Origin of the sequence: Nostoc sp. DedQUE07 (assembly GCF_034530975.2) — a bacterium.
Lineage (GTDB): Bacteria > Cyanobacteriota > Cyanobacteriia > Cyanobacteriales > Nostocaceae > Nostoc.
In genome coordinates this window covers 1-57671 of record NZ_JAVRCC020000020.1, presented here as the reverse complement: position 1 = coordinate 57671, position 57671 = coordinate 1, and the positions used below count along the sequence as shown (strand labels likewise).

Below are 57671 nucleotides of genomic sequence, written 5' to 3'. Positions count from 1 at the left end.
TTAACGACATCAAATTCATCAAGTAATAATACTAAGTTTTTATTCTCTATTTTCTGAAAAACTTGTGGTAGAAATACTTCAGAAAAGATTGATTCTTCCTTAAGTAATTCCCTTTGTGGTAGTATTGACTTATCATTAACTATTTCAGTGATTTTCACAGCTAAATCGTAAAGAATATCACTAAGACTTAAATTACCTTTATCTTGTAAATCAAATTGGATAAAAATAAATTTATCAAGCTGAACGAAATTGGGAATCTGTTTAAGTACAGATGATTTACCAATCCGTCTTTGACCATGCAACAAGATAACTCTTACACCTTGGCTTAGATTATCTTCAATAAAGTCAAATAAACTTTGACGACCAAAAAATTTACTGCGTTCATGTATTGGACGACCAATAATATAAGGATTTCTGCGACCATTTGCTCCATTCATATTACTTACCCAGACTAATTATTTGGTAAAATAAATCCTTTAGGGAAAGCAGCTACTAACTTACCAAACCATTCCATAATTTTTGGAATTTTGTCTTGATTCTTCCATAGCCATTTAATAGCTGTAGTAAATTTATTCATCTGCTGGCGACTCATCAAATTGAGAAAAACTTTTTCTCGTGCTTGCAACCACTGCTCATCTGTTCGTCGAATTTCTTGAATTACCCAGCGCTCCATTGTTGATGAAGTGAAAGAGTAAATATTTTTCTCTTCATGAACAGAGTGAGTAACTACACCTTGCTCTTCTAATTTGATTAGCTCTCCTTCTCTTTGACTAAAAATTAATTCAATACCACTAACATCAAATTGTTTTTGTTTATGCAGGCGACCTTTTAAAGCAGAAAGAGCCATTAGCATAAGTAGAGTTTGTTCTACTTCACTACACCTTTCCCAAATATTTTGAAAAATCTGTTGCGTCACACTTTCAAAATCGCTAACAAATTTATCTACATTTGGCGCATTTGCAGTGAGTAAATCTCTATGCAATAGAAAACCAGATGTTTGTAGCAAAGACGGGTGTCCGCCTGTAATTTCTTTAATTGCTTCCCGTAAATCAGGTATTCTTAATGTCTTAAATATGTCGTCAATTTCACTATTATTAAATATCTTGAGTCGCAAAAATAGATAATGGTTGTACCAGGGTGAAGCGTTGGGATTAAGCTTTGGTCCTAATTCATTAAGACGCTTAAGAGAAGTAACAATCATCGACAAATGTTGTCCCTCAGCAGAGTGAACAGCCAAATTACGACACTCACTCAAAAATCTTTGCATTGCATCTTCATCGTATTCCTGGTTCGTGTGCAGTGCTACATGGAAGTCGTCTATTAACAACACTAGATATTTATCTTGTGCTTTAAGCTTGCGTAATATCTGTCGCAGGTTATCTTTAGCCGGCTTTCCTGCTTGCAGAATTGCATCAATTTCAGTCTGTAATGCAGATTGACCTGCTAATTTATCTTTGATAAAGCTGAGTATTTCTCCCCAAAAATCTGAGGGAGTGAAAGGAGCGATACTCTCGCAACTGAAACGAACAATTACGGCTTGGGATGAATCCATTCCGTGGTCTAGCCAAGCTTGGGGTGATTCTAATTTCTGCAAAAAAGAGGTTTTGCCCATTCCTGAACCACCCCAAATTGCTAAGTGGCTGCGGTTATAAATTTGATCAAAGGCAGCTGCAATTTCTGATGTTCGCCCTACAAAATGCTCTGGAGGTACGGCTTTTCCGACAATAAAAGGATTTTGTTGTAACATTATTCAATAAACGCTTAAGTGAAATTGAGTAATATAGTATCACTTTTATGTAGCATCATGAAATGTTTGTTGGGCTGTATGTAATATACTCTTAGCAGTGATTGTAGACTGGGGAATAGTTTTTCTAATTTGTAATACTCAATTCGCGATACCTAATGTCTAATACTTAATACCCAGTACTTAGTCCTAATACCTAACTAATCCTCAGTTCCCAGTCCAATATGTAAAGCGCCAGTTCTTCTATAGTGAAGACTGACGCTTTACGGAAGTATATTTACTTAGTATGAGTTAAGGTCTTTTTTGGCTGACCCCATGTTATTAATACTTATGATCCCCGATTTTTTGGTTCCAGTAAGATTCCTTAATTATTTCTTTAGATTTACTTTCCTGACGATTTTTCAACTTTTGTGAATCTTCTTTTTCTTGGGTGTAATAGAGGCTCCCAGAATTTCAGATATCCAAACTTCAAAGTTGCGGACAGGATGAGAGCGCAAAGCCGCATCGGCATGAACAATCGGTTCCACTAAAATGGTAAACATTCCCAGACGATTACCTGCTAAAACATCAGTAAACAAGCGATCGCCTACCATTCCCACTTGATGCACTGGTAGATCCATTCCCCTCAGTGCGGCTCTAATTTTGCGTCGGGAAGGCTTGGCTGCACCTAAGTAGTAAGGTAAATTGAGCGATCGCGCAATTCCACCAATTCGCGCTTCACTCAGGTTGTTACTCACCAAGCACAGTGCAGTACAGGTACGGATTTGCTCTACCCACTCTTGTAGTTCTGGGGAAGCTATCCCGACTGTAAAAGGTACTAAAGTTTCATCTACATCCAATACCAGCCCTTTAAGCCCGTATTTTTGGATAATATCTGGTGTTAGGTTTAACACTGAACCCTCTAAAATCAAATCAGGCTGTAAAAGATTGTTCCAGAACATAGTCAACAGTCAAATGTAGATAGCTAAGACAAATGAGCATAACCCAATATAGTTTAGTTAGTCGAACTCCATCCTGGAATCTCTCCCTGAACATTTTGAGATAAAATCCCTAAAATCTTATCTATTTCTTTGATGTAATAATTACTCAAATCAATAAATATATCGTTTTCTTCTAACTTCAAAAACTTCCAAATATCGCCTGTTGTTACCGCACCATAAATTTTTCTGATTTCATTTCCTTCTTGTTGATTAAACAATTGGGCTGCCAACATTGCGGCTGCACATTGACCTAATCCACCTTTAATATTTTCGTTTTTGGCTTCAATAATAACCACCACTGGCACATTAATTATTAGCTGCTCTTTAGAACGACTGATGATAAAGTCACAGTATCCATTCAGACCTTTTTCTGCATCTACATTAAAATCTGTTCCCGAAAATAAGCTAATTGGATAACTCGCTCTGCGTCTTATCTCCAACAATATTGGAGTGACAATCATTTCTGAACGAGCTTTTTCAGTATTAATTGCTAAAGCCAGTTCTGTAGTTTCTTCTAAAGAATTTTTGAGTTTCTCACTTGCTTGTAAAGGTTCTATGTCAGCACATAAATCAGTTTTTTCATCAATGCGGATGCTGAATGACTTTTTAAATTTACTTAATGTAAAATCGCTATAAGCCATTTTCAGCACCTCATACCAATTTTAGATTTAGATAATGGAATTGAAAATCACGACCAAAATGCTTGTTTCATAATTTTAAACAATACTAATTGTCCCAATTTAGTGTCAATGTTTCATAGCTTCCACATTTTATGGGACATGGTAAAAGGTTTAGGTAGATTTTAATTACAATGAAAATTCCCAATTAAAAATTCAAAATGCAATATTTTCATTTTGAATTTTTAATCTTATTCCACTTCATTAAAAAGGTGTTCTTCTAACAAAGGTTGTACTTTCCGAAACTCCTCTGGAGAAAGTAATTCCGGCTCGCCGGTTTTTGTTATCCGTGCAAAAAACAACAGAGGGTCTAGGGGTGTATAAATTGCATACTCCTGATCTTCCTCATAAAAACTAGCGAGTAGCTGTAATTGCTCAGGCTCTAAATCTGCCTCTTCGTCTTCGATTTCTAGGGTGAAGAGTTCTGATTCTTCCACTGGCGGTAAATCACCTGCAACAGTCAAAGCATAAGCTGTATTCTTCAGTACCAAGTTCTGCTCAGATAGTACAGCTTGGGCGTTAGCAAAAATTTGCTCAATGATGGTGTCATCTTCTACCAGAACCGCTTCTTCTTCCTCACCGTCACCTTCCCAAGAAAAAATTTCTACAGGTGAGTCTACAGGAAGGAGCAAAACGTATTCTTGTCCATCTACCTCTAGGGAATGCTCTATATAACAGTCGAGCGATCGCCCTTTATCATCGGTTAAAGTGATGGAACCCGCATGAGCGTTATCATTTTCTTCAGGAAATGGAGAGGAAAACATAGCCGAAATGTAGAAATTTAATAAATACCAGCAAGTTTGAAAATCGCTTAACTATAGTTAATGACATATTATGTCAAACAAATAGCTTTATACGTAGATACAACTGCTGGCTAATCGTTTTTAGAATATCATGTTAAAAGGTATCAATATTCAATAGCCGCAACTGAGCTAGGAGAGTTAGCACGTTTAACATCTAGCCATTGTTGCAAAATCAAAGCCGCTGCCTTGCGGTCAATCAAACCTTTATTGCGTGATGGAGAGCGGTTTTCAGCTATCAGCAGTTGCTCTGCTTGAAATGAAGTTAATCGCTCATCCATATATTCCACAGGCAAGTTTAGTGCTTTAGCAAGTCTTTTAGTAAATTTCTGAACTTGACGAGCCTGAAATCCTAGTGAGCCATCCATTGAATAAGGTAAGCCCATAACTAGAACTTGCACCTCACGTTCATTAACGATTTGTCGGATTTGCTCGACATCCTGCTCAAAAGATGTGCGCTCAATTGTAGTGATACCCGTGGCAATTAAACCCGTGCGATCGCATCCAGCTACACCAATCCGCTTGCGACCAAAATCTAGTCCCAAGGCGGAAATAAACGGTTTTGGTTGCTCTTGGAATATCACACTACTTCTCCTGCTGTCCATCTGCTGATTCAGTAATCGGCGATGTTTCTATGCTAGGATTTTTTACCGGAAAGTTAATCGGTTCTGGCTTGATTGGCAGTGGTTTATCTGAGGATGGCAGCTTCCCTGGTTGTATCCATGACATCCCACCTGGTATAGGTTTACGAGTTGGTTGTAAACCTTGCAGCATATCAGTCCATTGGATTCCTTCTAAGGAGACGAATTTCGACTCTCGTAGCTTGTGCCACACAGAGCGAGACATCACTAATGTATGTTCTATGCGTTTTGCTCCAATTCGCTCCAAATATTCTTCTCGCTCTGCCTGATAGTCTGAAGAGGCTAGTTGTAACCCTTGCTGGGGAAAATCTTGGGCAATACGAGCCAGTTGAGATAGTAATTCTGGATAAAGCCAGGTGTAAGCAGGATGAACTGTCAGCGTTGCAGCATGGGGAACTTCACCCTTGCGATCGAGTTGCACCTGAAAATAGCCGATCGCAGCTTTGCGTTGCGGTTCAAATACGTAACCACTGACTACTTCTGTTTTAGTCAGCCATTGCTTTACTGCATCAGTTAAAGCGCCAAACAAACTGGTTTTAAAGTCGCGGGTATTGCGGTCAAAAACCTGACGTACCAGAGGTGGCATCGATGCCGTATCTAGTTGATATAGCAACTGGGCATCAGCATTACTTATAGGCAAGAGGTTGGGCAAGTCTGGCTCTGCTTGTGCCAATTCAGCCAGTAATTCTGGCCCAATTTCCCAGTACGTCATTTCTGCTAGACGCTGGAATCCATTTTGCCGATATAGTGCCAGCGCCTCTATGTCATTGATATTAACTTCCAGTAGCCAAGTACGAGCTTCCAGAATCGATTCAAAGCAATGACGCAAAAGTTGCGAACCAATTCCTTGTTTATCGACACCACGCTCTAGCAACACTCGATCGATCCGCCAAGTGCTACGTGTGCGGTTAAAGGGTGACACTTGAATCATTCCTAAAAGTATCCGCCCTTGCTCTGCGACAAAAGCACAAAGGCGATACTGTAGCGGGTTAGGAAACCAACTTAAAAATTTGAGTAATCCATACCAGCGACGCAGCCTTTGCATCTGGCTGATGGCAAAACCTGCTCCCTTCGGAGTAAGGGCTGCGAATGACTCTTGAGTTATGCGCTCAATTCCGTCCAGATCCCGATATTGGACTGGTCGGATAATAACGCTGAGGTTTCTGGGAAGTAATGAAGTCATTTTTATTCGAGCCGCCATTTAGCCTTAACTAACTGCTCTTCAAAGGAAGGAACTGCTGCAATAATCTTAACTAGTTTCTGCTCTCTACTATTGTGCCAAAAGGGTGATTTTAGTAACTTAATACTTAAAAAGCAGAAAAAGCAGACCTTGTGAGAACACCATTGGCATTGACCCAACAACATCTGCCCTTATTTTATTTGAATTTTGATTAAAATTTGTATATATTTTATAACCCTTGCCGAGAAACTAGCTTTTCAAAGTGGGCTTGGGTTTGATGGAGTAATTGGTGGCGACTATCTACTAGTGTTTGCTTCAGGGTTGGAACAAGATTACGAGCTTGCAGAGTCATGTGAAGTTGCAGGTTGGCAACATATTCACTGAAATCTTGATTCATTTCATCTGCGCCCGCATCCGTTAATAAATTTGATTCCATTGCCACTGTGTTCTCCTGTGTTAATCCTGTGCTGTCTCTCTTCATGACCAAAAACTATCACGTTGTTTGGACTAACTTGTTAATTTGCAATGAAGTTTAACGCTTCTTAGGGATAGGGTGTCCCTTAAAATCTTAAACCAACACCACCTTGTACAGAGATAGCTGTACCACTGCTATCTCGGTAGGCATCAAAAGCAATAATGGCATTGCCAAAAAGGACAGTATTGCTATTTGGGATCATATAATCAATACCCGGTTGTAAAGCAAAACTAATTTTGTCGCCCACGGGAGAAGAATCACCACCACCAGCTAAAACTAATCCCGCACCCAGGTAGGCATCAGCTTGCCAGTTGAGGGGGATATCGTAAGAAACCGTTGGTACAACAGCCGTATTATTACCAATTAACACTTGAGCGCGGAGTGAAATTGGTGCTTCCAAAAGCTTGTAGCGCCCCGCTATCACCCCCCCAAGTTGGATACCATCGGTAAAACCAACAGTGGGGCCGATACCAATATAACTGCCATAAGCTACTTGAGCTTGTGCTGGTTTCGTACTCGCCAGACTCAAGACCAAACCAGCCCCCAAAACTGAAACCAAAGATGGAATATATTTCATAACCAACTCCTCACACCAATTAGTCATTAGTCATTGGGCATGGGGCGTTAGGAGTGCTGAGTTAAGAGTTAAGAGTTAGGAGTTTTGTTTATCTCCTTGTCCCTTTGTCTCCTTGTCTCCTCATCCTCCCCTGCTCCCTGCCCCCTCTCTCATTCTACGGGCAACGGGGATGAATCCCTCCTTGAGTACAAATGTATGCTAATTGCTTGGCATCTAAATTTTTGGCTTGAGAAAAATCAACCCCTTGGACTACGGCAGATACTGAGCCTAAATCTGGGGTTTGGACAAATTGATCTGCTGGATCTTGTTTGCTAGGAGCGAGAATTGCTCCTTTAAAATCTGCTCCAGCAACATTTGCCCCTCGTAAATCTGCAAGACTCAGGTCAGCATTTTGCAAGTTAACGTTTTCCATTTGGGCAGAACGTAAAACAGCACCAGTTAAACGAGTAGCGCTGAAGTTAGCATTGCTGAGGTTAGCACGATCCAAATAAGCTCCTGATAAATCTGCCCCTTGCCAATCAGTGTTAATTAAGTTGGCAAAAGATAATTGCGTGCCGATCGCAGTGGCGCGACCTAAACGCGCTGCATACAGATTGGCTTCGTTCAATTTGGCATCGCCTAAATCAGCCCCAGTCAAGCTAGCTTTTTCTAAAACTGCGTTTCGCAGATCGGCTCCTACTAGTTGGGTGCTGTTGAGTTTAGCATCATATAAACGCGCGTTGGATAAGTTGGCTCTGTTAAGAGTGGCACGACTCAAATCGATGCGGTTCATCAAGACGCGACTGAGGTTAGCATCAGTGAGATTAGCTTGCTGCAACTGAGCTTGGCTTAAATCAGCCATTACATCGTCGTAGGTATCCCAGCGTCCATCTTCACCCACACCCCGGAAGCGGCTACCCTTAAAGCTAGCTTGGTTAAGATTTGCAGATTTAAACCTAACTCCTGATAAATCAAGATTGTCCAGTACCAAGTTGAAGAAGGAACTTCCAGAAGTACCGCTTTGACCTAATTGGGTTCTACTAAGGTCAACACCGTCGAGTTTTTTACCGCTATAAACAGAGAGAATCTTGTTGATTGTTCGTTGGTTTCTTTGTAACCGACCTTGGCGTAATTCCCGCTCTTTGGTTGCAGTGCTACCTACAGATTCCAGTTCGCTCACCAAAAACTGATTCTTATTTTTAAGTTCTGGGATGGCTTGAGGCCCGACAGTTGTCAAAGCTTGTTGAATTGTATCCAGAAGGCTGGGGTCAGTTTCGCTAACTAATAAATCCGCCAGAAATTTAATCGATTGTGGGTCATTAAGACCACCCATAGCCAGAATTGCACTTTGGCGTTGCTCATTAGTCGCCCCAGAGTTGGGAGTCAATTGTTTGACAAGTTCGAGGAATTGTTGGCTGTTGATTTGCTTGGTTGCTCGCTGGGATTGTTGAATTTGGATATAAACTTGAGTGCCGATTAAAGTTGCCAACACAGCAGTCATACTCGTCAGCCCTACCCCGAACAAAGTCAGATTGGGATTTTGCTGTATTCGCCGCCACAAATTAGGTGACTGGCTGGTTCGCTCTGCCGCTAATTCTTCTCCCTCTTGCCATTCTGCTTCTTCATTACCGTCAGCAGACTGAGCTTGTCTGTTGCTAGCTAAGATTGCATCGATTGTATAAGTACCTGCGAGTCGATCGTGGAGTGCGCGACGCCCTTGACGTGACGGTAAGCCAATCCCTTCACCCACAATCATTAATAAAGACAAAAATGTGAATAATCCTAAATTGGGAAAAGCAAAGCTGTAGCGCCACAGTAGATAGGCAATGGAAATGGGTACTGTCCAACGTCCAACTCCTTCTCTGATCGCAACTGCCCCCAATCCGGGCGGTTTCCCTTGCTCGTTGACAACCCGCACTTTTAACCAACGTTTAGGAATTGTGCTACCAGTCTTAGCTAATAAATACAATTGCCACCAAGAGAGAGTTACAGGCGCTAACAAGGCGATTGTCCACAAAATATTAGTCGGCCATGCAACGTTACGGATGCCATAGCTCACAGGTAGAGCTAGGGGTCTGGCGATCGCTCTTTCTGTGACTACCAGCACGGGGTTCAGCGGCACTCGGTTCAGATCGCTTCTAGAATTGGCATAGACACCAATGCCGAAGGGAATCAACCCACTAGTCACCACTAGTGTGATTTCAGCCGCCCAAGCAGCAAAACGCCTACTTCCTAGCAGCAGCGAATTGGCTCTTTCCGATTTTTTTGACTGACCAGATTGATTACTAGTTCTTCTGACAATTGGTGAGGTCATCGTATAATTTCCTTTGATATTATTTCTACGCCGCGATCGGCACAATTAAAATAGACTAAGCTCGTCAGCAAAAAGAAAAGCATATTGAAATAGGATTTAGGAGTTATGCAGCAGAATTTTGGAGTCTGAATGGGCTGCCCTAACAGAAATCAAATAGGCTTTATACCTAGTTTTGACACTTAGCTTGTGTACTTCAACTTCCTGGAAATCCTCTGTAAGTCAGAAGCCGTTTTTATTTCGGCTCCTGACTTTCATAACTTTGGGCAGAGTGCAAAGTAAATGCATATCAACTTATTGCTTACGTTGAAAGCTACCAGACACAAAAATTTTGTATCCAACATACACTAACACTGCCAAAAGTGCCAGACTGATTACAGATGCAACTAGTTTAAACACTGCTTGCAGTATCGCCAAGCCTACTAGCACCGTCACAGCTGAAACTACCAGCTTTTTTGCCCCAGATAAGCTGTTGAACCAAATCTGAAATCGCTCCAGTTGCAAGTTGAAGCTGGCAAAAACAGACTGAGGCGTTTGTTTTTGTTCTTGTGAAACCACCCCAGGCGGGGAATTAATCTCTGCGTCTAGCTGATTGAGACGACGCTGTAAGTCTTCTTCTGGTTGAGGATTCATCAATCTTTCCTAACTCATTAGCATACTTATTCAACAATAGACTAACCAAATTCTCTTTTTGGTGGTTGTCTTGGTGATTTTAGCTAATCTCTGTGCGTGCAAGACCTTTCAGACATCAATTCTAGAGACGTTGCAATGCAACCTCTCTACATACACCTATCAAATCTTCACAAAGAATCCTGAACTCACTAGTATTACTTTATACGGCACCTTTTGGAACCAAGAGGAATTGCTCTCGTCTATATAGATCGGACTGTATAACAATATTGCTCTAAAAAAAATCTGGAGCATTAATTAAAATGAAGACTCTGAGGCTACTTGCAATTATTCCCACAGCTTTGGCGATGAGTTTGGCTTTCACTGAGGCTAATTTGGCACAGACACCGACAATTCAAATTGGTCGAAATTTCCAACCAGATCCAGTGGTTTTGAAGGGAAAGTCTGGGGGAACTGTCAAAAGTAATTGTGGCAATATTACCACTGAACCTAGTCAAGTTATCCAAGTTACAGAGTCACTACCTTATTTACGATTAACAGTAGAGAGTCAAGGAAAGCCAACACTCCTGCTCGACGGGCCTGGAGGGCGCTTTTGTGTATTAGCAGATAGTTACTCTGGAAGTAAATCAGAACTTTCTGGTTATTGGCAGGCAGGAAAATACTCGCTGTATGTGGGCGAACTATCCCAGCAACAGTATACTTACAACCTCTCAATCTCACAAAAAAATAAATAGTCATTAGTCATTAGCAAAGGACAAATGACTAATGACTATTCTTCCAGTGATTTAGCGGGAACTTCGACAGCAGTGACATCAATTGTGCCTTCTGGTGTGAAGCGCTGAAAATGACTATTTTGCACTAACAGTAATTCCTTACAGTTAGGACATTGCAACTGACTGTTATTTAAGCCTGTGAATTCATATCCACATACGGGACATTGATCGGCAACCAAGTTGCGTTGCAGCCACCAACGAAAGCCAAAAAAAGCCACAATAGGTGTTAACAACAGCAACCCGAAAATAATTAGCAATGAATTAACTAACCAACCCAAGCCCACTGATGCCAGCAACCAAACAACTGCCAGCAGGGTGAGCCAAGGGCGGAGATTTAAAAGATTCAATTGAAATGACTTAAAGCTCATTTTTAATAAATTTCGTCCTGCTCTCCTTCTAGGATAGCGATTTTAGTCAGTGGTCATTTGTCATTTGGACTCAAATGGACTTTATTACTGAGGATAGCAGCATTTTGTGTAAGTGCTGTTGAAAGGCATTTAAGCCAAACAGAGCGATCGCCTGTTCTCTTAGCCACTCTCGATCGCATCGCTGGTCATTCCCTTGAAGCATTTCTATACAAGCTGCTGCTACAGCATCAGGATTGCGGTGTGGGACTCGCCATCCCAGTTTACCATCTTGCAAGGGGTCAGCGGAGCCATCATCGTCACCAGATAACACCGGCACTCCACAAGCCATTGCTTCTAGATAAACTATGCCAAAGCCTTCTTGCGAAGGCATAATATAGGCGTCAGCAAGGCGGTAATGTTCCATTAATTCTTCTGTGGCAACGAAACCAGCAAACACAACGCGATCGCTCACGCCTAAATCTTTTGCTAGCTGCGCCAATCGTGGTTGGTCATCGCCGCGACCAATTACCAAATATTTCACTTCTGGGAAAACTTCAGCGATTTGTGGTAATGCCCGAATGGTGACATCTACACCCTTGTAAATATCTCCTGACCATAACCGCGCTACTGTCATTAACACTTTCGCGCCAGTTAAGCCATACTTCTGGATTAATTCTGGTTGTTTGGAGCCAGGAGTAAATTTATCCGCATCAATTGCACAAGGCATCATCTGTACCATGTTTGGGTTTAGACTATTGGCAACACAAGCGCGATCGCGGCTGTAGCGACTAATTGTCCAAATTCTCTCTGCTGATATCAGGGCACGACGTTCCTGATTTTTCAACGGTTCCCAGACTTCTTTGCCGTAAGTTAGCACGGTGTAAGGAATCCCCAAAGGCTGGCAAAGTGTTTGGATTAATACTGCTAAGTTAATGTGACCGCAGAAAACCTGCTGCGGACGGCTCTGCAACAGACATTTCAGTAAAGCTGCTGCCATTTGCAATCTCCCCAAATAGGGAGACTGATTTTTAAAGTAATGAAATTTTAAGTTTTCGTCTTCAAACGGATTTAAGCTATCAGCACTATCTCGCAGCAAAAATACTTCTGCTTTGTAGTCTTGACCCAATGCCAAATAGGCGCGAAAAATATCTTTTATATAGGATTGAATACCACCTTCATGAGCAAAAATTTCTAAAAACACGAAGATATGGTTAGTTTGTTTATTAACTTTATTACCTAAATTCAGGTTTTTTGTCACTGTAGTGATTTGCATATTAGATTATTTACACTTGCGATAAGGGCGCGATTGCACCGCTTTGTAATCGCTCCAAATCTGTTTTTACCATTTTTTCTAAAAGTTCCTCAAAGCTTACTTGGGGTTCCCAGCCGAGGTTTTTTTTAGCCTTGCTGGGGTTAGCTACTAGTTGAAAATGCTCATCTTGTCGTAACAAGCTAGTATTTAAAACTACATACTGCTTCCAATCCAAGCCGACTGACTCAAAGGCTGTGGCAACTAAATCTTTCACACTGTGTAGTTTACCAGTGCCAATCACATATTCTTCTGGTTCATCAATTTGCAACATTCGCCACATGGCCTCTACATAATCACCTGCAAAGCCCCAATCACGTTTGGCATCCAGATTACCCATTTCTAAGGTGTCAGTTAAACCCAATTTAATTGATGCAGCCGCTAAAGAAACTTTGCGTGTGACAAACCCAGGTGCGCGTAGAGGAGACTCGTGATTATATAAAATTCCGCTACAGGCAAATAGTCCATAGCGCTGTCTATGATGCACCATCGTCCAGTGGGCGTGCATTTTAGCCGCAGCATAAGGATTTTTGGGACGAAAAGCGGTTTCTTCATCTTGAGGCGAGAGGAATACATCGCCAAACATTTCTGAACTGCTGGCTTGATAAAATCTGGTAGACAAACCAACTTTTCGTACTGCTTCCAAGAGCCTAGTAGCTGTACCAGTTATTAAATCCAAAGTTCCCAATGGGTCGTTCCAGGAGTCGGGTACAAAACTGGGAGCCGCCAAATTGTAAATCTCTTGGGGACGCAGTTGTTCAACTGCGGTCAACAGTGCCGCATTATCCCTCAAGTCAACTGTAAAAATTTCTACTTGGTTTGCCAGTATTCCCAGTTTTTTCAAATTAGGTTGTCGATCTGGGGGCACTAATCCGACAACTCGATAACCTCGATTGAGGAGCAAATGGCTGAGATAGTAGCCATCTTGACCAGTAATTCCGGTAATTAAGGCTGTCTTAGTCATATTTTGTCTTTTATTCTGTCTATCTCTCTAAGCACGAAATGGCACTTGTTGGAGAACAAACATCAAGACTCTCAACACTGCTGACAAATCTTAACAAGGGAGCTAGTGTAGCTCGAATGCTATTTTTACTAGATTCACTAGTTCTTTTTATACAAAAAATTTACTTAAAGGTTTACAAAAAAATCATAATAATGATAAGCAATTTCATGAAAAAAATATATTTCTCCAATTTAAATAATATTGAAAAAAGAGTATACTTTTATCAATCAAATAACCATGTATTTTAGCAAAAACCGCTTCTATTTGAAAGTGTATAGCTCAACTTTTGGCAAACCCTTAATTAGCTTGGTAACGGCTATATGAGAAGTTTTATTTGTTTGAATCCTAAGTACAAGAGAATATTTTAGAGAAGAAAAGCCATCGTTTTCTGTCGATACTTCTTCTTTAAGTTACACTCCCCTCACAAGCCAAAATTGACATCAGAATTATTCTTTCCCTTAACCTTGACTATTTCAGTGTTACTTTTGTGCTTCTACAGAGTATTTGACAATGAGCAGGCAATTTCTACCATCCGCACCACGTTCGTATACAACCCGATCGGCCAACCGCCTCAGAAGAAACCATCCATACCCACCTACTTGCAGAGTACCTGGGGCTGGCTCTGCGATCGCATCAGGATTGAAAGGTTTTCCATAATCCCAAATTCTAATCTCTAGTCGGTCAATCCACAGATAAACGTTAATTTCAATGATTGTTTCTGGGGGTAAAGCATGATGAGCGTGACGAACAGCGTTAGTAAAGCCTTCTGCTAATGCTAAATTGAGGCGATCGAGTTGGGTTTTTGACCAGCCAAGTTGAGACAAGTGTTGCAGACAAAATTGCTCAAACCATTCTTGCACCTGGTTTAAGAGCCTGAGTTCGCTCTTAACCGTCAGATGGTCTTGCTGCACTATACTAAGCATTAACTGTGAGTTGAATATAAATAAACCCAAGTTGCTAGTTATTAAATTCTGCGCTGTTCGCAAAATTTCTCTGACATAAAAAAATCTAAATTGACATATTCTATGTACCAAAATACAAAACATGAATGATTTTGGCATTCTGAGGGTTGTAACTAGCAACTTACGTTAAGTAAGAAATGTTTGTATTTGTTGACTTTTGATGATTTGATATTTTGGAATAGGTTTTCTATCCAAAACTGCAAATCCCAGAAGCAATCTGAACTATTGAAGAAGAATTCAGAAGGAAATCAGTGAGGGATACACTGCGGGATTTGGCTACAGATCCAACAATATCTTGTTGACCACTAAAAAAAGCATATTTAGTGGGGAACTTAAACCCATTTATGCAGAGACTATCTATAAGACGCTATGCATAACTTGCTTTCCCGTAAGATACACGGACTCGCTTTGGTGGCGTTATCCGCTTTTTAGTTCACAATTTAATTCTGTTAGCGGTAGCAGGGCGTTTAGCCCATTCTAGCTTCTGAATTCTTTCCCGTTAAAATTGACGCCTGTTGATTGCTTTCAAAAGCACATCTGCATCTGCTCTTGAAACTCACAGGCGTCAAAGCACTTTGTGGTGACTAATTTAGAATAGTCCCAAGGTCAAAGATTTATCCAATGGCAAAGCAGCACCAATACCTAGCCACACGGTGACAAGAGTACCAACAAGGAATACTGTGGTTGCAACTGGACGGCGGAAGGGGTTTTGGAACTTATTCACGTTCTCAATAAAAGGAACGAGGATAAGACCTACTGGTACGGAACCCATTGCTAACACTCCTAAAAGTTTGTTAGGAAGCGATCGCAAAATTTGGAAGACTGGATACAAGTACCACTCTGGCAAAATTTCCAATGGTGTGGCGAAAGGATTTGCTGGTTCACCTGTCATTGCGGGATCTAGCACGGCTAGAGCCACAATCGCAGCGAAGGAACCCATGATCACAATTGGAAAGACGTAAAGTAAGTCATTAGGCCAAGCGGGTTCACCATAGTAGTTGTGACCCATGCCTTTAGCGAGTTTGGCTCTTAACTGAGGATCGCTCAGGTCAGGTTTTTTTTGTGTTGACATTTTTAAATGTGCTCTCCTGCTTAAGTTAAATTAAAGCATTTGTGAAAGCTATCAGCTACTAGGCAACCAAAAGGCGGAAAACAGCGTTTCTATATCTACAGTCATCCGCCTGAAGTTGTTTATAGCTTGAGGCTTCAGATACAAGTATTTGTTTTTTGGAACTTATGTGCAATTAATTTCTTGTGTTTCATAAGTTTAAAACAAACAACTCGATCTGAAAACTAACAAATGTTGCCTTTCGCTAATAGCTGAGATTACAAAGGCCCGGAAATACCTTGCTTGCGGATCATCAAGAAGTGAAACAGCATGAATACTGCAATCAACCAAGGCAGTACAAATGTGTGTGCGCTGTAGTAACGAGTTAGTGTTGCTTGACCAACACTGGAACCGCCGCGCAGCAGGTCGGAAATCAGAACTCCAACCACGGGAATTGCTTCTGGTACGCCGCTAACGATTTTCACAGCCCAGTAGCCAACTTGATCCCAAGGTAGAGAATAGCCTGTAACTCCGAAGGAAACGGTGATCACAGCTAGGATTACACCACTTACCCAGGTCAATTCGCGAGGCTTTTTGAAACCACCAGTGAGATAAACCCGGAAGACGTGCAAAATCATCATCAACACCATCATGCTGGCAGACCAGCGATGGATGGAGCGAATTAGCCAACCGAAGTTTACATCAGTCATGATGTACTGCACTGAGGAGAAAGCTTCAGTAACTGTTGGCCTGTAGTAGAACGTCATGGCAAATCCAGTAGCAAACTGGATGAGAAAACAAACCAGGGTAATTCCACCCAGGCAGTAAAAGATATTGACGTGGGGAGGGACGTACTTGCTAGTAACGTCTTCGGCGAGTGCCTGAATTTCCAGGCGTTCCTCAAACCAGTCGTAAACGTTGGCCATACAATCTCAAGTTCCTAAAAGTCGGTTGCGGTTGATAAATCCCGAAGTTCTGAATCGGCAGAAGCCTTCGGTCAGACTTCTCTCCCAATTAACAATTTTGGGATTTTAATAAAGGGGAGTTTTTTTCTTTGCTTTTGGGCTTTGAGTGTGCTAAGAGACTTCAGAAACTTTACACTTTGTAAAGATGGAATATATTGCGATCTCTTTACGCCCCTACACACAAAATGGTGGACACAAAGTAGATTTTATCCTTTGGCGAGTGGATACGATGCATCAGTTGACTGAACAACTTGATGAGAAAAATGCACCACTTCTATAAAAAAAGTAACATAATCGAGAGATAGATTTCATCAACAACAGAGGAAGTGGGCATTATCTAGGCAATTTGGGTTGAGGTGGAATTGATAATGGGGTTCATGAATAAACAAGTCTTTCGGGTTGGATTTTCATTGTTAATGGCGGTTTGCTTGGCGTTGGGTACCCTCACTCAGCCATCGCTGGCTTTGACTGGAGAACAAAAGCTGGTTTCGGAAGTTTGGCGAATTGTTAATCGTACTTATCTAGATGAGACATTTAATCATCAAAACTGGGCGGCTGTGCGGCAAAAGGTTCTGGAAAAACCACTGCCAGACTCAAATGCCAGTTATGAGGCAATTGGGAAGATGCTCAAGAGCCTCGACGATCCTTTTACCCGCTTTTTAGATCCAGAACAGTACCGCAGCTTGCAGGTCAATACTTCTGGGGAACTGACTGGAGTAGGATTGCAAATTGCCTTGAATTCTGAGAATGGAAAGTTAGAAGTAGTGGCTCCTATCGCCGGTTCACCGGCAGATAAAGCGGGGATTCGACCACGCGATCGCATTCTCAAAATTGAAGGTGTTTCCACAGAAAATCTCACCCTTGATGAAGCTGCTACCAGAATGCGCGGGCCCAGTGGCAGCCTTGTGACTCTCGTAATCGAACGGGACGGAGAGGCAGAAACGGAAATTAGACTGACACGCGATCGCATTGCCCTTAACCCTGTGGTTTCAGATTTGCGTGTTTCTGCTGAGGGTACACCCATTGGCTACCTACGTCTTACACAATTTAATGCCAACGCTTCAACGGAATTGGCACACGCTATTTCTAGTCTAGAAAAAAAAGGCGCTGCTGCCTACATTCTAGATTTACGAAATAATCCTGGGGGATTATTGCAATCAGGAATTGAAATTGCCCGTCTCTGGTTAGATTCTGGCACTATTGTTTACACTGTTAACCGGCAAGGTATTCAAGGTAGTTTTGAAGCCTTTGGGCCAGCTTTGACGAAAGATCCTCTGGTGATTTTGGTAAATCAAGGAACTGCCAGTGCCAGTGAGATTCTTGCTGGCGCACTCCAAGATAACGGTCGTGCCCAGTTGGTAGGCGAAACTACCTTTGGCAAGGGATTAATTCAATCCTTGTTTGAACTATCAGATGGTTCGGGTTTAGCAGTCACAATTGCTAAGTATGAAACTCCTGAACACCGTGATATTAACAAACTAGGTATTAAGCCAGATAAAGTTATTTCTCAACCAGCCATTAACCGCGAACAGATTGGTACTGAAGCGGATTTGCAATATCAAGCCGCTGTGGAACTTTTGAAGAAAAACTCGGTGGTAGCGGGGAAAGCTTGAAGAAGGGTACAAGGAGACAAATCAGGTGGGGGTTCAGACTCCATCTGAATACCATACTTAAGAAAGCTAAAATTTAATTATACCGATAACGGTAGCTGAATCACAAATTCAGTTCCTTCCCCAAGTTGGGAATTCACTGCGATCGCTCCGCCATGTTTTTCTACAATAATTTGTCGAGCGATCGCAAGTCCTAATCCTGTGCCTTTTCCGACAGCTTTTGTCGTAAATAAATGGTCAAACATTTTTTGTTTTACTTCTTCCTCGATACCCTTCCCATTATCAGCGATTGTAATTTTAACTAAATTATTTTCGACTGTAGTGGTAATTGTAATGCAGTTTGGATTTGCTTTAATTTCGTCAAAACTTCGATCGATATTCGATTCCTCCAAGGCATCAATAGCATTTGCTAGTAGATTCATAAACACTTGATTTAGTTGTCCAGGGAAACACTCAATTTGAGGTAAAGTGCCGTATTCAGTTATCACTTCAATTGCTGGACGTTGCTCGTTAGCCTTGAGACGATGTTTCAAAATTAAAATCGTGCTGTCGATGCCTTGGTGAATATTAAATGGTACTTTATAATCTTTATCGGCACGCGAGAAAGTTCGTAAACTGGTGCTGATATTTTTCAGGCGATCGCACGCCATCGACATGGCATCAATCATCTTAGGCAAGTCTTCTAAGCTATAATCCAAGTCGATTTCTTGGGCATGGTCTTTGATTTCATCACTCCCATTAGGCAAGGTTTCTTGATAGAGTTTTAAGTGTTCAATTACATCTGTAAAAGTAGGTTTAGCAAGTTTTAGACTAGCAGCAATAAAACCAAGGGGATTATTCATTTCGTGAGCGACACCAGCAACTAAATTCCCTAGCGCTGACATTTTTTCACTTTGCACCATTTGCAATTGGGCGTTTTGCAGATCGGTTAACGCTTGTTCTAAATCTTGTGATTTTTGCTGCAAGGCAAGTTCAGCAAGTTTGCGTTCGGCTTCAAGCCGCGCCCTTTCGCTAATATCTCGCATGACAACTACTGCACCGAGTTTGTTACCCGAAGCATCAAAGATTGCTTGTCCACTAGCTAATAAAATTCTCCTAGAGCCATGCTTCGGCGCAATTACCATTTCGGCATTTTCGACGATTTCTCCTTGCAAGGCGCGAAACAGAGGAATTTGAGTTCTTGATAGGGGTGTTTGACCATCAGGTTGATAGAGATCGAAGCGTCCTGTCCATTGTTCTGGTGGTAATGATTCTATTGGTAAGCCATGAAATTCACGAGTTGCTTTGTTAAATAGAGTCAATTTGCCACTAGCATCGCAAACAACAATCCCATCGGTAATATTGTGAATGATGGCATTCAAAAACTCTCGTTCTTTAGCTAGAGATGCTTCGGCGTGTTTGCGATCGCTAATATCAATTACTACCCCATCCCATACAATTGCACCATCGGCTTGTCGCTCTGGCCGAGCCGCAGATTGAATCCATTTCATGGTTCCTGAAGGCAGGATAATCCGCCATTCTTGCTCAAAGGGTGTGAGATTTTGGGCAGAGTAAGCGAGCGCTTGGGCAATAGCCGGGCGATCGTCAGGATGATTCATGGCGTAAACGCTATGCGTCCCTGCCATTACCAACTCTGGCTCTAACTCATATAAGTCGAGACAGCCAGAACTAACGTAGGGTGTTGAAGTTGAACCATCCACCTCCAGACGGAATTGGTACACCATCCCAGGAATATTATTTGCCAAATTTTGGAAGCGGATTTCACTAGCTTGCAATTTTGCTAGAGATTGTGCCAACTGTTGAGCATAGTTTTGAGAATTTTGGTAAATTCGGGCATTTTCCAAAGAAATTGCGGCTTGGGCACAAAGTAAGTTCAGCAGTTCGACGCGATCGCTTGTAAAGGCTCCGGTTGCTAAATTATTTTCCAGGTACAATATGCCCAACAACTTACCCTGATGCAAAATCGGGCTGCACAAGATACTCTTGGGTTGCTGTTGCTGAATATACGGGTCGTTAATTAATTGCGGATGCACCGTGGCATCAGTAATTACTGCTGGTTGTAAGTTGCGTTTGACGTTATTAATTAAGCGAACTGGTACATCAACTGAGTCTTCAACAGGCTGTGGGTTGAATAACATCGGGTAGAAATCAACTTTGGCAGCTTGGTTCTGTAGACTGCTCAGGGAAAGTTGTGCTAAAGCCTGAACTAGCAACCGCTCTGACTCCAAAAGCATGAATACACATTTATCGGCTCCAGCATTTTCAATGACGATATGCAGCAAAGCTGAAAGCAGTTTTTCAAGTTCGATTTCCCTAGAAAGAGTTTGGGAAGCTTTGAGAATGGTAGCTAAATCTAAAGCAACAGAGACGTTGCTACTATTGGAAGTGGCGGAACTGGTGGAGGTAACACTCTCCAAGATGAAGATAGTTTCGTTAGTAGAGAAGGGAGAACGGGTTTGCTCTAAGATGGGGGCGAGGAGTTGGGGATAGCGTCGTTCCAAGTCGGCGACTTTGGCTTTAGCGCCCCAACGAGCATAGCCATAGTAGGCTTGGGTCATGTATTCTTGGGCAATGCGCTGTTTACCCCAATCGAGGTAGAACTTAGCGGTCAGTTCATTGGCTAGGGCTTCTTCTTGGGTATAACCGTGTTCTTTAGCTAGAGTTATGGCGCGATCGTACAAATCTATTGCCTCTGATTTCTGCCCTAAAACTCGGTATAGGTCGGCTTCAACTAAATAAAATTTGTGCAGGTAATTTTCTGGAGCACGATCAGCCCACTTTTTCATTTTTTCCTGATTTTTAGCCACCCGTTGCAGAATGTTTTGCTGTTGTGCCTCACAAACCTGAGAATAGATTGCCAGATGGGCTAGAGAATCATAGGTGTAGCAGAGCGGAACGATGAATAAGCCTGTAGCACCACCTATATAATTTTCAGCAGCGATCGCAGCTGACACCGCCAACTCAAACTTGCCAAACATATAACACAGACCAAGTTGGTTGGCATAGAAATAATACAGCGCAGTCTGATCGCCCGATCGCTGGAGAACTGGCACAATTTCCTCTCGATTAAAGGCATTTCCAGTCAGCTGCCAAGGTTCAGCAGAATCGCCCAGCATATTCAAAATTGGTTGCTGAAAAACGGTCAGATGGCTGGTAAGACCTTGTTGGTTGAGCTGCCCAAGCTGATCTCGGAAGGCAACGCTCTCTCGGTTGAGATCGATTAATTCTTTGCCCAGAAACCAACAATATGAGATGTAAATGAATCCGCAAATAGCAGCCGATTCTAAATCTCCGGTTTCCAATCCAACTTCGTAGCCTTCCCGGAGAAATGGTAAGGAGTTCTTGAGCGGCTCTTTCCAATGCCACACGCAACAGTAAATTCCGACATAGACTCTGGACTTTAGTTCTTTGGCATTGAAATGTTCCAGCAACAAGTGTGCTAGTTGTGCAAACTCATAGCCAGAGTCAATCTCTCCTGTCATCCCACAAAGTATCATTCCATAGTAGCCATAGCCAATTGCCGAAAATGAACTATTGCCATATTGAACGGATAAATTGACCTGTTCGAGAACAATAAATGGTAAGAGCGCTGGAGTGACAACAAAAGCAGCAGAAGTGACAGTGGCAAGAATCCGTACAACTGCTAATTTGTTAGGATCTGTCATTTGGGGTAAATTGATTAAATCCAGTGGTTGCCTTCCAGCCAAGATGGATTTAGTCGTCTCAAATGCTTTGGCAATATCTGATTGACTGGGTTGCTTTGGAAGGCTGTTTCCTAAACGCTCCACACTCTTGAGAGCAATCTCTACTGCTTCTATAAATTGATGTTGGGCTTGAGCTGCTTGAATTTGAACTTCATAGACCTTAATCGTATCCAACAAGTTTCTAGAGTGTTCTGTAATGATTGCCGCCAATTGTGTCATCCGCTCAAAGTTGCCGCTCAGGTAAGCGGCTTCAGTGGCAGCTTCGTAGAGGGCTAAGGTTAACTCATACTGCGTTTGCCACATATCCTCAGCTAACAAGGCGATGCCCGTAGTGGAATACTCAAATGCCGCTGTATAGGCAGTTGCGGCTCTGGCTTTTTGTCCAGCTTTCAGATTGAGTTGGGCGAGTTCTTTTTGCTTAGATAAATCGACAATTAGGGATTTGCCGATATTAAGTTGGTTAACGATTTCAAATAATTTTTCGTCTTGTTTGGTAACAGGCGTATGAGTCAGTAATAGTTGCCCAATTTTTAGGTGAGCGATCTGTTTTTGTTCGTCTGGAATCAGAAAATAAGCAGCTTGCTGGACGCGATCGTGCAAGAATTTGTAAACCGTCATTTGTCCTTCGTCATTTGTCATTTGCAAATGACCGATCGCCAATGAGGAATCCTGATAAAACTTGTAAATTTCATTGGTAGGAATGATAAATCCTTCTTGCAATGCTTTCCACAAGTCGGAAGCGGTTTCTGCTTGCGACTTTTCATAAACGATCGCTAACGTCGCCAAATCGAACTGATTGCCGATACAGGCTGCCAGTTTCAGAACATCTTGAGTGATGTTAGGCAATTTTTGAAGTTGTTGTGCCATAAATTCCACCACATCATCAGTCAGAGCAAGCGATCGCACTTGTGCTATATCACACTGCCAAAAACCTGTCTCCCAATTAAAGGTAATCAGCCCATCTTCATGTAGCGCTTTCAAAAACTGAGTTGTGAAAAAGGGATTGCCTTTGGCTTTTCGATCGACTAACTCTGTTAACGGTAATGCCTGTGCCGTCGTACAACTGAGAGAGTCGGCGATTAAATGGTTGACATCTGCTTGACTCAAGGGAGCTAGGCTCAAGGTTTTGATGCCAGAAGAAGTTTTTTCAATTTCATCTAGCGTCAACATCAGCGGATGAGCCGCAAACACCTCGTTGTTGCGGTATGCGCCAATAATAAATAGATGGCTGCAATCGCTCTGAGCCATCAACAACTTCAGCAAATTCAGCGATGCCGAATCCGCCCACTGCAAATCATCCAGAAATATTACCAACGGATGCTCTCTGGTCGCGAACACCTGAATGAACTTTTGGAACAGCAGATTGAAACGGTGTTGTGCCGCACCGCCCGATAGTTCAGCGATCGCAGGCTGTTTGCCGAGCAGCTGCTCCAGTTCAGGAATCACCTCAATCAGAAGTTGTCCGTTCTCTCCAACTGCCGCTAAAATCTTACTTTGCCATTGCTCCAGTTGAGTATCGCTTTCCCTAAGCAACTGTCCCATCAAATCGCGAAAGGCTTGTACAAAAGCAGACAGAGGAATGTTGCGGTTGAACTGGTCGTATTTGCCTTTGATGAAGTAGCCGTTCCAGCGCACAATCGGTTTATGCACTTCATTGACGACTGCGGTTTTGCCAATACCAGAGAAACCTGCCACTAGCATCAGTTGAGAGCCACCATTGGCAACATCACCAAATGCTTCTAGTAACGTTTGTACCTCCGATTCCCGTCCGTAGAGTTTTTCGGGTATGAGAAAGCGATCGCTAATATCTCGCTGTCCTAAATCAAACCAGGTGTGTTTGCCTGTTTCTCGCCACTGTTCTAAGCAGGTAACAAGGTCATGTTTAAGTCCTAGCGCACTTTGATAGCGGTCTTCGGCGTTCTTCGCCATCAGTTTGCGGACAATTTCGCCCAGCATCAAGGGCAATTTGGGGTTGAAATCGCACAGGCTAGGTGGAAGTTTCGCAATGTGGTAATGCACCAACTCCATCGGTTCATAGGACTCAAAGGGCAATTTTCCACTCAGTAATTCAAAGAAAGTCACACCTAAAGAATAGAAGTCACTGCGGTAGTCAATGCCTCTGTTCATCCGTCCGGTTTGCTCTGGCGACAGATAGGCTAGCGTTCCTTCTAGTCCATTGAGGCTCTGAAGTTCCTGGGTTTCTCGTGGTAAGAGCGAGGCAATACTAAAGTCAATCAGCTTGATTTGTTTCGTGTCAGGGTGAATCAAGATGTTGGCTGGCTTGATGTCTTTGTGAATGACGCGCTGTTGATGTAACTTGTGTAAGATTTCTAGTAGTTGCAGAGCAATGGGTAAGAATTGCTCTAATGTCAGTGTTTTTCCTTGAGTAAATTGCCGCAAGGAAACACCACCAAAGTCTTCCATGACTAAGGCATAGCCATTATGATGGGCTTCCAGGCTGTAGGGTTTGATAATGCCGGGAATATCTAGGTTTTTAGCGATCGCATATTGGTTGCGAAACTGGACTAATTCGGTAAAAGTTGGGTATTCTCGTTTTAAGAGCTTGATGACAACTGGTAGGCGATGCCTGCGGCGGGCTGCGCCTACGCATTCTCGAATTGCCCGATACACTTGAGTACGAGAACCTGAATAAAGTTGCTCGATGATTTGGTAGCCAGCAATCCTTAAAGTTCCATCAACTTTTGCGCTCATAAATTTTTACGAAAATCTCTTTATACTAGTGTTATAATTCCCACTACTATAAATTGAGTAACAACCATTAGAAAAGTTACATTGGGTATCGGGCACTGGAGCCAAAGAGTAGGAATGCAAACACCTTTATATAAATGTGGCGAACGCATTTTGATGATTTCCCAAAGTAGTATCATAACTCCGTCAAAGAGTTTTTGACCTGACAAAGAAAGGCATGAGGCAACATTAAAAAAGTATTAAGAAACTTCCAAATAAAAATATCTCAAAACTGACGCAAAAATTCTTTCTATTTCTTCTCTTTTTGTGTTCTCTGCGCTTGGAGTGGTAGAAAAGCAGCTTCGCCTTTGGCGTTTTCGTAGAGTAGCCGCTTTTCTACGAACGCGAACAGCGTGTCGCAGACAGACGCTTTGCGTAGCTTGCTTCTTTGTAGGAGTATGCGTCTACGTTTATTTGGATAATTTATTTCTTGGAAATCTCTAATTTAGTTGGTGAGTGGCAGTATCTAACGCGCGCGATCGCATTTTTCAGTAACTATGTGCTACTCCCATAAATCATATTGAATGCGCTATTTTAGTCTGGTTTAAGCTCAAAGATTTAGCTTATAAAACTGGTCAAACAATTTATAAAATTATTTATCTTTGCAGTTAAAAGTCAAGACGTTATCATGTTTATCGCCTAGTTGTTTGGCGCGCAGCACAACATAGCCGCGCCATTGCTTGTGACACTTGCGTAAGTCCTGTTAAAAATCAAATAGGTTTCCTAATTTTTACTATTTGAATTTAGATTTAATTTGGTGGTAATTCTAAACTCATTTCACCCAACAATCCCTTACGAAAATCTGTTAAAACTTGCCTTGCTGTTCGCTCTACATCACCTTTGTAACGATGTTCTGCCAAGGCGTGTAAATAGGTATCTCCGGTGTCTGATGTTGAATCGAGTTGGTAACGAGACTGTAATGGTTTTTTTGGTAATAAATCTCCTGCTACAGCTTCTAAATAGTTGAGTAAATCCACTAAGGCTGCTGCTACTAGCTGGTTATCGTAAGATGCTTCACCGATATCATCACAAATAGCTAATTTCAAGGCTGCGTCTTGGTCTTCTAATCTTAAAGGGATGACACCAGGAGCATCAAGCAATTCTAAATGTTCGGAAATTCGCACCCAGCGTAGTTGACGAGTTACCCCAGGACGAGCTGCACTTTCCACAACTCGCTTTCCCAACAGGCGGTTAATTAAAGCTGATTTACCGACATTGGGAAAACCAATCACCACAGCTCGCACTGGACGGGGTAACATCCCGCGATCGCTTCTTCTTTGATTAAGTTCTACCCCAGCAGCTTGCGCTGCCCGCGCTACTTCTGCTATACCTTTACCATGTTGAGCGTTGGTAAAATAAGGGACTTCTCCTTGACGTTTAAACCAATCGATCCATAGCGATCGCATTTGTGGTGTAATCATATCTACTCGGTTAAGTATCAACACCCGTTTTTTACCTTCTACCCACTCACCTATTTGGGGATGGTGAGTTGCTAAGGGAATCCGAGCATCTCGTACCTCAAACACCACATCTACACGCTTTAGCTGTTCTTTGAGCTTCTTTTCAGCTTTCGCAATGTGACCTGGATACCATTGAATCAGGTTTAATCTATAGTTTTGAGTTATAGCCATTTTTTTATTTGTCCTTTGTTATTTGTCCTTTGTCATTAGTCATTTGTCCTTTGCAAATGACTAATGACTCCCTGTAGCCGCTTGATGTAAAATCAGACGATTGCCATCAGAGTCATAGGTATAAATTTCTCTGCCGTGGGAAGCAATGGAAATGTCTCCTGGTGGAGGATAGCCCAAAGCAGTTAGGTGAGCGATCGCATCTTCTAAGTTACTCACCTCTAAACACAAACTTATCTTACTTTTGGCAATCGCTTCAAATTCCGACTCATTTGTGTTCTTTGGTTTAAAAATACCTAATCGCATACTAATTAAATTAAACTCAGCATAGAGATTTGGAACCAAAATAACTGGCTTTTGCTCCAGCAATTTGGTATAGAAATTAACTAACTTCTCAAAATTAACCGATGCTATGGTGACAAATGCGTTAGTGTACTGGAAAACCATATTGGCTTTAAGTTAGTTGATTTTTTTGCTGAAGAAGTGCGATCGCCATCAAAAAAGATTTTCACTTTTCTAAAGTTATTACACTCAGCACTTGTGGCGGTGTCGAATCTGGTTTGAGCTTTAAAGGGAGTGTCGATGGTTTAAGCGAATTTGAGTAGAAATAAAATCAAGATAATCAGTTATCTATGCAAAAATATGCTGTAAATTTAAAACAAAACCAGGGAGAACATCTTCACCCGATAAACTTGTAGGAGATTGTAAAACTTCAGGTACCAGATTTGGGCGATAAATTATTACTTGTTTCTCTTTAGGATTAATTAACCAACCGAGTTGTAAGCCATTTGCTAAATATTCTGTCATTTTGGCTTTAGTATCTTCTACATCATCAGTTTCAGAAACTAATTCCACTGCAAAATCAGGACACAAAGGGAGAAATTTCTTTCTTTGTTCTGGAGTAAGAGCATTCCATCTTGCTATCCTTACCCAAGAAGCATCAGGTGAACGAGTTGCCCCATTTGGCAGTTTAAACCCAGTAGAAGAATCGAAAGCTTTTCCGAGCTTGTTCTGTCTGTTCCAAACTCCTAAATCAAGATACAGTTCAAAATTACGGTTTCCCGTTTCTCCCCCAGTGGGTGACATGATAATTAATTCCCCTTCAGCAGTTAACTCTAGTCGTAATTCTTTATTCACAGCGACAATCTGTGCAAATTCCTCATCAGTAAATTGCAGATTAGCAGGTAATTGTAAGGTTAAAGCAGTCATAATTAAACACCATCAAAACTAAATATTGACCTCACTTCCATTCCTCTCTCCTACAAGGAGAGAAGCTTTGAGTTTCCCCTTTCTCTTATAAAAAAGGGGGCTAAAGGTTAGGTTTTTCTTCCCACAAAAATCCTAGTTGCATCAAACCCATGCGCGGCTAATAAGGAAGATTTAGCCTCTACCTCTATTTTAGGAATGCTCTAAATATTAAATACTAATTAGCCGCTCCATATAAAAAGAGTTCTGCCATACTTGATATAAGGCAGAAAATTGCTGTCAAATATGATTTGTCAACGCGGACAAATAATTTGGCAATCGACAAAAGGTAACGAGCGCGGAGGGATTTGAACCCCCGACCCACAGAACCGGAATCTGTTGCTCTATCCACTGAGCCACGCGCCCTTAATCTTCTATATTATAGCACGTCTGTGATAAAATTCGCAGCTTTAAAGATAATTAGCTGGGTCTACGGGCGTACCATTGCGACGAACTTCAAAGTGGAGGTGGGGGCCAGTTGAGAAACCTGTGGAACCGACAGCTGCGATCGCTTGTCCGCGTTCAACTGCTTGTCCCTCAGAAACATATAACTCGCTGGTATGCCCGTAGAGTGTAGTCATACCATTGCCGTGGTCGATAATTACCGCTCTGCCATAACCACCATACCAGCCAGCAAAAATTACTGTTCCCGAATCGGCTGCCCGAATTTTACTACCATAGCTGGCGGCAAAATCTAACCCGGCATGAAAGCGACGATAGCCAAGAATTGGGTGTATCCGCCAGCCGAAGGGACTGCTAGTAGGAGCATCACTAGGATATCCCATTACACCAGTTCCTCGAATGATGATACCTGTTCGGCTGTTGGTTTTTTCTTGGGCTTCTGCTACCTTTTGTTGAATCAAAACTTCCAGATTTTTGGATTCTCTTTCTAGCTGATTTTGTGCAGCTTCTAAGGCGAGGCGATCGCTATTCAGGCGTTGAATCAATTCTGATTGTGATTGCGCCTGGGTTTGATAATCGGCTTTTTGTGCCAACAGTTGCTCGCGAATTAAACCAATTTCGTTTTTTTGCTGTTCTACTTCCGTTTTTTGTTTATCGATCGAGTTTGCTTGGGTGTTGAGTTTTACCAAAATTTTCTGGTCTGCTTGAAACACTAACTTCAACTGATGACGACGGCTGAAAAAGTCGCTGATATTTTCACTTTCGAGCAAAACTGCCCATCCCGCAAAAGCAGGCGATCGCTGGAGATAACGCAATCGTGCTACTGTTGCGATTTGCCGCTCCTGATACGAACGTTCTGCCACATCTAAATCAGCTTCTAACTGCTGGAGGCGTTGGCTAGCAAGTTGTAATCGTGATTCGCTCTCTTGAAGATAGCTATCTGTAGTTTGCAGATTTTGCTTTAAACCAGTCAGGTGTTTTTGGGCCTCTTGTTGGAGATTAGTTAAGCGATCGCGCTCTCCAACTACACCCTGACGCTGCTGGTTCATTTGTTGCTGCTGTTGTCGCAGAGTATCAATAGACTCTGTAGATGTTGCGTCGGCTGGAATTAATGCTAAACATATCCACAAAATACAGCAAAATGCAATAGATAAACAGCAATAAATCTGCTTTTTTTCTAGAAATCGCCCTCTCATAGTGCGAACCTAACTAAAACGATGCTTTCAAACACTATGAGGATTATTCCCAAAATCTGATTCACTCACTCCAACGCATTATTAAATTGGCCTGCCAAGTTGTAACACAAGGATTCTAAGTATGTCAGCATTGAGCAGGTTTATTAGCGGCTGAGATTTATGAACGCACGCATAGCAATTCTTTTAATTACCTTAGTTTTTCCAGGTTTGGCGGTGGTGGGAGTATCGTTGTATTGGTTTAATCTCGATTATGCAGCACTGATCAAAGCTGAAAACTATGTGGAAAACCTGGTAGAGGTCGGAGGAATAGTAAATGATAGACAGTTAGAGTATGCCTATCATCGCACCTACATTCATCGCATTAACGTATTTGCCGATGGTACTTGGGGATTGCTAGGAGGTGTAATTACAGCATTAGGCATACATGGATTAGTCACTATTAAAAAATAGATAGAGGTGGGGAGATGGGGAAATGGTGGGGCAAGGGGGATAATCAATGCCCAATGCCCAATGCCCAATGCCCAATGCCCAATGCCCATTAATTACAATTAGCTTTCCAATTTGCCAAATCAGCTAAAGAGCGATCGCGGTAACGTCCATAACGCTCTGGTTTACTTTTGATTTTCATTCCTAAATCGGGGAAAATCCCAAAATTAGGCGGCATTGGTTGGAAATGCTTCGGTGAAGCAGAACTAATAAATTCTAATAACGCACCGATCATGGTTGTTGGTGGTAAAACCAAAGCTTCTTTACCCAAAGCTAATCGCGCTGCATTAATTCCCGCCAAGCAACCACCCGCAGCCGCAGCAGTGTAACCTTCTGTACCAATCAATTGTCCAGCCGCTAATAATGTCGGACGCTCTTTAAATTGCAAGGTAGGATGCATTAATTGGGGAGCATTAATAAAAGTGTTGCGGTGCATCACTCCTAAGCGTACAAACTCTGCTTTTTCTAAACTGGGAATTAATTGAAAGATGCGCTTTTGTTCGCCCCAACGCAGATTAGTTTGAAATCCTACCATATTCCACAATTGACCAGCTTTATCTTCTTGTCGTAACTGCACCACAGCATAAGGGCGTTCCCCTGTGCGAGTATCTGACAATCCCACTGGCTTTAGGGGGCCGTAACGCATGGTATCTTCCCCGCGCTGGGCTAGTTCTTCTATGGGCAAACAAGCTTCAAAAAATTTCGCCGTTTCTCGTTCAAAACCCTTGAGTTCTGTTTGTTCGGCTTTACAGAGTTCTTCTCGAAAGTGCAAGTACTGCTCTTTATTCATTGGGCAGTTGAGATAAGCGGCTTCACCTTTGTCATAACGCGATGCCATAAAAGCAATGTCACGATTAATCGATTCTCCGACGATAATCGGACTGGCTGCATCAAAAAAGCTGAGGTATTCCATCCCCGTAAAGCGGCGCAAATCTTCTGCTAAATCGGGACTAGTTAAAGGCCCGGTTGCTAAAACCACAATCCCTTCAGGAATTGCAGACACTTCACCCCGACGGAATTCAACTAAAGGATGACTCGCTAAAGTTTTAGTTAAATCTTGGCCAAATTCTCCCCTGTCTACGGCTAGCGCCCCACCAGCCGGCACGGCGTGTTCATCAGCTTTTGAGATGACAATCGAACCGAGTTGGCGTAACTCTTCGTGCAATAATCCCGCCGCGCGATCGCTTGCCATTGCCCCAAAGGAATTACTACACACTAATTCTGCTAAATGTTCTGTATGATGAGCCGGACTAAATCGCTTTGGACGCATTTCATGCAGAATTACTGGCACTCCAGCTTGGGCTATTTGCCAAGCTGCTTCTGTCCCAGCTAGTCCACCTCCAATTACTTCTATCGGTTGTGTTTCCATAGTTAAATTTTAATTCCTATATTATAAGTATCCATCAGCATTACAGAAGTAAAATTAAATCAAAAGTGATGTTAAACCACAACAAGTGCAAATAAAGTATTGGGCCAATTGTAACGTTGAGACTACACTCTCAAGGTTTTTTACAATCGTTTTTGCCATAATATGAAAAGCCACCGACAGCGTTGGGCTAAACATTTGTTAACTGGTACACTGCCAAGAAGTGCGATCGCGTCCTCAGCCCTTGCCTTATTACATTAATCCAAAAATTAGTAAAATTAGTTGTAAAAGTAGGTTTTTTCAATATCAACCCTTGATTTTTGCTTTTTCCAAATGATACATTAAGTATGCATTCAATAATTAGCTAACAATGCGTAATTGGGATGTGATTTATGACTAAAAACCAAATCAAAGATAACGTCGATTTAAATCAAGCTCCAGTTATGTTTATTGAAGAAATAACAGATGATCGGGAATTGAAAAGTGTATACGGTGGCGCAACGCCTGCTGATTCAGTATTACTAAACCCTAAGATTATTGCTGCTCTTGCAAAGCGCGGTATTATATTGCCTGACGATCCTAACAACCCAAATACATTAACAGTAGAGGCGTTGTCTGCTTTAAAAGAAATTTTGGCTAATGAGACGTAGTAAATACAAACGATTTCTATTAACTGTAGCGATATGCAATACTAGGGCGTGCTTGAAAACACGCTCTATTCTCAAAAATAGGTTAATCTAAATAATCCTGAAATTATACAAATGGCTTATCAAAGTCATTTGATATTGTAATCAAATCTTTGGCACTACCAAATAACAGCAGTTTTCACTCCTTCCATGCTTGGGCGCGTGTTCAATGGTAACAGACAATAGACTTCTTGGCATTGTAGGGAAAAGGGGAAGGGGTAATAAGGTAAAGGTATGGAATTTTCCTTTACCCTTTAACCTTTAACATGCACCCCAATATCCTGGCATTTGTTATTTTTGCAAGATGTCTAATCAACCCAACACGATGAACAAACACAAGCTTGTCTGAAAGAAAAGCGATCGCTATCCCCAAAAAAAATTAACATTAACCTTAGAAGTGTTAATTTTTCATTACATAAACTCATGGGTTACTACATCGCTCCCCGCTTTTTGGACAAACTTGCTGTCCACATTACCAAAAATTTCCTGAAGCTTCCTGGCGTGCGAGTTCCCGTGATACTGGGTATTCATGGACGCAAAGGAGAAGGTAAAACATTTCAATGTCAATTAGTCTTCGAGAAAATGGGTATCGAAGTCACTAACATATCTGGTGGCGAATTAGAAAGTCCAGATGCGGGAGATCCAGCGCGGTTGATTCGGTTGCGCTATCGGGAAACAGCAGAACTGATCAAAGTACGCGGCAAAATGTGTGTACTAATGATTAACGATTTAGATGCTGGTGCTGGACGTTTTGATGAAGGGACTCAATATACTGTAAACACGCAGTTGGTGAATGCCACACTGATGAATATTGCTGATAATCCCACAGATGTGCAGTTGCCGGGAAGCTATGATTCCACACCTTTACATCGCGTGCCGATTATTGTCACAGGTAATGATTTTTCTACTCTCTATGCACCGTTAATTCGGGATGGACGGATGGAGAAATTCTACTGGGAACCAGATAGAGACGATAAGGTGGGAATTGTCAAGGGTATTTTTGAAGCGGATGGACTGTCACAGAAGGAAGTTGAACAGCTAGTTGATACTTTTGTCAATCAGTCCATTGACTTTTTTAGCGCTTTGCGATCGCGCATTTATGACGAACAAATCCGCAACTACATTCATAAAGTAGGTTTTGAGCAGATATCCTTGAGTGTGGTTAACAGCGCTAAAGGCCCACCAGAATTTCAAAAGCCAGATTTCAGGCTGTCTCACTTAATCGAGTCTGGTAACTTCCTGGTTGGCGAACAAAAACGGGTAGAAAATTCCCATTTGGTTGATGATTACAATCGTCTCAATCGAGGTAGAAATTCTCAATCCACACCACCTGCTGTTGTAACACCAATTAAACCAATTAGTCAGCCGTTAAATAGCCCAACCCAAGAAGTAAAAACAAATGGATTTCAGAAACAGGAAGCATCCAGTCCACATTTGACTCTAGATACACAAGCTCAAATTAGGGAATTATTGGCTCAAGGTTACAAAATTAGTATTGAACACGTAGATGAGCGCCGCTTCCGCACAGGTTCTTGGCAAACTTGTGTTCATAGCCACATTGATGCTGAGACTGATGCCATCTCAAATTTGGAGGCAACTCTGGCAGAATATAGCGGTGAGTATGTGCGCTTAGTAGGTATCGATCCCAAAGCCAAGCGGCGTGTGGTGGAGACAATTATTCAGCGTCCAAATGGGAACAATTAGGAACAGATGCAGCAAAATCTGGGTGTTTAACGACCAAACTCACCGGACGCAGACAACCTTGGCAACTCAACCGACCAACTTGTGGCGTTCCGGTGCAGCAACTTGTTAGGCGACGCTTTGATAGTGCACCTAGCGAGAACATTGTCGGGCATTTCTACACAGCCGCACGCTGCGCGTACAAAAAGCATCCAGCAATCATTTCTAGTAGGGACTCGAGGCAGGTTCTCCCGCGCCGTTAGTCCAAATGTCGTCTGGCAGCGATCGGTTACGGTGACAAACCCGATCGTGGTCAGGATACGTGATTGTGTCTACTTCCGCTCGAGTGCCGACTATCAGGCATTGCGTTGCCTTGGAGCTACGATTCTCGAGAAAGTGGCCTATCGGCACTCCTGCTTGAAAAGTTGCGGCGTCGCCAGGACGTAGTACAGTCTTTGCGTCTCCTTCGATGAGCACGATCTCGCCTTCGAGGACATAGACCATTTCATCCTCAGCACTATGCCAATGTTTGATTGACGAACGAGAGCCAGGCTGCAAGACTTCGATGAACGCGCCGAACTGGGTAAGTCCTCCTGCTTCGCTGATCCAGAGCATACGATTTGGTTTATGCGCGGCGTGAGAGGGGCTTTCCTCCACGATGAGACTATCAGGAGTGATAACAGTCATGTTGGTACCTCTGGGAATTCTGGAGCAATAGCTATTCCATTGTGTCTAGGGCACGAATCGACGCAAAACTTCGTTCGTGTCCCTAAATGAAGCGTTACTTTCAATTCGGTTAAGGCAAGAGACGCGATGAATCGCTGTTTCTACAAAGTCAATTTTAAATCATTTGCGAACAACAAGAAAACCTTAAATCCATAAGAAGTTGGGGATTTAAGGTTGTAAATTCGATTCGCCAGGGTTGTTGTTAATTCTTAAACAACTGGAAACAATATGTTTCCTTAATTTGAAAGCTAAATTTTTCTTTTTTACCAACAAGTACTGGCTGAAGCTGAGGTCATCGTTCTTAAATCGCTTGTAAATGCGGCTGTGTATTGATAAGGTGATGAACCAGAGCAATTCATGGAATTTGTATAGGTGTTACGGGGATTCCACCATGACATTGCTTTCACAGTCAAATTTGCGCCATTCCATGATAGAGACTGGACGAGTAAAGAGTTCGTTTGTCCATTATCTGGCTTTTTAGAAGATAAAAATGTGGCATAATCAACCTGGCCATTAGCTGGATTAATTCGGGCTATCACTGCGACTTTTGGCCCGCCTCCATTACCATAGCTAGACAACCACCGACCACTAGCAAAACGGCTAAAATTGTTACCTGTCTGACTGCCTGTAGAAGAGTAAATGCCATATAAAACATCACTTCCATTCCAATACAATCCGTAACCTGTACCATCATCGCCTGTTGTCTCGTGATCGTCACGACACCATGCTTTTATCCCATTATTAAAGCGGATAGTTATAGGGTTTTTGTTATTTGAGAATTGCTGATAACCAATGTAAATTCTTGCCGATCCATTAGCTACTTTGGGGCCATTTTTAGCTGCGATTGTCGCTTCACTATCATTGCAACTGAATGTCACAGGTTCGCTGACCGATGTATTTATAGTTTCAGCTAAAACTGGAGCAGTATTTTGTGTGAAAACTAAGTCACCTACTAAAATTACAGACAAAGAAATGCCCGCAAAATACTTGTGTAATTTGCCAGAATAAATCATGTTATGAATCTGCCGAGACAAGGAACGGAAAACACCGTATCACTATAAACTCTAATCAGTATTTAGACAAGCAAAATCGTTGAAAACACTATGCAGCAAGAGTCTCAGCATTCTAAAATATTAAATACAACTACAAAATGCCCGATCTAATATGCATGATGATGCATGATAGTAACTGTATATAATTATTGTTTATCAAATACCATTAGTAAATATAAAAAATTGCAATAGGTTATGCTTTACCATAAACAATTGCAATAATTGAGAAAATAATTTTAATCAGCCAAGTACCTTTGTTCGTTCTCTACATCCCTTGTAAGAACATTGCTTTCCCTGCTGTTTTATACTTTTATCCGGGCTGTATTAGGTAGTTTTAGGATTTTTATCTGATGCTTCTCCACCAGCAGCTTTCAAGCGACTCAATCTGCTTTTGCGAATCCGTTCACTCTCGCGAACCCCACCCGCCATTTCATATTCGCTGCTATCTTTGCCATATTTAAAAGCAACCCCTCTGACCATCTTATCTGTAAGATTACTGAGGGTTTTCTCCATCGCATCAATTTTAGTTTTAGAAGAATCAATTACAGTTAACGCAGTGTTATAAGCATCAAGCATGGTTCTTAGCTGTTCAATTGCTTGACTCAAATTTTGCAAATCGCAATCATCACCAAAACTCATATTTGAATCAATCGCTTTTAGTCCAGCGGATCTCAACTCAGCTTTTTCGAGAACACGGGATGTACGTTTTTTACGAGACATCAATATATTCCTTAGAGAGGTTTCTAAAGCTACTTTGGCTTACTCAAGCTGTTTTTTGGTTCAGTAAAATTAGCGATCATTATATTTGTTAAAAAAATCCCAATCAATTTGGGTAATTTCTCTATATTTCCAGTTTTTACCTGTTTTTCTTGGCAATTGCTTTAATATTGATGAGGAATATTGCAATGTTGATGAGGAATATTGCAATGTTGATGAGGAACATTGCAATATTTATGAGGAACATTGCAATATTTATGAAGAACGTTGCAATATTGATGATTAATATGGCAATATTGATGATTAATATGGCAATATTGATGATTAATATGGCAATATTGATGCGAATACAACCGACAGAATCTAGAAGTACAAAGTGCAAAACTCAGATACAACGTTTGCAGCCAGTACAAGCAAAGTGCCGCTAGGAATATTTAATCAACAAGTTTGGGCTAAAGATATAGAAGATTTAGGAATAGCAAAAAAACGCCTCAACGACAAATAGAAGAAAAAGAAAGTCAACGATGGTTAGATAGATTAGAGGAAACACAAGATTTAACGTGAGTTCGATGAACCTCTCCCGGACAACCTCCCTCTGTGTCGGCTACCGTGTACACACATCTTGATAATCAAGCCCAAACCCTGGATTTACCCCCTTAGTCCCCCCTTGTCAAAGCTACCGTGTATACACAAGTCGAATCACCCCCCTTAATCCCCCCGATGTATTGGGGGGAAACCGGAAAATCTAGTTCCCTCCCCAATACATACGGGGAGGTTAGGGTGGGGTAATTCGAGGACTAGTAGCGATTCGATAATTTGTGTATACACCATAGCTTGTCAAGGGCGGAAATAAATATCCGGTTCTCCCCCAATGCATCGGGGGAGTTAGAGGAGGTGAGAAGGACTTGTGTGTACACCGTAGCTCCGTGTCGGAGAGGGGAGCCAAAACCCTAATTTATCGTTGCTCCTCCCTTTCTCCGTGGGAGAGGGAGGTTGTGAGGGAAAGGTTCATCGAACTCGCGTTAAGTAAGCTTTTGCACTTTGCGGATTACGCTTGCAGTATGCGCAAAACCAAAAAAAAGGGATAAGCCCAAAAGCTTATCCCTTAAAAAATCAACTAATCAATGTATCAAGTTCCACTTGTCCAAGAATTGATGTACTCAATTTGATCGGGTGTTAGGCTATCAATCGTAATACCAATAGCCTGCAACTTCAACCGAGCAATTTCTTGATCGACTTCAACCGGAATTGAGTGCAAACCAGGTTCCAACTTACCTTTATTCTTCACCAGGTATTCGCAAGCCAAAGCTTGGTTGGCAAAACTCATATCCATTACCGCGCTGGGGTGTCCTTCAGCCGCAGCTAGGTTAATCAAGCGTCCTTGTCCGAGAACGACAACTGATTTACCATTTTTCAATTTATACTCTTCGGTGAAAGGACGAACTTCTTTGATTTCTTTAGCTTGTGCAGCCAAGTATTTCAAATCAAGTTCCAAGTCAAAGTGACCGGAGTTACAAACGATCGCACCATCTTTCATGACATCGAAGTGTTCGCCACGAACGACGTGCTTGTTACCAGTCACAGTGATAAATATATCACCTTGGGGTGCAGCTTCAGCCATTGGCAGGACGCGGAAGCCATCCATTACGGCTTCAATTGCCTTGATGGGGTCGATTTCGGTGACGATGACGTTAGCACCCATGCCACGGGCGCGGAGGGCTGTACCTTTACCACACCAGCCATAACCGACAACAACAACATTCTTCCCAGCCAATAAAATATTGGTGGCGCGGATAATGCCATCTAGGGTTGATTGCCCAGTACCATAGCGATTATCAAAGAAGTGCTTGGTGTCCGCGTCGTTGACGTTGACTGCGGGGAAGGTGAGTACGCCTTCTCTAAACATGGCGCGTAACCGCACGATCCCAGTGGTGGTTTCTTCGGTGCTACCAATCAAATCAGCAATTTGGTGTTGGCGTTGTTGTACCAAAGTTGCAACCACATCGCTACCGTCATCAACAATAATGTTGGGGCGATGATCTAAAGCTATTTGGACGTGGCGGTTATAAGTTTCGTTATCTTCGCCTTTTTGAGCAAAGACGGGAATTTCATGATCGACGACGAGGCTAGCGGCTACGTCATCTTGGGTTGATAAAGGATTGCTAGCAATTAAAAGCGCGTCTGCACCACCGGCTTTCAGAGCGATCGCCAAATGTGCTGTTTCGGTTGTAATGTGGGCACAAGCTACAAGGCGTAAACCAGCGAAGGGCTTTTCGGTTGCAAAGCGATCGCGGATTTGCTTCAAAACTGGCATTTCGCGTCCAGCCCATTCAATGCGCTGTCTTCCCAAGGCAGCTAGGCCGAGGTCTTTAACCTCGTGCTTTAATCGGGGAGAAGTTGCGGTCATCAAAAGTTACCTCAAAAAATTAAAAAAGCTACGTAAGTTTTACGCACTCTACTAGGTTATTCTACTACTGGCGATTTTTGCTTGGATGAAAGCAAATCACTAGTCAAGAATCCTCAAAACTAGCTTGACGTTTGATCGCCGGAATGTCAACTTCCTCTCCAGCTTCTTCCTTTTTGTTTTATCTTTGGTAAGCATAAGACTCTTTTCAGGCTGACATTCTGATTTTCGTCATCTGTCTCAAGATAGAAGACAAAGAAAAAAAATATCAAATTTTCATCAACTCAAGGGAAAACTTCAACTTTAGATAGGTACATCTACCCAAAGGAATTAAGCAGGATAGTTAAAGTAGTAATTAATAGATTTTACTCAAGGAGGTGTTTGAGTGCGCTTTCAATTTTTGGCGTTGGCTTTGCCCGCCGTAGGCATCGCTAGTTCAATGGCTATAGGCATTGTATCTGTGCCAAAAGCCACGGCCCAGATACCTCTTTTACCGCAACTGCAAGCTCCCAGCAGTATTAGTAATGATTCAGATAACAGAGTTGTTTCGGGCTGGATTTATTTAGATGGTCGTCGGTTATTTCAAATAGCGGCAACAAGAACCAACTTTCCTGAGCGTTCAGAAGATATTCAAAAGAAGTTGGAGAAAATTGGTCAAAATTACTTTCAATCACCAGCAAAAACACCAGTCAAGGTAGAAGTTCGCAAAGTAAACGAATTACCAGTAATTTATGTCAACGGTCAATATCTGATGACCGTTACTTCGGAAGATGCGGAACTGCGACAGGTAGATGTATCGACATCGGCAAATCAAGTCGCCGAATCATTACAAGAAGACTTGCAACAAGCCAAGCAAGAAAGGCAAATTCAATCTTTAATCGACCAAGGTAAAATTGCTGGCGGTATCGGACTAGCAATGATTGTTATGAGTTGGGGGGTATATAGTTGGCAGCGGCGTTCCCAAAAGAATTTAGAAAACTCCATTGCCTCTCAACCCCAGAGGGAACTCTTCAATTACCCAAAACCAGCAGATCAAGCAATTACAACACAACTAAATCAACGGCAACAGCAACATCTTCAAGAAGCCAAGAGACGATTGTTTCAGCTCAGTCAAGCCGGAATTTGGGGAGGTGGAAGCTTCTTTATTTTGGGTTTATTTCCCTATACACGAGGTTTGCAGGTAGCAATTCTCACAGCCGCCCAGTTTCCTGTGCGATTAGGTGTTGTATGCTTGGCAACCTATGTAGCAATTCGTTTGACCTACGCCCTGATTGACCGCTTCGCCTCCACACTGATTAGCAGTGGTGCTTTCCTCACTCCAGAAAGTTCTGCACGGTTGCAACTGCGTGTTTCCACTTTTTCTGGTGTAACTAAAAGTATCACTACTGTGATCTGGGTAGGAGTAGGTTTCTTGATCGCGCTGGTATCCTTGGGGATAGATATCGTTCCCTTACTAGCGGGTGCGAGTTTAGTTGGTGTTGCATTGTCTTTGGCATCGCAAAACTTAATTAAAGATGCGATTAACGGTTTTTTGATCATTTTAGAAGACCAGTATGCTTTAGGCGATGTGATTAATGTGGGGAACGTGGGAGGCTTAGTAGAAACTCTGAATCTGCGGATGACCCAGGTGCGGGATTCTGAAGGGCGCTTAATCACGATTCCCAATGGTGAAATTAAAGTTGTTGCCAATCTTTCTAGTCGTTGGTCGCGAGCCGATTTAACAATTCCCATCGCCTACCAAGCCGATACAGAAAAGGCTTTGAACTTGATTGCAACTATCGCCGATAAGATGAATCAAGAAATGCAATGGCAGAGTCAAATTTTGGAACCGCCGCAAGTTTTGGGAATAGATCAATTTGGCGATCGCGGTTTGATTATTCGTGTCTGGATTAAAACACTGCCCCTCAAGCAATGGGATGTAGCACGCGAGTTTCGCCGCCGCCTAAAAGTTGCCTTAGACGAAGCGGGAATTTCGATTTCTGTCCCTCAACAAGCAATTTGGGTCAATGACGAGCAATCGTTAAATTTTTCGAGTAATGGCAAAGATAATTAGAAGTTTAGATTCATTACCGCATTTTTCAGTTGATGAGACTAAACCGTGACTTCTCCTAGCAGGGGAGCATACTTCGACTACGCTCAGTAACCGGGGGAGCAGGGGAGAAGTTGCAGTAAGTCTTTCCCCTCTGCTCCTCTGCCTCTGTCCGCGTTTGCTCCTCTGCCTCTTGTACCCAATCCCCAATCTTGTGCGATCGCCGACATTAAGCCTTAATAAATCCTTATATTAATAAAAAGCTACTACGTTCCTAACCAGTCTGAAACAATTCCATTATTGCTTGATTTATGTTTGTCAATACCTTCATCAGGCGGCCAGTGCTGACGACGGTCTGCACGTTCATTATCTTGCTGCTGGGAAGCATCTGTATACCGATTCTTCCCATTTCTCAGCTACCAGACCTTGCCCCAGTACAAATTACAGTTAGCTCTAACAATATTGGTGCAGATGCTCAAACAACAGAAAATACTGTCACCAACATTATTGAGCGACAAATTAATGGTGTTAAAGATGTATCTTATATATCTTCTAATACGGGTAATGATGGTTCCAGCAATATAACTGTCTCCTTTCCAACTAATGTCAATAGCGATATTGCTCAAGTAAACGTTCAAAATAAAGAAGCACTGGCTTCACCTCAATTGCCTGATACCGTTCAACGAACAGGTGTAACTGTTGAAACAGCATCGAGCAGTTTGCTGCTGGTCTATGGGTTTTACTCAGAAAATAATGAGTATGACAACATTTTTATCAGTAACTATGTCGATTTGTATATTTTCGATCAGATCAAACGGCTTCCTGGTGTAGGAAGTGCCAGGGTTTTTGGAGAACGCAAATATGCGATGCGTCTCTGGCTCGATCCCAACAAGCTTGCCCAACATCAACTAACTCCTCAAGATGTAACAGCTGCCCTGCAACAACAAAATATTCAAGTGGGTGCAGGGTCGATTGGTAAGGAACCAGCACCAGATAATCAAAGCTTTGAATTTGCTTTACGGGCAACCAGTCGATTTAAAGATGCGGCTGAATTTGAGGATATGGTGCTGAAAGTTACTCCAGGCAGTACTACTAGTAGCACCAGTAATAACACTAGTAATAGCACTAGTAATAGCACCAATAGCATTTTAGTTAAAGTCAAAGATGTCGGTCGAGTTGAACTAGGAGCAGAGAACTATCTGGCTGATGCCAAATTCACTATTCCAGGAAATGCTCCCAAGGCAGCCGTGGGTTTGGGGATATATCAACTTCCCGGTAGTAATGCCCTGAACGTTGCTCATGCTGTTGAAGAACAGATCAAAATATTAGAGAAAAGTTTTCCACCTGGACTCAAAGCCGAGTTGGCATTTGATACCACTCCGTTTGTAGAAATTTCTTTAGAAGAAGTTCTGCACACTCTAGTTGAAGCAATTGTCCTAGTGGTCTTGGTAATTTTTGTCTTTTTACAAGACTGGCGTACCACGATCATTCCGACTGTGGCGATTCCCGTTTCCTTGATTGGGACGTGTGCGGCTCTGTTGGTTTTAGGATTTCAAATTAATACACTCACCTTATTTGGTTTTGTTCTCGCGATCGGGATCGTTGTGGATGATGCCATTATTGTGGTGGAGGCAGTTGCAGTCAAACTAGAGCAGGGTATGAGACCCTTTGAGGCGGCTGTGGAAGCCATGAAGGAGTTAACTGGGGCAATCATTGCCACTTCACTTGTACTCATGGCGGTATTTATTCCAGTTGCCTTTATTCCAGGCACTACTGGGATTGTTTACAAACAATTTGCCTTAACCGTTGCTTGCTCCATTGGCATTTCCACCTTCAATGCCTTAACCTTCTCTCCGAGTATGGCAGCCATCCTCATGCGCCCTGCTCAGACTCCACGCGGCCCTTTGGGGTGGTTTTTTACACAATTTAATCGAGGATTTAGCTGGTTCACGCGGCGATATGTCGGGTTTATTAGCTACCTTACCCATATCAAGCCGATTGTAATTGGCGTTTTTCTCACTGGTTTATTAGCAACAGTTTTGATGTACAGAGCAGTACCTACCGGATTTATTCCAGAGGAAGATCAAGGTTACTTCTTTGTCATTGTCCAGGGGCCTGACGGGGTTTCTTTGAAATATACCGAATCTGTGATGAATAAGGTAGTCAAAGAAGTCACATCGGCTCCCGAAGTTAGAGCTAGTTTTATGATCAGTGGCTTTGGTTTCGACGGTAATGCTTCTAATTTAGGTATTGCCTTTGCTAACCTGAAACCCTGGAAAGAAAGAACTGAACAATCTCAATCTGTTTATGGCATACTTCAAAGACTGAACGCAAAGCTATCTACAATTACAGAAGCCAGAGCGATCGCAGTCAATGCTCCTCCAGTGAGAGGATTAAGTACTACGGGTGGTTTTGAGTTTATCGTTCAAGACAAAACCGGCAGTGCGCCGATTGAAAGCCTAATTGATGCTGCTCAAAAATTGATTGGGGCAGCACGTAAAAGCCCTGTTCTCCAAGGAGTCTTCACTCAGTTCACCGCAGATACTCCCCAATTTGACATTCAGGTAAACCGCAACCAAGCCAAAGCTCTCAATGTTGAAATTAACGACATCTTTGGGGCATTGCAAACTTATCTGGGGTCGCAATATGTGAATAACTTCGTGCAGGGACAGCGACAGTATCGAGTATATGTCCAAGCAGATGGAGTGTTCCGTTCTAATCCAGAGGATATTGGCAAGCTGTATGTTCGCTCTGCCAATGGGGCGATGATTCCGTTGAGCAGTTTGGTGAAAATTACTCCCTTTGTCGGGCCGAAAACCATCGCCCATTACAACTTGTACAGGTCAATCAAAGTACAGGGCGCTCCGGCTCCCGGTGCTAGTTCTGGGCAGGCGATTAAAGCAATGGAGCAACTAGCAGCAGAGAACTTACCTCAAGGGTTTGGTTATGAGTGGACAGGCACTTATCTCCAAGAAAAGACATCGGGGGGAGCTACAGGTTTGATTTTTGCCTTAGCGATCGTTATTGTCTTTCTGGTGCTGGCAGCTCAGTATGAAAGCTACGTTGACCCGATTATTATTTTGCTGACAGTTCCTTTGGCAGTTTTGGGAGCAATGACAGCGATTTGGCTGCGTTCCAATATTTTCATGGTAGGTAGCCTCTTTCCCAAGGTAGTAGATGATATCTATTGCCAGGTAGGTTTGGTGACTTTGATTGGTCTAGCTGCAAAAAATGCAATTCTAGTTGTGGAATTTGCCAATCAACTGCATGAGCAGGGCATGAGCTACACGCGGGCGGCGGTGAAAGCGGGGCAAGAACGCTTGCGACCAATCTTAATGACATCCTTTGCAGCGTTGTTAGGATTTTTGCCCTTGGTAATTTCTCAAGGGGCTGGAGCCAGCAGCCGTTGGTCTTTAGGAACAGCGCTGTTTGGGGGGCTGATGCTTTCGACATTCTTGAGTTTGTTCTTAGTGCCAATTCTCTATATTTTGGTTAAGAGCTTGGCTCAGGCTATATTACCTGGGAAGCGAGGAGGTTCAAATCCTCCAGATTCACCAAATGGAGCTTCGAGAACTAGACATGAAGTTCTACCTGCTGGCTCAAGTCAGCCAGAGACGCAACTTAGGTCTCAGGAGGATGGGATAAGCTCTTAAGTCTTATACACAGGGGGCAGAAGTTCTTTAATTTTGAATTTTGAATTTTGAATTTTGAATTGATTTCTCCCCTGCCCCCTTGCCTCTTTTCAACTATGCAGCTTAAAAGCGTATCAGCTTATCCACAACATCTCTAACTCTGATACCATTTTCTGTAATTTCCTGCTTGCTAAAAAAATTAGCCGAATAGAATTAGTACTTAGATAAGGAAGAGTGAAATGGGACTTAGTGAGGGACTTTTGAATCCGACCAAAAAGGCTATGGTCGTAGATGATTGTTGCAACATGATTGAAGGACAGCTTGCATCCAAGTCAGGCATGAGCGGCATCGCTTTGAAAACTGCCTTTGCTGCTTTGAAAGGGATTAAGCCAGGGTATATTCCTTATGTCGTTGAGCAGATATTACCGCAATGCTTTACAGCTCTCGATCCCATCTGGAGTAGAGGCGTAGAGAAAGGCGATCCAGTTGAATATCTGAGTGCAAATCGCTCTGATACAGCAGACGCGCTACTGAGTGTTACCGATGCGAGAGTCAAGAACTCAACCCGCCAAATTGTGCGAGGAACCTATGAAAAACTTCGCGGTTCCGCCAAAAAGCACGTAGAAGAAGCAGTGCCAGATTTAGCTAAGGTAATCAATAATTACACTAAGGTCTGAGCCAAAGGTTAGAGACGCGATTAATCGCGTCTTCTAAAAAAGTGGGAAACGCAGATGCAAAGTAGCTTTTCACCAGATATCGCCTCAAAATTTTACCAACTTCAAATCAAGTCCCGCCCGTTGGATGGCTTTTTCTTTTATAGCAACAGCTAAAATGGTTAGGACATTAACAGATGATAAAATTTAGACACAAAAAGGCTTTTCACCCAGTCCCCAGTCCCTAGTCCCCAGTTCCTTGCTATAACTGTTCTCCAAGATTGACTAGGGCTTTTTGAGTAGTATAATATTGCACAGCTTCGTTAATGAATTGACTGCGATCGCCTACCCTTCTTCCTTCTTTTAATATTTAAGCATTTGCACCCAGAATAGAAGAGTCATAGTGCTGTAGTAAATCTTCTGGATCGTTGTAAATTGCGATCGCAAGCGATAGTTGTTCATCGCTAAAGCCACCGCAGCGCAAAGCAATCACACCTACTCCTACTTTGCCGGCAGACTCAATATCATAAGGAGAATCACCTAGCATCACTACTTTATCGGGGGTCATTTGCCCTTTTTTCAAGGCGGCTTGTACAATGTCAGGGGCAGGTTTAGACGCTTCGGCATCATCGGATGTAGTTACTTCCGATATTAAATCATCTACTTGAGCAATTTTGAGTAATATGTCAAGTTCTTGAGAACTTGCTGAACTAGCAACAACTAGATGTAATCCCGATTTTTGCATCTTTAATATTAAGTCTCTGGTACCATTGGCAGGAGTAATTTGCGATGTAAATTTGTTCAATATGAGTTCTTTGCGCCGTTTAGCGATCGCTTTGCCAGTTCCTTCTTCGCTATTTAATTCTGGCGCTACTTTGGGAATCACTTGATCTCCACCCATACCTATAAGTGGTCTGACTTTTTCAAATGGCACTTCTAAGCCATAAGCTGCAAATGCTTCTACCCAGGAATTTGCATGAACATCATTACTTAATACCAGTGTGCCATCAATATCTAAAATCACTCCCTCTAAAGCCATGAAAAACCTCGACTGACGTTTTGTTTCATTGATGATGGCATGGCAAATATTTTAGTTCATCGTCCCATCAGAAGAGAACAGGGTAAGAGTTGAGAAGGCGATCGCTTATAATTACAGCAGATTGCAAGTAAGTGAACTACAAGCAGCACTGATTCATCAAACATAAAAAGCTTCTTTCTAACTCCTGCCCCCTGCTCCCTGCTCCCTGCCCCCTGCCTCCTGCCTCCTGCCTCCTAAACGAATCCTTGAGGTCAAGATGGTACAAACACCCGCTAGTCCAGAAACCGAAACTCTATTGATTGAGTTGCCTAAGTCGATTGGGCTGTATGTTACCCAAGAACAGTTTGCTGCTTTAGCCGCAGCCAACCGAGACTTGAGACTAGAAAGAACCGCACAAGGAGAATTAATAGCGAACCCACCAACAGGCTGGGAAACTGGGAGACGTAATTGGAGTATTTCTGGCGAATTGTATTTGTGGTGGCGTAATGCAGGCGAACCTGGTAAGGTCTTTGACTCTTCTACAGGCTTCATTTTACCCAATGGTGCGACTCGCTCCCCCGATGCCTCTTGGGTGAGTGGAGAACGATGGCAGGCGCTTACTTCGGCACAAAAAGGAACGTTTGCTAATATCTGCCCCGATTTTGTAGTTGAGTTACGCTCTAGTTCAGATACCCTCAAGTCCCTGCAAGATAAATTGAGGGAGTATATCGACAATGGCGCGAAACTTGGTTGGTTAATCGATCCGCAGCAGCGACGGGTGGAAATTTATCGACTGGCTAAGGATGTGGAAGTGTTGGAAAATCCTGCCCAGTTGTCGGGTGAAGAAGTTTTACCGGGTTTTGTCTTGAATTTGCGTCGGGTTTGGGATTGAAAGCATCTTGCTTCTGAATTCTGAATTCTGTATTCTTCTTCAAATAAGAAAATAGTAGGGAAAATCCTGATGCCTTATAGTAAATTTACCCTCAGTAAAGCTGTAGAGGATTTTCAACTCACTATCATTGAAGGCGATCGCTTTCTGCCTGAAATTTCCCCAGTCAATCCAAGTTCTTTACTCAAAGATACACTGATAGAAACGCTGCCTTGGGCGATCGCAGTCAGTACTGAAAAAGCGCGTTCTGAAGGTATTATCAATCCAGTTTTGTTAGAAGTCAAACGTCAGTTCAAAGGACAAATTAGTGTCTTTTCGGGTGAAGAGTTCAGCGTGCAGCCAGAAATTGATTTGACGGGTTATGTCGATTTTCTCATTAGTCGCTCTCCAGAGCAGTTGTTTATTAAGGCTCCTGCGGTGGTTTTGGTGTCAGCGAAGAAAGAAGACCTTAAACCAGCACTGGGACAATGTTTAGCCGAGATGGTAGCAGCTCAACGTTTTAATCAACAGAAGCAGCAGCCGATTTCAACCATCTACGGAACGGTAACGAGTGGTACAGTTTGGCGGTTTCTTAAACTAGAAAAGCAAACTGTGACGATTGACCTGACCGATTATCCACTGCCACCTGTTGAGCAAATTTTGGGCAAACTGGTTTGGATGGTGCAAAATGGCTGATGCAGGCAGGCGATCGCATCTAGGCTTTGAGAGTAGATGAGACTGCAAGTAAACCCCGATCGCACAATTGGGGAAGCAGTTAAAATCGAGTTACTCTGGCTACTAGAAAAAGCGATCGCTCTTTTGCTTGGTGTGATAGGTTTAAATTGCACCTTCTAGATCGGATCGTTTGTTGTGGCTAAGGATCGTTTTCATCAAGTTGTTAAGACGGCTCTTGCTAAGGATGGGTGGAATGTTACTCACGATCCGCTTCAGATTAAAGTAGGTGGTGTAGATATGGAAATTGACTTGGGGGCAGAACGATTACTGGCAGCGGAGCGAGGAGATAAAAAAATTGCGGTTGAAGTCAAAAGTTTTTTGGCTAGTGCATCGGCAATTTCAGAGTTTCATACAGCACTGGGGCAGTTTATTAACTATCGGGCTGCATTACGTCGTCAAGAACCCGATCGCATTCTCTATCTAGCCGTCCCCGATCTAATCTATAACAGCTTCTTTCAACTTGATTTTCCAGCCTCAATGCTACAAGAAAATACCGTAAAAATGATTGTTTACGACATTGAATTGGAGCAAATTTCCCAATGGAAGAACTGACGGATAAATTAAAGAACTATCAGCAAATCGTGCAGCAATTGTTGATGGGTTACGCAGAAGTTAAGCCAGCTTATGGTGATATTGAGGTTGAGACTATCTTTGATACGCTGCGAGATCGCTATCAAATTGTGCATCTGGGTTGGCAGCATAAGCGCTGGGTACATCATTGTGTAATGCATCTGGATATTCGGAATGAGAAAATCTGGATTTTTTACAATTCAACCGAGCATGATATTGCGGCAGATTTAGTCGATTTGGGCGTGCCAAAACAAGATATTGTGCTAGGTTTTCATCCTCCTTTCATGCGTGAAATGAGTGACTATGCAGTGGGTTAAAAGCTAATACAGTTCAGATAAGACCAAAACACTTGTAGAGACGGCGATTTATCGCGTCTCAAAACCCAATATTTTGTACCAATAACCCTTAACCCAACCGTATTGGGCTATAAAAGCAGAAGGATTAAAGAAGCGATCGCCAATGGACAAGTACAAGTAGTGCCATTGCGCTTTGGTTAAAATCGCTTTGATTCAATATCAAAGGGCGATCGCAAAATATTGCTTGAGCTACATCGAATAGATAGAGGCGATCGCCTATCCGACAATGAAAATCTGTTTTCAGGCAACGCATTGCTACCGGATCGAGCTTGTGATTCCTTCTCTTCCCTTCGGAACGCTACGCGAACGAGACGCTTTGCGATCGTTGCACTCGCAATAACGTTTTATCTGGCTAGCTGATATAGCACAAGTCTTGGTGGTTAGGAAATCAACAGACGATAAAACTTAGACACAAAAAGGCTTTTCACCCAGTCCCCAGCGATGCACTGAGCTTGTCGAAGTGTCCCCAGTCCCTTGCTATATTAATCCGGCGATGCATAATTTTTCACTTGGTTTTTACTTAATATCATCACAAAGACGCTTGTCGCGCTCGTTCAAATTCGGGTTATTCTGCAAATAATCATGCAGCCAATTGCAACCCCGCACTAGCAAGTGGTCTAAATTCTCCACAGGCCACAACCGCGCTGTCTTGTCAAATGATGCCGTGGCGATGGTTTTGCCGTCCGGGCTGAAACTCACACTCCAGACTGTGCCTTGATGCCCTTGCAACTGGTTACGTTCTTTAATTTTATTGAGAATACTATCCAAAGCATAAATAGGGCTGATAGCTGGATATTTTTCTAGAGGGCGACCATCTTTTACCAGACTTTTTAATTCTTTACCAGTCTGCATTGCTGACACCAGCGATTCTAACTCGGTATACTCAAACTGTCTTAAAGCGTTAACACCTGCCCGTTCTAATTCCGTTCCCTTTTGTGCTTCTTTACGTGCTGCTTCTGCTCCTTGTGTTGCTTTATTTGCTTGTGCAAGTTTTTCTTGCGCTTGGTCGAGAGTGGTTTGGGCTTGTTGAGCTTGAGATTCTGCTTGCTGTTGTTTTATCGCTGCTTGTTGTAATTTTACTTCAGCAGTTTTTATTTTTTCGCTTGCCGTTTTAATGCTTTCCTGTGCTTGGGCATTTTTCTCTTGTAATTCTGAGGCTTTCTGGTTTACTTCTTCCAAGTCTGCTTTAGCAGCCAGTAAGTTTTGGTTTGCCTGTTGAGTTTTCTGCTTTGCTAATTTCGATTCTTTTTCTGCGGCTTGCTGATTTTTCTGCGCTGCTTGAAACTTTTGCTCTGCATCCTTCTTTTTAGTTTCTAATTCCTGCGCTTTCTTCTGTATTTCTACCTGTTCTTTTTGCGTAGCTTGCAAGCTTTGAGTTACTAATTGGTATTTATTTTCAGCCGTTTTAAGTGTATTTTCTGCCTGTTGCTTTTCATCATCAGCATTTTTAGCCACTTGAATTTGACTCACTGCATATAAAGATGATATACCTGCGAATAATAATAGACACACCGCTAAACCAGAACTCACCTTCAGCTGCATCTGCCCTTGGCGAATTTGTCGCTTGGCTTCTTGTTGAGCATCAACTAAAATTTGCCTCGCATCTTGTTCACGCTTCAGTTTATCTTCTGCTTGCAAGCGCTGTTCTCGCTCTTTAGCTAGTTCTGCTAATATTTCATTACCCTGTTGTTGGCGAATAAACGATACAAGATAATCATGAACCAATTGATAACGGTCAGCAGGCGATTCTGGTAACAGCAATACTAACCTTGATGCCACAAAAATCTCTAACACCAAATCTAATTTATCGGCTTCTGCTGGCAAATCTGCCGCTAACTCAGCACGAGTCTTGAGGGGACGAGTACCATTTTCATCTGTGAGTAAATATAAAACCAGTCGAGCAACCTGTTCATTTTCCGCGCCACAATCTTGAATAACTTCTTCTAAAAATCGCTCGACCAGTTTTTCTTTAGTGCCAAATTGACGATATTTATCTAAACTTGTAATTTTCTCAGTTTGCAATTGCGTCCCCACAATTTGCAACTCAATCGGGCGTACTTCCCCCAAATCACCTGCTAAATCCCGCACTAATTGATCGATGAGCGCAGGCTCTAGGTAAAAATGAGAGCGTTCTGTTAAACTCTGCACAACAGCTTTAGCATCATCTGGCGAAAAGTTACCCAAGTAATAGCGAATGTTTTTATCGAGAATATTATTATTAATTGCAGTCAAATTAAACAGACGGTCTAATTCTAATAAATAATGTAAATAATCTTCCCGCAAAGACAGAATGACTTTGACAAAAGGAATATCTAGACAAACTCGTAAAAACTCATAAAATGCTCGTCGTTGACCTTGGTCTGGATAAACAAAGAAAAACTCTTCAAACTGGTCAAACATTAAAACTGTCAATAAATTTCGGTCAGCATTTTTCCGTAATTGTTCTAAAATAGCTGCTGAAGAATCAAGATTAACAGATAATTGATTTCCTCTGACTTCCTCAAAAGCCTTAGCCAAACTCTGCCCCAACTTCCCCACCCAATCTGTATAAACTCGCAACAAAATAGGTAAAGCATCTCGTTCGCCAATTCCTTGCTGTTGCAACGCCGGGATTAATCCACCCTGCAAAATTGAACTTTTCCCCACTCCTGACTGACCATGAATTACAGTCAATTTATGCTCAGTCCCGCCAATTCTTTCTCGCAACCGCTTCACATCTTGTCCCCGACCAGAAGCAGCAATTTCTTCAGCTATTGTTTCAGGATTTTCTACTTGCAATGCAGAACTAATTGCTTGTCGCTGCGGATTAAGATAAGATGCACCAACAAAGGCGCGTAAACCATACTGTTGTTCAATTTGTAACTGATCTTGCTTAATATAAAACGCTTTGAGATATTCACCTTGCTCAAAGTAGAGTGAGCGTAACCTTTCTAATATAGATATATATAATTGTGGGTTATACTGATGATTAATTTCAGCTTTTGCAGTTTTTAAATTAGTAATTGCTGCTTGAAATTCACCTAAACCCTGTTGAGATTTGGCTAAAATAAACCGATACAAGCCAAATTCATTTGATTGTAAATTAGGTATCTCAGCTAATATTTGCAATGCTTGCCCTGCGAGTTGATGAGCTTCATCCCAGCGTGACTGCTCTAAAGCTATTTCTGCCAAAAAGCCATAATCTTTAGCCAACTGCAACGGCGTGCCATAATTTTGATGTAGCGGCAGAGACTTTTCCACAAGGCTTTGCAACTCTAACCATGCTTGTAAACGTCGTAGCACTTCACCCAGTTTAGTAATATGTTTTGCAACTAAATCTGTACGTTGTGCTTGTTCAAAAATTTCAATCGCTTGCTGAAAGTAATTTCTCGACTCTTGCCAATAGCGTTGATTTTCTGTCTGATTTTTTTCGGCTTGACGGTTATAAGCTGAAGCAATATTAACGAGTAATATACCTTGTCGCTCTAAATAATTACTTCGTCGCCAGAACTCCAAGCTTTGTTGATAATATGCTAAAGCAGAATCTATCTGGTCATGTAGATAATCATTCAAGCCAAACAAAAACTCTAAACTTGCTTGAAGTGCTGCTTCTAATACTTCTCCTCGATTTTGCAAATCTTCACGAGCGGTTTCTAATTCTCGGCACATTTGAGAATTAGGCGTTACATCATCAGCAAAGATTTCATCAGTCTTTTGCTGAAGGAAGTTGACTAATTCATCCGTAGGGTTTTCAAACTCAATGATAGTTGCCCAATTTTCTAAATCAGTTGCTAATCGAATAAATTTTTGCAGAACTGAATCATTAACCCACAACAATATCGGAAACGGGAAGTTTTTTCTAAACTCCTCCCGTACTTGGTTCGCTGAAGTCAGAACTGTATCAATATTTTTAACTGACTCCAAACCAAAAACCATCAATGCAGGTGGCTGTTCATCTCCCAATTGTTCGCGTATATTTGTGTAAAGCGTTTTGACTGATGCAGGTAAAGTAATTTCGTGAATCTGTACAGGAGATAATTGATGTAGACGTTGCACCATCCGCTGACGTAAAGCAGCATAGTTACAGCGCAATATAATCAGCGAAAACTGCCCCTGAGAAAAGGTAATTGCTCTGACTAAAGTTTGTAATGAACTCTGATTATCAAAAGCTAAATTTTCCGGTTCTTGCTGATTACTCATAACATACAGCAGTTTTCTTTTGCATAAAGTATAAAATTATGGGTTTGGAAGCAGGAGGCAGGGGGCAGGGGGCGGGGGCAGAAAGGGCGATTTTTGCTAGTTGTAAAAAGCTGTAGTTGTGAAAATGACAACTGACACGGCTCCCGCACTTGTCGATCTAGCTCCCGCACTTATTGATCTAGCTCCCGCACCTGACTTATCGCGGTATCTGGAAAACCTCACTTCTATTTCTCTCTTCCTTTAAGGCTACGGTGTACACACAAGTCTGAAATAGCTGATTAACCAGGGTTTTACCCCACCCTAACCCTCCCCTTATAAAGGGGAGGGAACTAGATTTACGGTCTCCCCCCTTTATAAGCTACGGTGTACACACAAGTCTGGAGTCGTTTACGAATCTGGTTTTTACCCCACCCTAACCCTCCCCTTGCAAAGGGGAGGGAATTAGATTTCCGGCTTCCCCCCTTTGCAAGGGGGGATTGAGGGGGGTAATTCGACTTGTGTGTACACCGTAGCCCTTTATAAGGGGGGAGTAAGGGGGGTAATTGTTCATATACGCCGATTTATAACCTAAATTCCTTGGCTTCAGCCAAAATCGGATTGACATCAAACCAAGAACCATCTTCATTTCGGTATTCAAATACAAACATACTGCGAAGCAAAAGTTCGTATCTTTCATGACCTCTCAAGCTTTTCTTTTGCGCCACCTCACGCAGTACTTCCCATTCATCAGGCGTAATTGCCAAAGTTAGCTCATTACGGCGTTGTTTAATCACCCTATCCACGCACTCCCGCGACAAAGGCGGGTCTTCTTGCTGAAGACAGCGAAACAATAACATCAACAAGTTACGCAAATGACCGCCGCTAACTCGGCAAAGTCGCTCTAAAGTATCAGAATTATCAAAAACCTCGGTAATTAAATGCTGGCTTTGTTCCCAACTAACACCAGGAAAAGCCCTCGCCATCACCATCTGTTGCAGCAGCGTGATTCCTTGTGAGAATTGCAAACCATCTTGTAATTGCACAGGAACCATCGGCAAAACCTTGGGGTCTACGCCAAAGCGATTTGTTAGCCTTCCTAAAGCGTTGGAAAAAATCAACACTAAGGGAATCGTATAAACAACATGACAATTTAGCTGGTTTAACTGTTCGCCCCGTTCCACAAAGAGATATTCTGGCTGGTAATAACCGGAAGGCTTCAAAGAATTATCTACTCTGTCGAGATTATCTATAATTACCACCAGTCCTTTTTTACCTTGCTGCTTAAGTTTCTCTCTCGCAGGCTTGAGCAATTCTTTATTAATTGATTCTAAAATGCCGTTGGTGCGCGGTTCTAAATATTGCCGTAACTGAGCGCGAAGTTTGGGACTATCTTTAGTTTTGGCAGTAATTTTGGCAATACCTACAGATAACTCTCCCCCAAGCTCTATCGGCGTTTGCAAAAATTCACCAAGTTCAGTAAACAGAGTTTGAAAGTATCCAGGCTTGAGGTTAATTTTGATTGCTTCCAGACTTTGACTAACCTCACGAGCTACTGCTAATAAAATATCTGTAACATCAATATCAGCCATATCCAAGCTTTGGCTAGACTCGAAATAAACCACATGAAATCCCTGCTGTTCTAACTCTGCCTTTAGCCGCAGTAATTCAGTGGATTTGCCACAGCCGATATGTCCGGTAAACAATTGACAAGTGGGTTCTTCAGGTGAAAGGCGAGTGATAGTTCGCCCAAGTTCCTCAATAATTTTGGCACCACGCACTTTAGAGAAATCAATATAATATTGTCTATCCTCCGGTTTGCTTACAACCAGAGTTTTACTGGGGTTGCAAGCTTGAAAAAACCTGACTAAATCTAGTTTCATCACAAATTACCCGAAATCAGCTTGACGCTCTAGCCCATTTCAGTGATTATACAGACGACAAAGCGGCTATTTCGGAAAAAAGTCTTTAAGCTGGCTGATTAAGGGACTTCCAATAAAAAAATATCCCAATAGTAGGGGCGCACAGCTGTGTATTGGTATCAAATTAATGCGAAATCCTTGGTATACACATAAGTCGAATTACCTCCCTTAATCCCCCCTTGTAAAGGGGGGAAACCGGAAAATCTAGTTCCCTCCCCTTTACAAGCTGAGATTCAAGTATGTTGCACCAATCTTACAGGGGAAATCGAAAATCTAGTTCCCTCCCCTTTACAAGGGGAGGGTTAGGGAGGGGTAAAACCTACGCATAAACCCAAATGAGTAAAATATTTCAACTTGTATGTACACCGTAGAGTTAGGGAGGAGGGGAGCCAAAGCTGCGCTTTGGCTCTTTGGGGTGCTTTTACTTTAACTTTTCACCGCGAATCGAATAATCTAACAACTCCATCGGGTGAATAACTGAAATCTTCTTACCTTGCAACTGTAAATGCTTGGTAATCTGCAAAGTACATCCCGGATTAGCAGAAGCAATTAACTCAGCACCAGTATTCAACAAATTTTCTACTTTTTGCCGGCCCAATTCTTCAGACACTTCTGGTTGCAGCATATTATAAACTCCGGCACTGCCACAACATAAAGCTGCATCTATTGGTTCTCTCAACTTCACCCCTGGAATTTGTCGCAATATCTGACGCGGTTGGACGCTAATCTTTTGTCCGTGCAATAAATGACAAGCATCTTGATAAACTAAATTCAATGGTTGATCGGTCAACGGTGAAAGTTTCGCTGTTAACCCAACAGTTGCCAAAAATTCTTGAGCATCTTTAACTTTAGCGGCAAAAGCCTTTGCCTTTTGTCGATATTCTGGGTCATGTTCTAAAATATGACCGTACTCTTTTAAAGTATGACCGCAACCAGCAGCATTGATAATCACGAAATCTACATCTGTTTTGGCAAAACTATCAATCATCTGTCTTGCTAAAGCTTTCGCCTGTTCTGTTTGTCCTTGGTGTTCGGGAAGCGCCGCACAACAACCTTGAGACTTAGGAATCACAACTTCACAACCATTCGCTGTTAAAACGCGCACTGTCGCTTCATTTACAGGGGAGAAAAACAGTCGTTGGACGCAACCCAAAATTACCCCGACTCGATACCGCTTTTCACCTTTAGCAGGAATCACAGTAGGCAGATTATCTTGAAAAGATTTGAGAGTAATTTCTGGCAGAATTGATTCCATTGCTGCCAAACGGGGCGATATTTTATTCAGTAAACCCGTAGCCCGAAATAACTTAGGAAATCCTAACTTTTGATAAACTAACAACGGAACTAATAAAACCCGTAAAAGATTGGGATAAGGAAACAGAGAAAATATCAGTTGGCGAAAAAATCGATCTGGTAAACTGCGGGGATAATTTCGTTCAACTTGATGGCGAGTTGCAGAAATTAACTTGTCATACTGCACGCCAGAAGGACAAGTACTCACACAAGCAAGACATCCTAAACAAGAATCAAAATGTTCTACTGTTGCGGTATTGAGAGCAATTTCACCCTCATTAATTGCATCCATTAAATAGACGCGTCCTCTAGGAGAATCCATCTCCTTACCCAGCACCCGATAACTAGGACAAGTCGAAAGACAAAATCCACAATGTACGCAACTATCAATTAACTTCGGATCGGGTGGATGACTCTCATCAAAGCCCTTCAAATTCTTTAAAGTAGCCGTATTATTAACAGAATTTTTTGAAACTTGCATATATTCTTTTCCCCTCTCTATCTCAGCGTTCTTTGTGTCTTAGCGGTTCGTTGCTTAAATTCCACCCACAAACCGGCCAGGACTTAAAATATTCTTACTATCAAACTGTTCCTTAATACGGCGCATCAACGGCAAAGCATTACCCGTATAACCCCAAACATCTATTTGTTCTTTAACCGCAACTGGTGCTGACAGAATTGTTAAAAAACCACTACTTGCTTGAGTGGCATTGTTTCCAGGAAAGCCTAAGCGATCGCGGATTTTTAAAACTTGATTTTTACTCTCTAATTGTAACAAACCTAAACCACTACTAATATGAATTAAACCCAACTCCACTTGAGTCAAAATCTCCACAGCAGCAGTAGGTAACACTCCTATTTTGCAGCTAATTACCGATTCTGTAGCAGTAGTATGTATTCGTTCTTGCAATCTCTGCCATAGATTAGCCTCATCACCATCGGTAAAAATTGCCCCATTTAACCCTAACTTTTGTCCAACTTCCAAAACTCGGTTTGATTGTTCCTTAACACTCTCACTAATACTTTGAAACCGAGCAATTAATCCCAGTCCTTCACCCAATCCTAAACTAGACACCAATTTAGTTGATAGCAAATCAGCCTGAACTGGTGTTAACGCCGAACCTCGAAGGATATTAGCCGCTTGAGATACAGCCTCAGCTTTCCCAGTTAGTATCACCGTCCCCGATGCCTCGGCTAGCGGATACAGGCGAAAAGTTAATTGACTAATAAAGCCTAATGTGCCATAAGACCCGGTAAGCAACTTCATCAAGTCATATCCAGCAACATTTTTTACTACTCTTCCCCCAGCTTTGGCGATTTCTCCATCAGCACGGACAAATGTAATACCTAGTAACTGGTCGCGTACACTGCCATAACGTTGCCGCAGAGAACCTGTATCACCTGTAGCAACAATACCGCCAATGGTTGCTGACTCTGGTGCTGTCGGGTCAAGGGCGAGAAATTGCCGCGATTTTGCCAAAAGTGCTTGCAAATCAGAGAACTTCATCCCAGCTTCGACTGTGACAGTCAAATCGCCAACAGCGTGTTCAATTAGTTGGTTAATGCGTTCTGTACTAACTACAACATCAATACTTTTTGCTAAACCACCCCAGCTAAGTTTACTGCCACTACCACAGGGAAGGACGCGCCAGTTATTTGCATGAGCCGCGGTCATGACTGCGGCTAGCTGTTCTTGGTTGCGGGGATAGACAATACAACTGGGTGAATTTCCAGAAGCTATAGCTTGTTGGATACGTTTTTGCTGACTGAATTCGATATTTTCCCAAAGGCAAATAGCATTTTCTTCACCGACGATAGATGCAAGTTCGGAAGCGCAGACGCCTTGCGGCTTGTCGTTAGACATCGCTTTCATTGAGTTTATTTTTTTACGCCCTCCTTCTAATTTACTGGCTAACCTGACCAAAAAAGCGCATTGCCATTAATATACGGTGGCTTTAATATGAAAGCGATTCCTACGACTGGTTGCGCCCCTACGACAGGTGGAATTCAAATAGATGAAACTGCTGTAAGAGGTTGTTTGAAGAGTGGTTGGCTGTGATTTTAGGCACTTATCGATCCCCCCAACCCCCCTTAAAAAGCAGGGTGGTTTCATACAAGCAGAGAAAAACTAAAACTGGGTTTCAAAGCCTCTCCCCCCGTGGAGGAGAGGAATGGAAGTGAGGGAAAAAGCCATGCCACTTTCACGAGAAATCAAGACTTATATATTTTTCTTTTTTCGTATGAAACCACCCTGCCCAACCCCCCTTAAAAAGGGGGGCAAAACCTTTCAAAGTCCCCCAATTTATAGCAACAGCCAACGTGGTTAGGACATTAACAGATGATAAAACTTAGACACAACAAGACTTTTCACCCAATCCCCAGTCACCAG

49 protein-coding genes and 1 tRNA gene (1 of these 50 running past the window's edge) are annotated in these 57671 nt (G+C 42.3%); 16 read left to right on the top strand and 34 right to left on the bottom strand.

Translation table 11 applies throughout. The features are described 5' to 3' along the window. The 11 genes from RMZ95_RS17015 to RMZ95_RS16965 form a co-directional block, all read right to left on the bottom strand. Positions 1-437, bottom strand: partial view of an ABC transporter substrate-binding protein gene (locus RMZ95_RS17015; RefSeq protein ID WP_322682815.1) — the start only. The gene continues 2593 nt to the left of window position 1, outside the view; the window shows 437 of its 3030 coding nt (coding positions 1-437); it begins with the start codon at positions 435-437; the stop codon falls past the left edge of the window. 14 nt (positions 438-451) lie between these two features. Next, positions 452-1747, bottom strand: coding sequence for an ATP-binding protein (locus tag RMZ95_RS17010; RefSeq protein ID WP_322682816.1), 1296 nt, complete (start codon positions 1745-1747; stop codon positions 452-454). Positions 1748-2145: 398 nt separating this feature from the next. Next, complete coding sequence (locus RMZ95_RS17005; protein WP_322675426.1) at positions 2146-2685, bottom strand: YqeG family HAD IIIA-type phosphatase; 540 nt, start codon at positions 2683-2685, stop codon at positions 2146-2148. A gap of 53 nt (positions 2686-2738) precedes the next feature. Continuing rightward, positions 2739-3365, bottom strand: coding sequence for a hypothetical protein (locus RMZ95_RS17000; protein ID WP_322682817.1), 627 nt, complete (start codon positions 3363-3365; stop codon positions 2739-2741). 227 nt (positions 3366-3592) lie between these two features. Beyond that, on the bottom strand, positions 3593-4165 hold the full coding sequence (locus RMZ95_RS16995; RefSeq protein ID WP_322682818.1) for a DUF3727 domain-containing protein: 573 nt from the start codon (positions 4163-4165) through the stop codon (positions 3593-3595). A gap of 143 nt (positions 4166-4308) precedes the next feature. Continuing rightward, the gene (ruvX, locus tag RMZ95_RS16990; protein WP_322682819.1) at positions 4309-4806 is read right to left on the bottom strand and encodes a Holliday junction resolvase RuvX; all 498 of its coding nucleotides are present in this window, start codon (positions 4804-4806) and stop codon (positions 4309-4311) included. Then, entirely contained in the window at positions 4787-6043 is a 1257-nt protein-coding gene (locus RMZ95_RS16985; protein WP_322675430.1) for a GNAT family N-acetyltransferase, read from the bottom strand. The genes ruvX and RMZ95_RS16985 overlap by 20 nt, the downstream gene beginning before the upstream one ends. A gap of 208 nt (positions 6044-6251) precedes the next feature. Then, complete coding sequence (locus RMZ95_RS16980; protein ID WP_104907762.1) at positions 6252-6458, bottom strand: hypothetical protein; 207 nt, start codon at positions 6456-6458, stop codon at positions 6252-6254. Between the two features lie 124 nt (positions 6459-6582). After that, complete coding sequence (locus tag RMZ95_RS16975; protein WP_322682820.1) at positions 6583-7074, bottom strand: hypothetical protein; 492 nt, start codon at positions 7072-7074, stop codon at positions 6583-6585. A 154-nt stretch (positions 7075-7228) separates the two neighbouring features. Further along, on the bottom strand, positions 7229-9367 hold the full coding sequence (locus RMZ95_RS16970; protein WP_322682821.1) for a pentapeptide repeat-containing protein: 2139 nt from the start codon (positions 9365-9367) through the stop codon (positions 7229-7231). A gap of 291 nt (positions 9368-9658) precedes the next feature. Further along, the gene (locus RMZ95_RS16965) at positions 9659-9997 is read right to left on the bottom strand and encodes a hypothetical protein (protein WP_322682822.1); all 339 of its coding nucleotides are present in this window, start codon (positions 9995-9997) and stop codon (positions 9659-9661) included. A gap of 299 nt (positions 9998-10296) precedes the next feature. Here RMZ95_RS16965 and RMZ95_RS16960 point away from each other — a divergent pair, with 299 nt between their 5' ends. Then, positions 10297-10728: a hypothetical protein gene (locus RMZ95_RS16960; protein WP_322682823.1), complete on the top strand. Its 432-nt coding sequence runs from the start codon at positions 10297-10299 to the stop codon at positions 10726-10728. 35 nt (positions 10729-10763) lie between these two features. Here RMZ95_RS16960 and RMZ95_RS16955 read toward each other — a convergent pair whose 3' ends face one another. The 6 genes from RMZ95_RS16955 to petB form a co-directional block, all read right to left on the bottom strand. Beyond that, a complete protein-coding gene (locus tag RMZ95_RS16955) occupies positions 10764-11135 on the bottom strand; it encodes a hypothetical protein (RefSeq protein WP_322675435.1) in 372 nt (123 codons plus the stop codon). Positions 11136-11205: 70 nt separating this feature from the next. Then, positions 11206-12387, bottom strand: a complete 1182-nt coding sequence (locus tag RMZ95_RS16950) for a glycosyltransferase family 4 protein (protein ID WP_322682824.1) — start codon at positions 12385-12387, stop codon at positions 11206-11208. Between the two features lie 10 nt (positions 12388-12397). Beyond that, on the bottom strand, positions 12398-13387 hold the full coding sequence (locus RMZ95_RS16945; RefSeq protein ID WP_322682825.1) for a GDP-mannose 4,6-dehydratase: 990 nt from the start codon (positions 13385-13387) through the stop codon (positions 12398-12400). A 518-nt stretch (positions 13388-13905) separates the two neighbouring features. Beyond that, positions 13906-14349, bottom strand: coding sequence for an ATP-binding protein (locus RMZ95_RS16940; RefSeq protein WP_292739730.1), 444 nt, complete (start codon positions 14347-14349; stop codon positions 13906-13908). Positions 14350-14977: 628 nt separating this feature from the next. Continuing rightward, the gene (gene petD / locus RMZ95_RS16935; RefSeq protein ID WP_181930359.1) at positions 14978-15460 is read right to left on the bottom strand and encodes a cytochrome b6-f complex subunit IV; all 483 of its coding nucleotides are present in this window, start codon (positions 15458-15460) and stop codon (positions 14978-14980) included. Positions 15461-15714: 254 nt separating this feature from the next. Next, the gene (gene petB / locus RMZ95_RS16930) at positions 15715-16362 is read right to left on the bottom strand and encodes a cytochrome b6 (protein WP_322675438.1); all 648 of its coding nucleotides are present in this window, start codon (positions 16360-16362) and stop codon (positions 15715-15717) included. A 184-nt stretch (positions 16363-16546) separates the two neighbouring features. Here petB and RMZ95_RS16925 point away from each other — a divergent pair, with 184 nt between their 5' ends. Beyond that, complete coding sequence (locus tag RMZ95_RS16925) at positions 16547-16681, top strand: hypothetical protein (protein ID WP_322682826.1); 135 nt, start codon at positions 16547-16549, stop codon at positions 16679-16681. Positions 16682-16769: 88 nt separating this feature from the next. Beyond that, entirely contained in the window at positions 16770-18014 is a 1245-nt protein-coding gene (gene ctpA / locus RMZ95_RS16920) for a carboxyl-terminal processing protease CtpA (protein ID WP_322682827.1), read from the top strand. A gap of 77 nt (positions 18015-18091) precedes the next feature. Here ctpA and RMZ95_RS16915 read toward each other — a convergent pair whose 3' ends face one another. The 6 genes from RMZ95_RS16915 to RMZ95_RS16890 form a co-directional block, all read right to left on the bottom strand. Further along, positions 18092-24427, bottom strand: a complete 6336-nt coding sequence (locus RMZ95_RS16915; RefSeq protein WP_322682828.1) for an AAA family ATPase — start codon at positions 24425-24427, stop codon at positions 18092-18094. A 785-nt stretch (positions 24428-25212) separates the two neighbouring features. Beyond that, positions 25213-26094, bottom strand: coding sequence for a ribosome biogenesis GTPase YlqF (gene ylqF / locus RMZ95_RS16910; protein WP_322682829.1), 882 nt, complete (start codon positions 26092-26094; stop codon positions 25213-25215). A 60-nt stretch (positions 26095-26154) separates the two neighbouring features. Continuing rightward, positions 26155-26538, bottom strand: a complete 384-nt coding sequence (locus RMZ95_RS16905) for a VOC family protein (RefSeq protein WP_322682830.1) — start codon at positions 26536-26538, stop codon at positions 26155-26157. 183 nt (positions 26539-26721) lie between these two features. Then, on the bottom strand, positions 26722-27300 hold the full coding sequence (locus RMZ95_RS16900) for a Uma2 family endonuclease (RefSeq protein ID WP_322675101.1): 579 nt from the start codon (positions 27298-27300) through the stop codon (positions 26722-26724). A 329-nt stretch (positions 27301-27629) separates the two neighbouring features. Continuing rightward, positions 27630-27702 (bottom strand) — tRNA-Arg (locus RMZ95_RS16895). A 44-nt stretch (positions 27703-27746) separates the two neighbouring features. Next, positions 27747-28934 (bottom strand): murein hydrolase activator EnvC family protein, encoded by a 1188-nt coding sequence (locus RMZ95_RS16890; protein ID WP_322675102.1) that lies wholly within the window; start codon positions 28932-28934, stop codon positions 27747-27749. Between the two features lie 159 nt (positions 28935-29093). On the opposite strand from RMZ95_RS16890, the gene RMZ95_RS16885 reads away from it, so the two are divergent. After that, on the top strand, positions 29094-29384 hold the full coding sequence (locus tag RMZ95_RS16885) for a hypothetical protein (protein WP_322682831.1): 291 nt from the start codon (positions 29094-29096) through the stop codon (positions 29382-29384). Positions 29385-29472: 88 nt separating this feature from the next. Here RMZ95_RS16885 and trmFO read toward each other — a convergent pair whose 3' ends face one another. Next, positions 29473-30789, bottom strand: coding sequence for an FADH(2)-oxidizing methylenetetrahydrofolate--tRNA-(uracil(54)-C(5))-methyltransferase TrmFO (gene trmFO / locus RMZ95_RS16880; RefSeq protein ID WP_322682832.1), 1317 nt, complete (start codon positions 30787-30789; stop codon positions 29473-29475). 389 nt (positions 30790-31178) lie between these two features. Here trmFO and RMZ95_RS16875 point away from each other — a divergent pair, with 389 nt between their 5' ends. From RMZ95_RS16875 to RMZ95_RS16865, 3 genes are all read left to right on the top strand, one after another. Further along, a complete protein-coding gene (locus RMZ95_RS16875) occupies positions 31179-31436 on the top strand; it encodes a hypothetical protein (protein ID WP_322675105.1) in 258 nt (85 codons plus the stop codon). Positions 31437-31895: 459 nt separating this feature from the next. Continuing rightward, positions 31896-33176, top strand: a complete 1281-nt coding sequence (locus RMZ95_RS16870; protein ID WP_322675106.1) for a ribulose bisphosphate carboxylase small subunit — start codon at positions 31896-31898, stop codon at positions 33174-33176. Continuing rightward, positions 33163-33285, top strand: coding sequence for a hypothetical protein (locus RMZ95_RS16865; protein WP_322682833.1), 123 nt, complete (start codon positions 33163-33165; stop codon positions 33283-33285). The genes RMZ95_RS16870 and RMZ95_RS16865 overlap by 14 nt, the downstream gene beginning before the upstream one ends. Before the next feature lie 92 nt (positions 33286-33377). Here the strand turns inward: RMZ95_RS16865 and RMZ95_RS16860 are convergent, their stop codons facing one another. The 3 genes from RMZ95_RS16860 to RMZ95_RS16850 all read right to left on the bottom strand — a co-directional run bounded on the left by RMZ95_RS16860 (position 33378) and on the right by RMZ95_RS16850 (position 35650). Further along, positions 33378-33767 carry a cupin domain-containing protein gene (locus RMZ95_RS16860; RefSeq protein ID WP_409882883.1) on the bottom strand — a complete coding sequence of 130 codons (390 nt, stop codon included), beginning with the start codon at positions 33765-33767 and terminating at the stop codon, positions 33378-33380. A gap of 374 nt (positions 33768-34141) precedes the next feature. Beyond that, positions 34142-34891 carry a hypothetical protein gene (locus tag RMZ95_RS16855; protein ID WP_322682834.1) on the bottom strand — a complete coding sequence of 250 codons (750 nt, stop codon included), beginning with the start codon at positions 34889-34891 and terminating at the stop codon, positions 34142-34144. Positions 34892-35254: 363 nt separating this feature from the next. Further along, complete coding sequence (locus RMZ95_RS16850) at positions 35255-35650, bottom strand: hypothetical protein (protein WP_322675109.1); 396 nt, start codon at positions 35648-35650, stop codon at positions 35255-35257. A gap of 373 nt (positions 35651-36023) precedes the next feature. On the opposite strand from RMZ95_RS16850, the gene RMZ95_RS16845 reads away from it, so the two are divergent. Continuing rightward, entirely contained in the window at positions 36024-36152 is a 129-nt protein-coding gene (locus tag RMZ95_RS16845) for a hypothetical protein (protein WP_322682835.1), read from the top strand. Between the two features lie 624 nt (positions 36153-36776). On the opposite strand, the gene ahcY is transcribed toward RMZ95_RS16845, so the two are convergent. Beyond that, positions 36777-38054, bottom strand: a complete 1278-nt coding sequence (gene ahcY / locus RMZ95_RS16840; protein WP_322682836.1) for an adenosylhomocysteinase — start codon at positions 38052-38054, stop codon at positions 36777-36779. A gap of 382 nt (positions 38055-38436) precedes the next feature. Here ahcY and RMZ95_RS16835 point away from each other — a divergent pair, with 382 nt between their 5' ends. The 3 genes from RMZ95_RS16835 (at position 38437) to RMZ95_RS16825 (ending at position 44389) form a co-directional block, all read left to right on the top strand. Then, positions 38437-40104 carry a mechanosensitive ion channel family protein gene (locus RMZ95_RS16835; RefSeq protein ID WP_409882853.1) on the top strand — a complete coding sequence of 556 codons (1668 nt, stop codon included), beginning with the start codon at positions 38437-38439 and terminating at the stop codon, positions 40102-40104. A gap of 287 nt (positions 40105-40391) precedes the next feature. Next, positions 40392-43733: an efflux RND transporter permease subunit gene (locus RMZ95_RS16830; protein WP_322682837.1), complete on the top strand. Its 3342-nt coding sequence runs from the start codon at positions 40392-40394 to the stop codon at positions 43731-43733. 218 nt (positions 43734-43951) lie between these two features. Then, positions 43952-44389, top strand: coding sequence for a DUF6918 family protein (locus tag RMZ95_RS16825; RefSeq protein WP_322675115.1), 438 nt, complete (start codon positions 43952-43954; stop codon positions 44387-44389). 346 nt (positions 44390-44735) lie between these two features. Here the strand turns inward: RMZ95_RS16825 and RMZ95_RS16820 are convergent, their stop codons facing one another. Beyond that, a complete protein-coding gene (locus tag RMZ95_RS16820) occupies positions 44736-45404 on the bottom strand; it encodes an HAD family hydrolase (protein ID WP_322682838.1) in 669 nt (222 codons plus the stop codon). 256 nt (positions 45405-45660) lie between these two features. On the opposite strand from RMZ95_RS16820, the gene RMZ95_RS16815 reads away from it, so the two are divergent. The 5 genes from RMZ95_RS16815 (at position 45661) to RMZ95_RS16795 (ending at position 47873) form a co-directional block, all read left to right on the top strand. Further along, a complete protein-coding gene (locus RMZ95_RS16815) occupies positions 45661-46275 on the top strand; it encodes a Uma2 family endonuclease (RefSeq protein WP_322682839.1) in 615 nt (204 codons plus the stop codon). A 69-nt stretch (positions 46276-46344) separates the two neighbouring features. Beyond that, complete coding sequence (locus tag RMZ95_RS16810; protein WP_322682840.1) at positions 46345-46947, top strand: hypothetical protein; 603 nt, start codon at positions 46345-46347, stop codon at positions 46945-46947. A 36-nt stretch (positions 46948-46983) separates the two neighbouring features. Next, positions 46984-47106 (top strand): hypothetical protein, encoded by a 123-nt coding sequence (locus RMZ95_RS16805; RefSeq protein WP_322682841.1) that lies wholly within the window; start codon positions 46984-46986, stop codon positions 47104-47106. Positions 47107-47121: 15 nt separating this feature from the next. Next, complete coding sequence (locus tag RMZ95_RS16800; RefSeq protein WP_322682842.1) at positions 47122-47538, top strand: element excision factor XisH family protein; 417 nt, start codon at positions 47122-47124, stop codon at positions 47536-47538. Continuing rightward, the gene (locus RMZ95_RS16795; RefSeq protein ID WP_322682843.1) at positions 47526-47873 is read left to right on the top strand and encodes a XisI protein; all 348 of its coding nucleotides are present in this window, start codon (positions 47526-47528) and stop codon (positions 47871-47873) included. The genes RMZ95_RS16800 and RMZ95_RS16795 overlap by 13 nt, the downstream gene beginning before the upstream one ends. Before the next feature lie 124 nt (positions 47874-47997). Here the strand turns inward: RMZ95_RS16795 and RMZ95_RS16790 are convergent, their stop codons facing one another. From RMZ95_RS16790 to RMZ95_RS16770, 5 genes are all read right to left on the bottom strand, one after another. Continuing rightward, positions 47998-48165 carry a hypothetical protein gene (locus RMZ95_RS16790; RefSeq protein WP_322682844.1) on the bottom strand — a complete coding sequence of 56 codons (168 nt, stop codon included), beginning with the start codon at positions 48163-48165 and terminating at the stop codon, positions 47998-48000. Positions 48166-48428: 263 nt separating this feature from the next. Beyond that, positions 48429-52091, bottom strand: coding sequence for a hypothetical protein (locus RMZ95_RS16785; protein WP_409882847.1), 3663 nt, complete (start codon positions 52089-52091; stop codon positions 48429-48431). 560 nt (positions 52092-52651) lie between these two features. Continuing rightward, complete coding sequence (locus RMZ95_RS16780; protein WP_322682846.1) at positions 52652-53950, bottom strand: P-loop NTPase fold protein; 1299 nt, start codon at positions 53948-53950, stop codon at positions 52652-52654. Between the two features lie 460 nt (positions 53951-54410). Then, positions 54411-55763, bottom strand: a complete 1353-nt coding sequence (locus RMZ95_RS16775) for a (Fe-S)-binding protein (protein WP_322682847.1) — start codon at positions 55761-55763, stop codon at positions 54411-54413. Between the two features lie 54 nt (positions 55764-55817). Beyond that, the gene (locus RMZ95_RS16770) at positions 55818-57155 is read right to left on the bottom strand and encodes an FAD-binding oxidoreductase (protein ID WP_322682848.1); all 1338 of its coding nucleotides are present in this window, start codon (positions 57153-57155) and stop codon (positions 55818-55820) included. Positions 57156-57671: the final 516 nt, after the last annotated feature.

Bases quoted from the DNA above. Each gene is read 5' to 3' on its own strand.
- RMZ95_RS16790 (WP_322682844.1), bottom strand. From the start codon at position 48,165: ATGCGTTGCCTGAAAACAGATTTTCATTGTCGGATAGGCGATCGCCTC.
- RMZ95_RS16945 (WP_322682825.1), bottom strand. From the start codon at position 13,387: ATGACTAAGACAGCCTTAATTACCGGAATTACTGGTCAAGATGGCTAC.
- RMZ95_RS16925 (WP_322682826.1), top strand. From the start codon at position 16,547: ATGGAATATATTGCGATCTCTTTACGCCCCTACACACAAAATGGTGGA.
- RMZ95_RS16950 (WP_322682824.1), bottom strand. From the start codon at position 12,387: ATGCAAATCACTACAGTGACAAAAAACCTGAATTTAGGTAATAAAGTT.
- RMZ95_RS16870 (WP_322675106.1), top strand. From the start codon at position 31,896: ATGGGTTACTACATCGCTCCCCGCTTTTTGGACAAACTTGCTGTCCAC.
- petD (WP_181930359.1), bottom strand. From the start codon at position 15,460: ATGTCAACACAAAAAAAACCTGACCTGAGCGATCCTCAGTTAAGAGCC.
- RMZ95_RS16890 (WP_322675102.1), bottom strand. From the start codon at position 28,934: ATGAGAGGGCGATTTCTAGAAAAAAAGCAGATTTATTGCTGTTTATCT.
- RMZ95_RS16785 (WP_409882847.1), bottom strand. From the start codon at position 52,091: ATGAGTAATCAGCAAGAACCGGAAAATTTAGCTTTTGATAATCAGAGT.
- RMZ95_RS17005 (WP_322675426.1), bottom strand. From the start codon at position 2,685: ATGTTCTGGAACAATCTTTTACAGCCTGATTTGATTTTAGAGGGTTCA.
- petB (WP_322675438.1), bottom strand. From the start codon at position 16,362: ATGGCCAACGTTTACGACTGGTTTGAGGAACGCCTGGAAATTCAGGCA.
- RMZ95_RS16965 (WP_322682822.1), bottom strand. From the start codon at position 9,997: ATGAATCCTCAACCAGAAGAAGACTTACAGCGTCGTCTCAATCAGCTA.
- RMZ95_RS16970 (WP_322682821.1), bottom strand. From the start codon at position 9,367: ATGACCTCACCAATTGTCAGAAGAACTAGTAATCAATCTGGTCAGTCA.
- RMZ95_RS16905 (WP_322682830.1), bottom strand. From the start codon at position 26,538: ATGGTTTTCCAGTACACTAACGCATTTGTCACCATAGCATCGGTTAAT.
- RMZ95_RS16795 (WP_322682843.1), top strand. From the start codon at position 47,526: ATGGAAGAACTGACGGATAAATTAAAGAACTATCAGCAAATCGTGCAG.
- RMZ95_RS16985 (WP_322675430.1), bottom strand. From the start codon at position 6,043: ATGGCGGCTCGAATAAAAATGACTTCATTACTTCCCAGAAACCTCAGC.
- RMZ95_RS16805 (WP_322682841.1), top strand. From the start codon at position 46,984: ATGAGACTGCAAGTAAACCCCGATCGCACAATTGGGGAAGCAGTTAAA.
- RMZ95_RS17010 (WP_322682816.1), bottom strand. From the start codon at position 1,747: ATGTTACAACAAAATCCTTTTATTGTCGGAAAAGCCGTACCTCCAGAG.
- RMZ95_RS16815 (WP_322682839.1), top strand. From the start codon at position 45,661: ATGGTACAAACACCCGCTAGTCCAGAAACCGAAACTCTATTGATTGAG.
- RMZ95_RS16825 (WP_322675115.1), top strand. From the start codon at position 43,952: ATGGGACTTAGTGAGGGACTTTTGAATCCGACCAAAAAGGCTATGGTC.
- ruvX (WP_322682819.1), bottom strand. From the start codon at position 4,806: ATGGACAGCAGGAGAAGTAGTGTGATATTCCAAGAGCAACCAAAACCG.
- RMZ95_RS16940 (WP_292739730.1), bottom strand. From the start codon at position 14,349: ATGCTTAGTATAGTGCAGCAAGACCATCTGACGGTTAAGAGCGAACTC.
- RMZ95_RS16865 (WP_322682833.1), top strand. From the start codon at position 33,163: ATGGGAACAATTAGGAACAGATGCAGCAAAATCTGGGTGTTTAACGAC.
- RMZ95_RS16900 (WP_322675101.1), bottom strand. From the start codon at position 27,300: ATGACTGCTTTAACCTTACAATTACCTGCTAATCTGCAATTTACTGAT.
- RMZ95_RS16780 (WP_322682846.1), bottom strand. From the start codon at position 53,950: ATGAAACTAGATTTAGTCAGGTTTTTTCAAGCTTGCAACCCCAGTAAA.
- RMZ95_RS16770 (WP_322682848.1), bottom strand. From the start codon at position 57,155: ATGAAAGCGATGTCTAACGACAAGCCGCAAGGCGTCTGCGCTTCCGAA.
- ylqF (WP_322682829.1), bottom strand. From the start codon at position 26,094: ATGGCTATAACTCAAAACTATAGATTAAACCTGATTCAATGGTATCCA.
- RMZ95_RS16975 (WP_322682820.1), bottom strand. From the start codon at position 7,074: ATGAAATATATTCCATCTTTGGTTTCAGTTTTGGGGGCTGGTTTGGTC.
- RMZ95_RS16955 (WP_322675435.1), bottom strand. From the start codon at position 11,135: ATGAGCTTTAAGTCATTTCAATTGAATCTTTTAAATCTCCGCCCTTGG.
- RMZ95_RS16960 (WP_322682823.1), top strand. From the start codon at position 10,297: ATGAAGACTCTGAGGCTACTTGCAATTATTCCCACAGCTTTGGCGATG.
- trmFO (WP_322682832.1), bottom strand. From the start codon at position 30,789: ATGGAAACACAACCGATAGAAGTAATTGGAGGTGGACTAGCTGGGACA.
- RMZ95_RS16820 (WP_322682838.1), bottom strand. From the start codon at position 45,404: ATGGCTTTAGAGGGAGTGATTTTAGATATTGATGGCACACTGGTATTA.
- RMZ95_RS16830 (WP_322682837.1), top strand. From the start codon at position 40,392: ATGTTTGTCAATACCTTCATCAGGCGGCCAGTGCTGACGACGGTCTGC.
- ctpA (WP_322682827.1), top strand. From the start codon at position 16,770: ATGGGGTTCATGAATAAACAAGTCTTTCGGGTTGGATTTTCATTGTTA.
- RMZ95_RS16980 (WP_104907762.1), bottom strand. From the start codon at position 6,458: ATGGAATCAAATTTATTAACGGATGCGGGCGCAGATGAAATGAATCAA.
- RMZ95_RS17000 (WP_322682817.1), bottom strand. From the start codon at position 3,365: ATGGCTTATAGCGATTTTACATTAAGTAAATTTAAAAAGTCATTCAGC.
- ahcY (WP_322682836.1), bottom strand. From the start codon at position 38,054: ATGACCGCAACTTCTCCCCGATTAAAGCACGAGGTTAAAGACCTCGGC.
- RMZ95_RS16915 (WP_322682828.1), bottom strand. From the start codon at position 24,427: ATGAGCGCAAAAGTTGATGGAACTTTAAGGATTGCTGGCTACCAAATC.
- RMZ95_RS16860 (WP_409882883.1), bottom strand. From the start codon at position 33,767: ATGCTCTGGATCAGCGAAGCAGGAGGACTTACCCAGTTCGGCGCGTTC.
- RMZ95_RS16995 (WP_322682818.1), bottom strand. From the start codon at position 4,165: ATGTTTTCCTCTCCATTTCCTGAAGAAAATGATAACGCTCATGCGGGT.
- RMZ95_RS16810 (WP_322682840.1), top strand. From the start codon at position 46,345: ATGCCTTATAGTAAATTTACCCTCAGTAAAGCTGTAGAGGATTTTCAA.
- RMZ95_RS16775 (WP_322682847.1), bottom strand. From the start codon at position 55,763: ATGCAAGTTTCAAAAAATTCTGTTAATAATACGGCTACTTTAAAGAAT.
- RMZ95_RS16850 (WP_322675109.1), bottom strand. From the start codon at position 35,650: ATGTCTCGTAAAAAACGTACATCCCGTGTTCTCGAAAAAGCTGAGTTG.
- RMZ95_RS16855 (WP_322682834.1), bottom strand. From the start codon at position 34,891: ATGATTTATTCTGGCAAATTACACAAGTATTTTGCGGGCATTTCTTTG.
- RMZ95_RS16885 (WP_322682831.1), top strand. From the start codon at position 29,094: ATGAACGCACGCATAGCAATTCTTTTAATTACCTTAGTTTTTCCAGGT.
- RMZ95_RS16875 (WP_322675105.1), top strand. From the start codon at position 31,179: ATGACTAAAAACCAAATCAAAGATAACGTCGATTTAAATCAAGCTCCA.